At 63.2% G+C, this 57268-nt stretch carries 53 protein-coding genes (1 of these 53 cut by a window edge); 14 read left to right on the forward strand and 39 right to left on the reverse strand.

Annotated elements, in window-relative coordinates:
- Positions 1-68: 68 nt before the first annotated feature.
- From ACSQ22_RS05165 to surE, 23 genes are all read right to left on the reverse strand, one after another.
- Complete coding sequence (locus ACSQ22_RS05165) at positions 69-593, reverse strand: phosphoribosyltransferase (protein ID WP_121420591.1); 525 nt, start codon at positions 591-593, stop codon at positions 69-71.
- A 57-nt stretch (positions 594-650) separates the two neighbouring features.
- Complete coding sequence (locus tag ACSQ22_RS05170) at positions 651-2027, reverse strand: adenylosuccinate synthase (RefSeq protein ID WP_121420592.1); 1377 nt, start codon at positions 2025-2027, stop codon at positions 651-653.
- Positions 2028-2054: 27 nt separating this feature from the next.
- Positions 2055-3203 carry an ATP phosphoribosyltransferase regulatory subunit gene (locus tag ACSQ22_RS05175; protein ID WP_436129647.1) on the reverse strand — a complete coding sequence of 383 codons (1149 nt, stop codon included), beginning with the start codon at positions 3201-3203 and terminating at the stop codon, positions 2055-2057.
- Between the two features lie 90 nt (positions 3204-3293).
- Positions 3294-3476, reverse strand: coding sequence for a DUF2065 domain-containing protein (locus ACSQ22_RS05180; RefSeq protein ID WP_121420594.1), 183 nt, complete (start codon positions 3474-3476; stop codon positions 3294-3296).
- A 30-nt stretch (positions 3477-3506) separates the two neighbouring features.
- The gene (gene hflC, locus ACSQ22_RS05185; RefSeq protein ID WP_121420595.1) at positions 3507-4415 is read right to left on the reverse strand and encodes a protease modulator HflC; all 909 of its coding nucleotides are present in this window, start codon (positions 4413-4415) and stop codon (positions 3507-3509) included.
- A 9-nt stretch (positions 4416-4424) separates the two neighbouring features.
- Complete coding sequence (gene hflK, locus ACSQ22_RS05190) at positions 4425-5801, reverse strand: FtsH protease activity modulator HflK (RefSeq protein ID WP_436129648.1); 1377 nt, start codon at positions 5799-5801, stop codon at positions 4425-4427.
- 54 nt (positions 5802-5855) lie between these two features.
- Positions 5856-7022: a GTPase HflX gene (hflX, locus tag ACSQ22_RS05195; protein ID WP_436129649.1), complete on the reverse strand. Its 1167-nt coding sequence runs from the start codon at positions 7020-7022 to the stop codon at positions 5856-5858.
- Between the two features lie 69 nt (positions 7023-7091).
- Positions 7092-7346, reverse strand: coding sequence for an RNA chaperone Hfq (hfq, locus tag ACSQ22_RS05200; protein WP_010464175.1), 255 nt, complete (start codon positions 7344-7346; stop codon positions 7092-7094).
- Positions 7347-7452: 106 nt separating this feature from the next.
- Positions 7453-8796, reverse strand: coding sequence for a ribosome biogenesis GTPase Der (gene der / locus ACSQ22_RS05205; protein ID WP_228899703.1), 1344 nt, complete (start codon positions 8794-8796; stop codon positions 7453-7455).
- Positions 8797-8809: 13 nt separating this feature from the next.
- A complete protein-coding gene (bamB, locus tag ACSQ22_RS05210) occupies positions 8810-9940 on the reverse strand; it encodes an outer membrane protein assembly factor BamB (RefSeq protein ID WP_436129929.1) in 1131 nt (376 codons plus the stop codon).
- Positions 9941-9978: 38 nt separating this feature from the next.
- A complete protein-coding gene (locus ACSQ22_RS05215; protein WP_436129650.1) occupies positions 9979-10665 on the reverse strand; it encodes a YfgM family protein in 687 nt (228 codons plus the stop codon).
- Positions 10666-10679: 14 nt separating this feature from the next.
- Positions 10680-11945, reverse strand: a complete 1266-nt coding sequence (gene hisS, locus ACSQ22_RS05220; RefSeq protein WP_436129930.1) for a histidine--tRNA ligase — start codon at positions 11943-11945, stop codon at positions 10680-10682.
- Between the two features lie 155 nt (positions 11946-12100).
- The gene (ispG, locus tag ACSQ22_RS05225; protein ID WP_436129651.1) at positions 12101-13363 is read right to left on the reverse strand and encodes a flavodoxin-dependent (E)-4-hydroxy-3-methylbut-2-enyl-diphosphate synthase; all 1263 of its coding nucleotides are present in this window, start codon (positions 13361-13363) and stop codon (positions 12101-12103) included.
- A 20-nt stretch (positions 13364-13383) separates the two neighbouring features.
- Entirely contained in the window at positions 13384-14223 is an 840-nt protein-coding gene (locus tag ACSQ22_RS05230; protein ID WP_436129652.1) for a helix-turn-helix domain-containing protein, read from the reverse strand.
- A 64-nt stretch (positions 14224-14287) separates the two neighbouring features.
- On the reverse strand, positions 14288-15121 hold the full coding sequence (pilW, locus tag ACSQ22_RS05235) for a type IV pilus biogenesis/stability protein PilW (RefSeq protein WP_436129653.1): 834 nt from the start codon (positions 15119-15121) through the stop codon (positions 14288-14290).
- 36 nt (positions 15122-15157) lie between these two features.
- Positions 15158-16279, reverse strand: a complete 1122-nt coding sequence (gene rlmN, locus ACSQ22_RS05240) for a 23S rRNA (adenine(2503)-C(2))-methyltransferase RlmN (protein WP_121505919.1) — start codon at positions 16277-16279, stop codon at positions 15158-15160.
- A gap of 87 nt (positions 16280-16366) precedes the next feature.
- Positions 16367-16792: a nucleoside-diphosphate kinase gene (ndk, locus tag ACSQ22_RS05245; RefSeq protein WP_008905954.1), complete on the reverse strand. Its 426-nt coding sequence runs from the start codon at positions 16790-16792 to the stop codon at positions 16367-16369.
- Between the two features lie 90 nt (positions 16793-16882).
- A complete protein-coding gene (locus tag ACSQ22_RS05250) occupies positions 16883-18472 on the reverse strand; it encodes a pseudouridine synthase (protein ID WP_436129654.1) in 1590 nt (529 codons plus the stop codon).
- Complete coding sequence (gene scpB, locus ACSQ22_RS05255) at positions 18472-19227, reverse strand: SMC-Scp complex subunit ScpB (RefSeq protein ID WP_055398663.1); 756 nt, start codon at positions 19225-19227, stop codon at positions 18472-18474. Before scpB ends, ACSQ22_RS05250 begins: the two co-directional genes overlap by 1 nt.
- 146 nt (positions 19228-19373) lie before the next feature.
- Entirely contained in the window at positions 19374-20411 is a 1038-nt protein-coding gene (locus ACSQ22_RS05260) for an RluA family pseudouridine synthase (protein ID WP_436129655.1), read from the reverse strand.
- An 8-nt stretch (positions 20412-20419) separates the two neighbouring features.
- Positions 20420-21337, reverse strand: a complete 918-nt coding sequence (locus ACSQ22_RS05265) for a peptidoglycan DD-metalloendopeptidase family protein (RefSeq protein WP_121420604.1) — start codon at positions 21335-21337, stop codon at positions 20420-20422.
- Between the two features lie 12 nt (positions 21338-21349).
- Complete coding sequence (locus tag ACSQ22_RS05270) at positions 21350-22120, reverse strand: protein-L-isoaspartate(D-aspartate) O-methyltransferase (RefSeq protein ID WP_436129656.1); 771 nt, start codon at positions 22118-22120, stop codon at positions 21350-21352.
- Positions 22120-22908, reverse strand: a complete 789-nt coding sequence (gene surE / locus ACSQ22_RS05275) for a 5'/3'-nucleotidase SurE (RefSeq protein ID WP_436129657.1) — start codon at positions 22906-22908, stop codon at positions 22120-22122. The genes ACSQ22_RS05270 and surE overlap by 1 nt, the downstream gene beginning before the upstream one ends.
- A 139-nt stretch (positions 22909-23047) precedes the next feature.
- On the opposite strand from surE, the gene ACSQ22_RS05280 reads away from it, so the two are divergent.
- The 4 genes from ACSQ22_RS05280 to ACSQ22_RS05295 all read left to right on the forward strand — a co-directional run bounded on the left by ACSQ22_RS05280 (position 23048) and on the right by ACSQ22_RS05295 (position 29438).
- On the forward strand, positions 23048-24022 hold the full coding sequence (locus tag ACSQ22_RS05280) for an NADPH:quinone oxidoreductase family protein (protein ID WP_436129658.1): 975 nt from the start codon (positions 23048-23050) through the stop codon (positions 24020-24022).
- Between the two features lie 106 nt (positions 24023-24128).
- Positions 24129-25673, forward strand: a complete 1545-nt coding sequence (locus ACSQ22_RS05285) for a GGDEF domain-containing protein (protein ID WP_121420607.1) — start codon at positions 24129-24131, stop codon at positions 25671-25673.
- Between the two features lie 173 nt (positions 25674-25846).
- On the forward strand, positions 25847-27421 hold the full coding sequence (locus ACSQ22_RS05290; RefSeq protein WP_436129659.1) for an alkaline phosphatase D family protein: 1575 nt from the start codon (positions 25847-25849) through the stop codon (positions 27419-27421).
- A 181-nt stretch (positions 27422-27602) separates the two neighbouring features.
- Complete coding sequence (locus tag ACSQ22_RS05295; protein WP_436129660.1) at positions 27603-29438, forward strand: gamma-glutamyltransferase family protein; 1836 nt, start codon at positions 27603-27605, stop codon at positions 29436-29438.
- 131 nt (positions 29439-29569) lie between these two features.
- Here ACSQ22_RS05295 and ACSQ22_RS05300 read toward each other — a convergent pair whose 3' ends face one another.
- The 6 genes from ACSQ22_RS05300 to ACSQ22_RS05325 form a co-directional block, all read right to left on the reverse strand.
- Positions 29570-29884: a hypothetical protein gene (locus ACSQ22_RS05300; protein ID WP_431149723.1), complete on the reverse strand. Its 315-nt coding sequence runs from the start codon at positions 29882-29884 to the stop codon at positions 29570-29572.
- Positions 29885-30083: 199 nt separating this feature from the next.
- Positions 30084-30485 (reverse strand): GNAT family N-acetyltransferase, encoded by a 402-nt coding sequence (locus ACSQ22_RS05305; RefSeq protein WP_121505913.1) that lies wholly within the window; start codon positions 30483-30485, stop codon positions 30084-30086.
- Between the two features lie 45 nt (positions 30486-30530).
- Positions 30531-31034 (reverse strand): GNAT family N-acetyltransferase, encoded by a 504-nt coding sequence (locus ACSQ22_RS05310; protein ID WP_436129661.1) that lies wholly within the window; start codon positions 31032-31034, stop codon positions 30531-30533.
- A 225-nt stretch (positions 31035-31259) separates the two neighbouring features.
- Entirely contained in the window at positions 31260-32015 is a 756-nt protein-coding gene (locus ACSQ22_RS05315; protein ID WP_436129662.1) for a sulfite exporter TauE/SafE family protein, read from the reverse strand.
- A gap of 219 nt (positions 32016-32234) precedes the next feature.
- Positions 32235-32864, reverse strand: coding sequence for a pyridoxamine 5'-phosphate oxidase family protein (locus ACSQ22_RS05320; protein ID WP_436129663.1), 630 nt, complete (start codon positions 32862-32864; stop codon positions 32235-32237).
- Positions 32865-33101: 237 nt separating this feature from the next.
- The gene (locus ACSQ22_RS05325; RefSeq protein ID WP_436129664.1) at positions 33102-33668 is read right to left on the reverse strand and encodes a carboxymuconolactone decarboxylase family protein; all 567 of its coding nucleotides are present in this window, start codon (positions 33666-33668) and stop codon (positions 33102-33104) included.
- A 171-nt stretch (positions 33669-33839) separates the two neighbouring features.
- Between ACSQ22_RS05325 and ACSQ22_RS05330 the strand changes: the two genes are divergently transcribed.
- The 3 genes from ACSQ22_RS05330 to ACSQ22_RS05340 all read left to right on the forward strand — a co-directional run bounded on the left by ACSQ22_RS05330 (position 33840) and on the right by ACSQ22_RS05340 (position 35688).
- Complete coding sequence (locus ACSQ22_RS05330) at positions 33840-34739, forward strand: AraC family transcriptional regulator (RefSeq protein WP_436129665.1); 900 nt, start codon at positions 33840-33842, stop codon at positions 34737-34739.
- A gap of 191 nt (positions 34740-34930) precedes the next feature.
- Entirely contained in the window at positions 34931-35428 is a 498-nt protein-coding gene (locus tag ACSQ22_RS05335) for a hypothetical protein (protein ID WP_436129666.1), read from the forward strand.
- A complete protein-coding gene (locus ACSQ22_RS05340; protein ID WP_436129667.1) occupies positions 35425-35688 on the forward strand; it encodes a hypothetical protein in 264 nt (87 codons plus the stop codon). Before ACSQ22_RS05335 ends, ACSQ22_RS05340 begins: the two co-directional genes overlap by 4 nt.
- Before the next feature lie 9 nt (positions 35689-35697).
- Here the strand turns inward: ACSQ22_RS05340 and ACSQ22_RS05345 are convergent, their stop codons facing one another.
- The 3 genes from ACSQ22_RS05345 to ACSQ22_RS05355 are packed head-to-tail and all read right to left on the reverse strand — an operon-like array spanning position 35698 to position 40172.
- A complete protein-coding gene (locus tag ACSQ22_RS05345; RefSeq protein ID WP_436129668.1) occupies positions 35698-37344 on the reverse strand; it encodes an acyl-CoA synthetase in 1647 nt (548 codons plus the stop codon).
- Positions 37345-37394: 50 nt separating this feature from the next.
- A complete protein-coding gene (locus ACSQ22_RS05350; RefSeq protein WP_233573443.1) occupies positions 37395-39065 on the reverse strand; it encodes a diguanylate cyclase domain-containing protein in 1671 nt (556 codons plus the stop codon).
- 3 nt (positions 39066-39068) lie between these two features.
- A complete protein-coding gene (locus ACSQ22_RS05355; protein ID WP_436129669.1) occupies positions 39069-40172 on the reverse strand; it encodes an ABC transporter substrate-binding protein in 1104 nt (367 codons plus the stop codon).
- Between the two features lie 60 nt (positions 40173-40232).
- Here ACSQ22_RS05355 and dnaG point away from each other — a divergent pair, with 60 nt between their 5' ends.
- From dnaG to ACSQ22_RS05375, 4 genes are all read left to right on the forward strand, one after another.
- Positions 40233-42269 carry a DNA primase gene (gene dnaG, locus ACSQ22_RS05360; protein WP_436129670.1) on the forward strand — a complete coding sequence of 679 codons (2037 nt, stop codon included), beginning with the start codon at positions 40233-40235 and terminating at the stop codon, positions 42267-42269.
- A 257-nt stretch (positions 42270-42526) separates the two neighbouring features.
- On the forward strand, positions 42527-44896 hold the full coding sequence (gene rpoD / locus ACSQ22_RS05365) for an RNA polymerase sigma factor RpoD (protein WP_055398678.1): 2370 nt from the start codon (positions 42527-42529) through the stop codon (positions 44894-44896).
- A 312-nt stretch (positions 44897-45208) separates the two neighbouring features.
- Positions 45209-46228, forward strand: a complete 1020-nt coding sequence (locus ACSQ22_RS05370; protein WP_436129671.1) for a Bug family tripartite tricarboxylate transporter substrate binding protein — start codon at positions 45209-45211, stop codon at positions 46226-46228.
- A 115-nt stretch (positions 46229-46343) separates the two neighbouring features.
- Positions 46344-47957 (forward strand): methyl-accepting chemotaxis protein, encoded by a 1614-nt coding sequence (locus ACSQ22_RS05375; protein ID WP_436129672.1) that lies wholly within the window; start codon positions 46344-46346, stop codon positions 47955-47957.
- A gap of 172 nt (positions 47958-48129) precedes the next feature.
- On the opposite strand, the gene ACSQ22_RS05380 is transcribed toward ACSQ22_RS05375, so the two are convergent.
- The 3 genes from ACSQ22_RS05380 to ACSQ22_RS05390 form a co-directional block, all read right to left on the reverse strand.
- Positions 48130-49167: a tripartite tricarboxylate transporter substrate binding protein gene (locus ACSQ22_RS05380; RefSeq protein ID WP_436129673.1), complete on the reverse strand. Its 1038-nt coding sequence runs from the start codon at positions 49165-49167 to the stop codon at positions 48130-48132.
- Between the two features lie 81 nt (positions 49168-49248).
- Positions 49249-50463: a CaiB/BaiF CoA transferase family protein gene (locus ACSQ22_RS05385; RefSeq protein WP_436129674.1), complete on the reverse strand. Its 1215-nt coding sequence runs from the start codon at positions 50461-50463 to the stop codon at positions 49249-49251.
- 23 nt (positions 50464-50486) lie between these two features.
- Positions 50487-51455 (reverse strand): hydroxymethylglutaryl-CoA lyase, encoded by a 969-nt coding sequence (locus tag ACSQ22_RS05390; protein ID WP_436129675.1) that lies wholly within the window; start codon positions 51453-51455, stop codon positions 50487-50489.
- 122 nt (positions 51456-51577) lie between these two features.
- Here ACSQ22_RS05390 and ACSQ22_RS05395 point away from each other — a divergent pair, with 122 nt between their 5' ends.
- The 3 genes from ACSQ22_RS05395 (at position 51578) to ACSQ22_RS05405 (ending at position 53678) form a co-directional block, all read left to right on the forward strand.
- A complete protein-coding gene (locus tag ACSQ22_RS05395; RefSeq protein WP_055398682.1) occupies positions 51578-52483 on the forward strand; it encodes a LysR family transcriptional regulator in 906 nt (301 codons plus the stop codon).
- Positions 52484-52859: 376 nt separating this feature from the next.
- Entirely contained in the window at positions 52860-53168 is a 309-nt protein-coding gene (locus ACSQ22_RS05400; RefSeq protein WP_010464095.1) for a winged helix-turn-helix transcriptional regulator, read from the forward strand.
- A 150-nt stretch (positions 53169-53318) separates the two neighbouring features.
- Positions 53319-53678 carry an FKBP-type peptidyl-prolyl cis-trans isomerase gene (locus ACSQ22_RS05405; protein WP_055398683.1) on the forward strand — a complete coding sequence of 120 codons (360 nt, stop codon included), beginning with the start codon at positions 53319-53321 and terminating at the stop codon, positions 53676-53678.
- Between the two features lie 111 nt (positions 53679-53789).
- On the opposite strand, the gene ACSQ22_RS05410 is transcribed toward ACSQ22_RS05405, so the two are convergent.
- From ACSQ22_RS05410 to ppsA, 4 genes are all read right to left on the reverse strand, one after another.
- Positions 53790-54296, reverse strand: coding sequence for a hypothetical protein (locus ACSQ22_RS05410; RefSeq protein WP_228899626.1), 507 nt, complete (start codon positions 54294-54296; stop codon positions 53790-53792).
- Positions 54297-54462: 166 nt separating this feature from the next.
- Entirely contained in the window at positions 54463-56553 is a 2091-nt protein-coding gene (locus tag ACSQ22_RS05415; RefSeq protein WP_436129676.1) for a VC_2705 family sodium/solute symporter, read from the reverse strand.
- Between the two features lie 2 nt (positions 56554-56555).
- On the reverse strand, positions 56556-56900 hold the full coding sequence (locus ACSQ22_RS05420; protein WP_121422795.1) for a DUF4212 domain-containing protein: 345 nt from the start codon (positions 56898-56900) through the stop codon (positions 56556-56558).
- A gap of 67 nt (positions 56901-56967) precedes the next feature.
- On the reverse strand, positions 56968-57268 hold the 3' portion of the coding sequence (gene ppsA / locus ACSQ22_RS05425; protein ID WP_306555721.1) for a phosphoenolpyruvate synthase. The gene runs 2090 nt beyond the window's last position; only the last 301 of its 2391 coding nucleotides appear in the window; its start codon lies beyond the right edge, outside the window; it ends in the stop codon at positions 56968-56970.

The raw sequence follows: 57268 nt of genomic DNA on the forward strand, positions 1-57268 counted from the left end.
GTTTGGAGGGCAAGAAGAATTTTCGAGAGAAATTTTTATACCCCTCGAAAGACCGATACACCCGGCTTTCACACTCGCCATTTTTCCAACAACTTCTCAGGACTCAAGCTATCGTAACCCTCAAAAGGTTGATGGATCCAGGGGTTGGTCGGCAGGAATTCCACCGAATAGTCTGGCGTGAACGTCGACAAGCCCTTTGTCCAGATCACAGCGCTGCGCAGCTCGGTGATGGGTGCATAGTTGGTCTTCAACATGTTGATCACTGCATGCAAGGTGTGACCCGAGTCCGCAAGGTCATCCACCAGTAGCACCTTGCCTGCGATCTCACCCTTGGGCGTCGTGATGAACCGCGCGATATCCAGATGCCCCTGCACCGTTCCAGCCTCGGCACGGTAAGAACTTGTGGACATGATGGCCAGGGGCTTGTCAAAGATGCGGCTCAGAATATCGCCAGGACGCAACCCTCCCCGGGCAAGGCACAGGATCGTGTCGAACGCCCAGCCCGATTGGTGCACCTTGAGCGCCAGCTTCTCAATAAGACTGTGGTACTCGTCATAGCTGACGTAAAGGTGTTTGCCGTCTTCGGTCAACATGCGGTAGCTCCTGGATAGATAGCTGTGGGTGCGGAAGTCACTGGCAATTTCAAATCATCAACCAGCGACATAAGGGTGACGCATCATGATGGTGTGATCACGGTCGGGGCTCGTGGAGATCATATCGATAGGCACACCCGTAACCTGTTCAATACGCTCCAGATAACGGCGAGCGCTCTGTGGCAATTTGACGTAGTCCGTCACGCCAACGGTGGACTCACTCCAGCCTGGCAATGTCTCGTAGACAGGCTTGCAGCGTGCGATATCTTCCGCGCCCATGGGCAGAAGATCGATGTGCTCACCGTCGAGTTCATACCCGGTGCAGAGCAATAGTTCTTCCAGCCCGTCCAGAACATCCAGTTTGGTGATACACAAACCGGAGAGGCCATTAACCTGAGCGCTACGCTTGAGCAGCGCAGCATCGAACCAGCCGCATCGACGACTACGCCCCGTGGTCACACCCTTCTCAGCGCCCACCGTACTCATGTGATACCCAGGCGTACCAGGCACTTCCCAGTCCAGCTCCGTCGGGAAAGGGCCGCCGCCAACGCGGGTGCAATACGCTTTGGTAATACCGAGTATGTAATGCAACATGCCGGGGCCGACGCCCGAGCCGGCCGCCGCGTTCCCGGCTACACAATTGCTCGATGTGACATAGGGGTAGGTCCCATGATCCACATCGAGTAGCGTACCTTGTGCGCCCTCAAACAGAAGATTGGCACCATCTCGATGGGCGTCGTTGAGCTCGCGCGATACATCAGCCATCATGGGCTTGAGCAACTCTGCATGCCGCATCGCTTCTGCATACACCACATCGAACTGAACTTTGCCGTCCTCGATATAAGGCTTGAGTGCATCACCAAACGCAAAGGTGCCCGAGCGCAAATAGGTCGTAAGGATATGGTTATGCAGATCCAGCAATTCACGAAGCTTGGCAGCAAACCGCTCGGGGTACTTCAAGTCTTGCACCCGCAGGGCACGACGGGCAATCTTGTCTTCATACGCGGGACCAATACCGCGACCAGTAGTTCCGATTTTTTCCGTTCCACCCTGTTCACGTGCAGCTTCACGCGCCACATCAATGGCTGCATGGAACGGAAGAATCAGCGGGCAAGCTTCGCTGATTCGCAAGCGTGAACGCACTTCGACGCCCGCTTTTTCAAGGCCTTCGATTTCCTCAAACAGCTTGGCTGCCGACAAGACAACACCATTGCCGATGTAGCACTTGACGCCTGGGCGCATGATGCCACTAGGGATCAGGTGCAGCGCCGTCTTGACGCCATTGATGACCAGTGTGTGGCCCGCGTTGTGCCCACCTTGAAAACGGACGACACCTTGTGCACTTTCGGTCAGCCAATCAACCAGCTTGCCCTTGCCTTCGTCACCCCATTGGGTTCCGACCACCACTACGTTGCGACCTTTGGTTGCTTTCATCTCAAACCCAATTCAATTATCAATTGCTTAAACAGCCTGCACGACCCAACGGCCCGCAATCTGCACCAGTTCTCGATCACAGTGGAACTCGTCCACTTCGCTCTCATGCCCCGGCAAAACACAGACCACCGTCTCACCAGACGTGCGGAGTTCCGCGATGGCTGCATTCACTTCATCCGACTCTCCCCAGGGAGCACGGATAGCAGCTTTCAATGCCCGTGGAGAGACCACGCCCACTACCTGCTTGATATCCAGGCTAAATCCCGCTGCGGGACGATTGCGGCCGAACACAGCCCCCACCTCGTCATAACGGCCACCCCGAACGAGCGCATCGCTTGCGCCCGGGGCATAGATCGCAAAACGTGCACCGCTGTAGTAGGCATAGCCACGCAGATCGGCCAGATCAAAAGTGACAGCAGCCCCCTCAAGGCGGGATGCCAGCCAATTCAAATTTGATAGCACTTGAGATATGCCAGAAAAGCGCTGGAAGACTTTTTTAGCTTCAATCAACACACCCTGATCACCATAGAGCTGAAGCAACGCCAACAAACCCTCGCGCGACTCCACAGGGAAATCTCGGGTCAATGCCGCGAGTTCAGCGGCGTCCTTGGCTGCCAGTGCCGCATGGATACCGCTCAACACCTGGGCATTCACGGACACGCCCGCCAGAAGATTGCGCACGATGCGCACATCCGCCAGATCAATCGTGGTGCTGGGCACATTGGCAATGCGCAAGCATTCCCGGGCGAGCTGCAACGCCTCAAGATCAGCCTCCAGCCCAGCATGTCCGAAGATTTCTGCGCCGAACTGGAGCGGCTCGCGGGTGGCATGCGGACGATCAGGCCGGGTATGCAACACTGGCCCGCAATAGCAGAGGCGAGTCACGCCCTTGCGATTGAGCAAATGCGCGTCAATTCGAGCGACCTGGGGGGTAGTGTCCGCTCGAAGCCCCATGGATCGCCCTGAGAGCTGGTCCACGAGCTTGAAGGTCTGGAGATCGAGGGCCTCTCCCGTACCTGTCAGCAGGGATTCAAGATGCTCCAGCAACGGGGGCATGACCAGCTCATAGCCGTAGCAGCGGGCTGTATCAAGCAGCCCGCGACGCAATTCTTCGATGTGCCGTGCTTCGGACGGCAAGACATCGGCAATGTGATCCGGAAGGACCCAAGCAGACATGGAAAAAAGGGGAGGCTGTTAAAACCGTGATTCTACCGGGAGCGGCGAAGAGCCCAGAGAGACTCCACCCGCTACCGGCTCTGGCGCTGTTCAGAACCAGAGCATCAACACGCCAGCAACGATTGCCAGCAAACCGAAAAACCGAATCTGGCCATCCTGCATCAGCGCAATCTGAGCGACTGCACGTCGCCAACTCTGAGGCGAAAGAAATGGCAGCAGTCCCTCAATCACCAGCACCAAGGCGAGCGCTGCCCAGAGGCTTTCCGAATCCACAGCGGCAGGATGTCGAAAATCAGCAGGGGACTACTTCCGGGGTGCTGCAGGCATAGCCGCAGAGTTTCCACCTCGGAATGTCTTGAAAAACTCTGATGACGAGGGGTCCAGAACCATTACATCGCTCTTCTTGTTGAAGCTGGATTTGTAGGCTTCCAGGCTCCGGTAGAACTGCGCAAACTGCGGGTCCCGCCCAAACGCATCGGCATAAATGCGCGCGGCTTCGGCGTCACCTTCGCCTTTGATCTTCTGAGCATCCCTGTAGGCATTGGCAATAGTGATCTCACGCTGGCGGTCTGCATCAGCACGAATTTTTTCACCTTCCGCCGCACCCGTAGAACGGAGTTCATTGGCCACGCGTTTGCGCTCGGCCTCCATGCGCCGATACACCGATTCCGTAATCGCCTCTACGTAGTCGACGCGGGTAATGCGAACATCGACAACATCCACACCCCACGGTTTGGCGCCGCGAACGGTCTCCAGCACTTCACGCTTCACATCCGCCATCAGCGCTTCCCGCTTCAGGGAAAGAAGCTCCTTGACGGTGCGCTTGTTGATTTCCTCCTGGAACGCATTGCGCACCACGCGATTGAGTTGCATCGCTCCGGCACTCTCATCCAGTCCAACGTTGCGGATGTACTCCGTTGGCTCGGAGATACGCCACCGCACATACCAGTCGATGACCACCCGTTGCTTCTCCGCAGTCAACATGGGCTCCGTGTCACTGCTATCCAGTGTCAAAAGGCGTTTGTCGATGTACGACACGTTTTGAAAAGGCGGGGGCAGCTTGAAATTCAAGCCTGGCTCTGTGATCACTTCCTTGATCTGCCCCAACGCGTAAAGCACACCAAACTGGCGCTGGTCCACCACAAAAAGCATGGAGCTCATCAGGGCCAGCACCACCAAGAGGGTAGATGCAATAAATCCGACTCTGTTCACGAGTTGCTCCTAGCGAGATTCACGATCGCGTGTGCGACTGCTGTCACGCGCGCGGGGGTCATTCGAAAAAGTGGTCGAAGGGGCTGCAGGGACTGCAACGGGGGCCGTCGTATTTGCAGCGGGAGCATCCGATGCCCCCCCTCCGCTGGCGACACTTTGCATGATCTTGTCCAGTGGCAAATACAACAGGTTAGAACCCTGTCGTGATTCAACCAGCACCTTGGTTACGTTGCCATAAATCTGCTGCATCGCCTCCAGATACATGCGGTCGCGGGTCACCTGTGGAGCCTTCTGATACTCTGCCAGAATCGAAGAAAACCGCTGGGCATCACCTTGTGCCTGGGCAACAATCCGAGCTTTGTAAGCTGCAGCTTCTTCGTTCAAGCGCGATGCGGACCCCACTGCACGTGGAATCACATCGTTGGCATAGGCTTGGGCTTCATTCTTGGCCCGCTCACGCTCCTGCCCGGCTTTGAGGACATCGTCAAAGGAGGCCTGCACCTGCTCAGGTGGACGGACACCACCTTGCTGCAGATTGATACCCACCACCTCGACACCTACCTTGTAGCGATCCAAGATGGTTTGCATGAGTGTGCGGACACGGGGAGCGATCTGATCACGCTCTTCGGCCAATGCCGTATCCATGCGCATCTTCCCGACCACCTCCCGAACTGCCGTCTCCGCAGCTTGCACCACCGCATCCGAAGGGTTCTTGCTTTCAAACAGCCACGCGCGGGCGTCACTCAAGCGGTACTGGACCGCGAACTTGATCTCGACGATATTTTCATCTTCCGTGAGCATGGCCGACTCACGCAGACCGGTGCTCTTGATGATGCTGTCTCGCCCCACGTCGGCAGACCGAATCTGGGTGACAAAAACCAGTTCGTGGCGCTCGATGGGGTACGGCAAACGCCAGTTAAAACCTGCACCCACGGTGCTTTTGTACTTGCCGAACTGGGTAATGACCGCCTGCTGACCTTCCTGAACAATAAAAAATCCTGTTCCCATCCAGATCACAAAGACGATCCCAGCGATCAGCCCCACGCCCACACCAGCGCTCTTCATATCTGGCTGGAAGCCCCCCCCCGAACTACCACCGTTGCCCGGACCACGGCCACCGCCGTTCTTGGAGCCAAAAAAACCTCCGAGCTTCTTGTTGAGGTCGCGCCAAAGCTCATCAAGGTCGGGCGGCTGCCCGTTGCCAGGCCGCTGATCGCCGCCCCGATTGCCAGCAGGAGGAGGCGTAGCAGGACGCTCCTCCGGACGTGCACCGTCGTCTGCCTTGTTATCGTCGCCGCGCCCCCACCGAGGGTCATTCAGATTGAACATGCCCCGAATACGTTCTGGCAGCGAAGCCCAGCGTAGGGTGCGATTTTGAAAATTCATGCGCAAAGTCTCTGGTTCTCTGGATGGCATTGGTAATGCTGGCATTGTGCCCAATCAGGGCGCGGCCCCTGGCAATTCAATGGCGGCATCAGGGGTCATGCATTTTTGAGCGGCAAGTAACCTTAGCGAGAGCGTATGGCGCAGGGCATCCAACCCCTCACCAGAACGAGCACTCACGAACAAGCGCGGGAAGACATGCCCATCCACGTCGTACTGGTCTTCAAGAAGCGGGGGGCGCTGCTCAGCCTGTAGAGAATCCAACTTGTTGAACACAAGTATCTGGGGGATGTCAGCTGCACCAATCTCGTTCAAGACCTTTTGAACCTGAGCCATTTGTTCAGGAAAGCCCGGATTGGAGGCATCCACTACGTGGAGTAAAAGGTCCGCATCAATGGCCTCTTGCAACGTTGCCTGGAATGCATCCACCAAGCCATGAGGAAGGTCTCGAATGAACCCTACGGTATCCGAGAGGGATACCGATCGCCCAGCATCGCCCAAATAGAGTTGCCGTGTTGTGGTGTCCAGTGTTGCAAACAATAGGTCTGCAGCGTAGGCGCGAGCCTTCACCAGCGCATTAAAGAGCGTGGACTTACCAGCGTTGGTGTACCCCACCAATGAAATATTGAACGTATCGCGTCGCTCACGCTGCCTTCTCTGGGTGGTCCGCTGGCGCTTGACCTTCACGAGGCGCTCACGCGTGCGCTTGACAGCGTCGCCAATCATCCGACGATCCAGTTCAATCTGCTTTTCACCCGGGCCGCCGCGCGCACCAATGCCCCCTGTCTGGCGCTCGAGATGCGACCAGCGGCGCACAAGGCGGGTGCTGAGGTACTGCAATCTTGCCAACTCCACCTGGAGTTTGCCCTCGTGGCTGCGGGCACGTTGCGCGAAGATTTCCAAGATCAACAACGTTCGGTCATTGACTGGAAGCTCAAGGTGACGCTCCAAGTTTCGCTGCTGCGCCGGACTGAGAGACTGATCGAACAAGACTTCCGCCGCGCCATGCATTTGTGCCAACGTACGGATTTCATCCGCCTTGCCACTACCAATAAACAAGGCCGCATCCGGCGCCTTGCGTTTGCACGTCAAGCGGGCGACAGGCTTCATACCCGCTGTCTGCGCAAGCAATCCCAATTCTTCGAGATCGCCGTCGAAGTGAGGAAGACCAAAATCAACCCCAACCAGAAGCACCGGGGTGCCATCTCCCGACGAAGCGGTCATCGATTGCAAAGTGGATTGCCCCCTCGCCCGATCAGGGCAAGACGCGAAAACGGCAACACAAACAACAACTTAAGCGTTGTTGCTATCTGCATCAGAGGTGTCGGCAGTAGAGAAGTTGACCGCGCGGCCCGGCACGATGGTGGAAATGGCATGCTTGTAGACCATCTGGGTGACTGTATTGCGCAGCAACACCACGTACTGATCAAACGATTCGATCTGCCCCTGCAGTTTGATTCCGTTCACGAGATAGATGGAAACAGGAACATGCTCCCGACGCAAAGCGTTGAGGAAGGGGTCTTGCAAAAGCTGGCCTTTGTTGCTCACGATATTCTCCGTGTTCAAAAATGTTGTTGTAAACCAGCACCTTACCACAGCACGGAGCACAACCCCGCCTCAGGATGCATGGCCCTTTGGGAACCCAGCCTTTGACTTAGGCTTCCTCTTTATCAGCGAAAGGGTTGTGCGATGTCTTCATCTCTATCCGGAGCGGTGTACCCACCAAGTCGAATTCTTTGCGGAAGCGGCCCTCCAGAAAGCGCTTGTAGGCATCTGTGACGTGTTCCAACGAATTACCATGGATGATGATCACCGGGGGATTCATGCCCCCCTGATGGGCATATCGCATTTTTGGCCGGAACATGCCTGCGCGTTTCGGACTCTGAAATTGAACAGCTTCTAGCAACAGGCGCGTCAATACTGGCGTTGACATCTTGCAGGTTGCCGCCTTGTGGGCTTGGGCAATCGATGCCCACACCGGCCCCAAACCCTGCCGTTTTTTTGCAGAAATGAAATGCAAGGACGCAAATTTCAGAAATGCGAGCCGGGTCTCGATAGACCGCTCCAGCAACTGACGCTGGTAGTCATCAACGGCATCCCACTTGTTAACCGCAACAACCACGGCTCTCCCGCTCTCCAAGATGTACCCCGCAATGTGCGCATCCTGATCAGTGACACCCTGGGTAGCGTCGAGCAACAGCAGCACCACATTGGCCGATTCAATGGCTTGGAGCGTCTTGACGACCGAGAATTTCTCTATCGCCTCGAAAACTTTTCCCTTGCGGCGCAATCCCGCCGTATCCACCAATTCAAAGCGCTGCCCATTGCGTTCGAAGGGTACCGTGATCGCATCACGGGTCGTTCCCGGCATATCAAACGCAACCAGACGCTCTTCGCCGAGCCAGGTGTTGATCAGCGTCGATTTGCCAACATTCGGCCGACCTGCCACAGCAAGTTTGATGATGCCTTTGTCAGATTCAACATCAGAGTCGTCGGGGTCAGGAAGCTGAAGCGGCTCCAGCGCAATCTCCACCAGGCTTCGAATACCCTGCCCATGGGCAGCAGACACAGGGTAAACCTCGCCCAGACCCAGCTCATAGAACTCGGCGAGTTGCACGCCTTCCAGCATGCCTTCGGCTTTGTTGGCAACAAGTACACAAGGTTTACCAAGGCGGCGCAAATAATTGGCGATGTCATGGTCTTGCGCAGATACACCTGCGCGCGCATCCACCACAAAAATGACCACATCAGCTTCGGCAACGGCCTGCTGCGTCTGCTTGGCCATTTCCTTGTAAATTCCGCTCGATGCATCAGGCTCAAAACCGCCAGTATCGATAACGATGTACTCGTGCTTGCCCTGCTTGCCATTGCCGTAATGCCGGTCACGCGTAAGCCCTGCAAAGTCCGCAACAATGGCGTCGCGGGACTTGGTCAGGCGGTTGAAGAGCGTGGACTTGCCGACATTCGGACGCCCCACGAGGGCGATAACTGGCTTCATTAAATAAAATCCATCAATCTGGACGGAATCCGTAGACACCACCATTGCGAGTAACTACCACCAACGTATCTGCGGCCACAGCGGGTGCTGCGGCGATGCCAGATCCGTCCGTGGCGATGCGGTTGAGCGGAGAACCATCCGTGCGGGATAGCAGGTGAACGAGGCCTGTGTCGTCCCCGACTACGACGGAACGACCCAACAACAAGGGCGCCGTCAGTTTGCGGTGTTTGAGCCTGTCGGTGGCCCACAGACGCGAACCATCGCTGCGACGCCACGCCATGACCGTGCCATTGCCCTCGGCACCGAACAGGGCCTCCCCGTCTCCATGCACGCCATCGGCACCACTGGCGGGTTGCGTCCAAGTCACTGCGCCTCTGGCAGCATTGACACAACCCACAGCCGTCTGGAAGGCACGTGCACAGATGGAATCACCTACTCTGCTGGTACGCCCAACCAACTCCACCAGTCTCTCAACATCGTTGGTCCCCCGCGCACTCGCCAAAGGAGCCTCCCAACGAACGCTGCCATTGTCTGGATTCAGACCTACGACACGGCCGGAAAACCCCGCAACCAAGGTATCTCCAACAGCCAGCAAAACGCCCGCCTGGCGCAAAACCAGAGGCTCACCGGGGCGCTGCTGACTCCAGAGTTTGCGGCCCGACACCGCATCAAATGCCGCCAAAGAACGATCGGCCGAAAGCACAAATACGCGCCCACCCGCAACGAGCGGGGGGGTGAATACTTGCGCAGCCAATGATTGGCGCCACCGCTCGCGGCCAGCATCCAGAACGATCAAGGTGTTGCTGCGGGAAACAACCGCAGCCGATTTTCCGTCGCTACCTACCCCCGCAGACAAAGGCTCTGAAAGCGCTAAACGCCAAACGTCGCCACCGGTTCGGGCGTCGATGGCCGCCACAACCCCATCGGAGGAGGCAACAGTCACCACATTGCCTGCGGAATGGACATCAAGCGGCAATCCAGCAACGCTGCCAATGCGCGCAGTCCAAGCCTGCCGCACACCCAGCACCGCAACATTGGCCCCCAGATCTGCCGGCATCGGCTTGGAGCTCCCGCTGTTCCACAGCGAGCATCCAGCCAATGTGACAACCAGGACCGCCGAAGAAATGCACCGCAGACCGAACATTCTGCCCTTTGCGCCGTCTCCACAAATGAATGCCATGGCTATTTCACCCCATCAATGGATCCGGCGGCAGCTACTGCAACACCTTGTGGAGAAACACCCAGAGCACCGAGCTTTACCTCGACAAGACGACGGTACTCCACCCCCTCCTCGAAGGACTTATAGGCCTTGGCATACTCCGCAATAGCTTCCGCACGCTTATCCTGCAGCAGATAAATGTCTCCCTTGCGATCTGCAAAGACCGCTTCAAACTCCAAAGGAGCGCTTCCAGACAACTGCTTGAGTGCGTCGTCGTAGTTTTTTTGATCCATCAGCACGCTGGCCAAGCGAACCTTGGCCAATGCCTTGAGACCATCATCTCCCGACTGAGCAGCCACCCAGGCAAGCGCCTCCTTGGCGCCATCAGCATTGCCTGCCTCAACCATGGTCTTGGCCAATGCAAGCCCCGCCTGACTGGCCTGGGTAGTGCCCGCATACTTGGCCTTGAGGTCGGCAAACGCCTGAGCCATGCGCGCCTGGTCACCCGCTCGGGCAGCCACGTCTACAGCATCGTAGAGCGCTGCGGCCTGACTTGCCTGCCGGTTCTGCCAATATTGGTATCCGTTCCAGGCGACCAAGGAGCCTGCCACCAAAATCAGCATGGAGCTGATGAGGGTGCCCCAGGTGTTCCAGAAATGCTTGAGCTGATCAAGCTGCTCTTGTTCTTCGAGATCAAGGTGATTTGCCATGGAATGTGTTCTGTTTAGCGGTTGGATTGTAGGTTGGAGGCCCAATCGGCCAGGGAATCCAGCGGATGGTCAGCCTGTGCACCCACACCATCGCGCAATGACTTGACGACAACCATCCCCCGGGACAGCTCATCCTCCCCAAAGACCAGCGCGTGCTGCGCGCCACTCCCATCTGCCTTCTTGAATTGGGATTTCATGCTGCCCATACCCTCGCCCCCTGCAGGCGCGGCATGCATCTGCACACTGAGGCCCAACTGCCGCAGGCGCTCAATGGTGGTCACAGCCACGGGCAGCGCCGCCGCAGAGGGAATCACGGCATAGACATCTGGTACAAGAGCTGGGACCGTGCTGGCCTGCTCCTTGAGCAGTTCAAGCACACGCTCAACCCCCAGCGCCCAACCCACCGCCGGGGCCGCCTTGCCACCGATCTGCTCTATCAGGTAGTCGTAGCGACCACCGCCACAAATGGTGCCCTGCGACCCCAGCTGATCAGTGACAAACTCAAAGACCGTAAGGTTGTAGTAGTCCATGCCCCGAACCAGCCGGGGGTTCACTGTCCAGGCCACACCGTTGGCGCTCAGAATGGACTTCACAGCATCAAAGTGCGCGAGCGACTTTGGCCCCAGAAAATCAATCAATCGAGGCGCAGCCTCCACCACGGCCTGCATAGCGGGGTTCTTGGTATCCAGAATGCGCAACGGATTGCTATGCAAACGCCGACGCGCCTCCTCATCCAGCACCTCGACATGCTGTTCCAGGTACGAAATCAGCGCTGCTCGGTGCGCCTTGCGTTCATGCGGTTCACCCAGGCTGTTCAGTTCCAGGCGCACGTTCTGCAACCCCAGTTCGCGCCACAGCGAGTGGGCTAGAAGAATCAATTCCGCATCGACCTCCGCACCAGGAAAGCCGAGCGCTTCAGCGCCAATCTGGTGAAACTGGCGATACCGCCCGCGCTGCGGACGCTCATGGCGGAACATGGGCCCCATGTAGTAGAGGCGCTTGCCTCCGTCATACAGCATGGAATGTTCAGCGACTGCGCGAACCACCCCTGCAGTCGCTTCGGGACGCAAAGTGAGATGCTCGCCATTGAGACGATCCTCAAATGAGTACATCTCTTTTTCGACGATGTCCGTGACCTCACCGAGGCCACGAACAAACAGCGCCGTGGGCTCAACAATCGGCGTACGGATGTTGCGATAGGCATATCGAGCCATAAGGGTGCGGACCTTGGACTCCAGCCACTCCCATCGGGCGGATTCAGGAGGCAGGATATCGTTCATGCCTTTCACGGCCACCAGCTTTTCCGGCTTGGTCGACGAAGCGCTTTTTTCGTTACTCACAACTGTTCTTTTCTCTATCTGGCAACTATTCGAAGGACATCACCGACCATCTCAAGATAGCGGCTCAGTATCAATCAGGGTAAGGCGAGCAACGCTCAGGCCAAAGTCACAGCGGCGGCGCCAAAACGCTTTTCGATGTACTGCTCGACAATTTGGTGGAATTCATGGGCGATGTTGTCACCCCGCAGCGTCATCGCCTTCTCGCCATCAATGAACACAGGGGCTGCTGGCGCCTCCCCCGTACCAGGCAGGCTGATGCCGATGTCCGCGTGCTTGCTCTCACCAGGCCCATTGACAATGCATCCCATCACCGCAACACGCAAGTTTTCGACGCCAGGATAGCGAACGCGCCATACAGGCATCTGGGCACGCAGAAAATCATCAATCTGCTTGGCGAGGTCCTGGAACGTGGTGCTGGTAGTGCGACCACAGCCAGGACACGCCGTGACACTGGGAACAAATACACGCAACCCCAGAGCCTGCAGTATCTCGGAGGCCACCACGACCTCCTGTGTGCGCGCTTCACCGGGCTGGGGCGTCAGAGACACGCGAATGGTGTCACCAATACCCTCCTGCAGCAACACAGACAACGCAGCAGCCGACGCTACTGTGCCTTTGGTTCCCATGCCTGCTTCCGTGAGTCCCAGGTGCAAAGGGTAGTCGCAGCGGCGTGCCAGTTCACGGTACACAGAAATCAGGTCCTGCACACCGCTGACTTTGCAGGACAAGATGATTTGGTTGCCATCAAGGCCCATTTCTTCGGCCCGGCGCGCAGATTCAATGGCCGAGGTAATCAACGCCTCGTACATCACTTGGCGTGCTTCCCAAGGATTAGCACGGCGGCTGTTGGCATCCATCAAATCAACCAGCAAGTCCTGGTCAAGGCTGCCCCAATTCACACCAATACGCACGGCTTTGTTCCAGCGAATGGCTGCATCGATCATCTGGCCGAACTGCCGATCCCTCTTGTCGCCCTTGCCTACGTTGCCGGGATTGATGCGGTACTTGGAGAGCGCCTGTGCGCACTCAGGAAAATCCGTAAGAAGCCGGTGCCCGTTGTAGTGAAAGTCCCCCACCAAGGGGACGCTTTCTCCCATACGGTCCAATTGTTCACGAATGTATGGTACTGCCGCTGCGGCCTCAGGGGTGTTCACCGTAATACGGACGAACTCCGAGCCGGCCTGCGCCAGTTCCTTGACCTGAATGGCCGTGCCAATGGCATCCACGGTGTCTGTGTTGGTCATGGACTGCACTCGCACCGGAGCATCCCCGCCCACGGTCACCACGCGCGATCCCCACACAATCCTGGCTTGGCGGGACCGTCGTGGCAAGGGGGACGCCACGGCAATGGGCTCCATCTCACAAGGTAACCGTTCCATTATTTCACCTCGAAGCGAGCTACGTTCTCACGGGACACAGGCGCCAAGTCAAAAGGCTTTCCGCGCACGAATACCTCTGTCACGTCGGCACGACCAATCACCACGGCCAGCGGCATTTGGCCTGCGACAGACACCGACTCACCCGCCGCAAGATTCCTTTGCAACGCCACGGTGCCTGCGGAATCACGCACCTGCACCCAGGATTCGCTGCGCGCGCGCAGCACCAATGCCCCGGCCGGTGGCGTTGTAGCGCTTGCCGCCTCCACTGGGGCTGACGCAGCGTTGTTAGTAGCGGCAGCCGCAACGGCGGGAGCCGCGTCTGTGCGACCTGCCACTGACGGCAGAGAAACGTCGGGGATGCGCTGGGCAGCAGCGGGGATTGCATCCGACGCACCCGTGACAGCAGGGGCGGCCTGCTGCTCGACCACATTGGCTGGCGGTTGGATCAATGCGGGGGCAACAAGCGGGCTCGTTACACCGTCCTGCTGCCTGGGGAAAAAGACCAGAATCAGTGCCCCCACCAGCAGCGCCAAAACCACCACCGTTACGGACCGTGAGGTGGAGCCGGAGGAAAAGGAAGCCGATGAGGAAGACGATTTCCCGATACTGCCTTTCACCGGAGCGTTCAATCCCGCACTGTCTGTAGCCAAGCGAGGGCTTTTACTTTGTGGCAACAGCGACAGAATGGGGGCTGGGTCCAACTTGAGCGTTCTGCACATGCTGGAGGCAAGCGCACGCACAAACACTGTATCGGGCAAGGCCTCATAGTTATCCGCCTCCAGCGCCTCCAGCTTGCTGACTGGCACTTTCAGTGCCACAGCCAAGGCAGCGATGTGCATACCAGACGCTTGTCGCGCCTCCCTCAGCAAACTACCCGCTGTCACCCCACCACTTTCCAAAACCTCACTCATTGAAAGCCCCACGCTCGTATGCACCCAACTCCCGTGAGTCCGGGAAACGCTTGCGCAACTGGTCAGCCAGTTGCTTCATGGCCACGGAATCACCCAAAGCGCGCTCAACCTTGATCCCCAGCCACAACGACTCGGAATTGGCGTACTGGCTGTTGTTGAGCCGCCGGATATAGAACTGAGACCGGGTCAATTCATTGCGGCGCAACAAAAGTGCCGCGAGGTGATAACCGACCACAGGGTTTGCCGCATCCAGTTCATAAGCTTTCAGCAGCGACTGCTCGGCCTCCGCAAACTGGCCAGCGCCTGATTGGCACAGGCCTTGGGCCATCAAGGTCTTGCTGCGTGCTGTGTATGCAGGATTTGCGAGAGCCCGACCAAAGTGCTGATTCGCCTCGGCGTACTTTTGCTGCTGGCACAACAACCAACCGTAGTTGTGCAGCAGATTGGGATCCCCACCCCGCAGCGCCAATGCTCGGCGAAAACTGTCGTCCGCCTGGGCAAAATCGCTCAACCTCATGTAGATGAGGCCACGAAGATTGAAGGCATCGGCGTAGGTGGGATCAGCTGCAAGCGCCTGCTTGACTTCATCGAGAGCCACGGCCGTCTGACCATTCTCAAAATAGTTGGAAGCAAGCTCCAGACGGATACGGGCGCGGCGCCGCGTCTCTGGCTCATCAGACGGGGTGATCATTCCCGCGTTGGCGTCGGCGGTCGGCATGCCGCTATTGGCTGCACACCCTTGAAGCGCAGCCACGCAGGCCACCACGCCACATGCCGTGAGAGTCCAGCGGCCCCATTGCTGCCAGCGTCCAACCAATCTCACCATGTAGAGCCTCCTTGAAGTATGCCGATTGCTTGTTGATCAAGTCACCGGTTTGAGCACGATTGTCCGCTGCTTTGCCATGCGCTCGGCAGCCCTTGTGCGGTCCTTGACATCGCCTGCGAGCTGACCGCACGCAGCGTCGATATCATCTCCGCGGGTCTTGCGCACGGTCGTGACGATACCCGCTTCGCTCAAGACTTTGGCGAAAGCCAGCACCTGATTTTGTGGCGAACGCAACAGCCCTGACGCGGGAAACGGATTGAAAGGAATCAGGTTGAATTTGCAGCGCACACCCACACCACGGGCGGGCTTGACAAGTTCGATCAGCTGCCGTGCGTGCTCAACCTGGTCATTGACACCATCGAGCATGCAGTATTCAAACGTAATGAAGTCGCGCGGCGCATGCGCCAGATATCGATTGCAGGCAGCCAGCAATTCTTCAATGGGATATTTGCGGTTCAGCGGCACGAGGTTGTCGCGCAAGGGGTCATTCGGCGCATGCAGAGACACCGCGAGAGCCACAGGACAATCCACGGACAAGCGGTCCATCATCGGAACCACGCCCGACGTTGAAACGGTGACCCGCCTGCGTGACAAACCATACCCATGGTCGTCCAGCATGACGCGCAAGGCCGGAACGAGGGCCGAGTAGTTCTGCAGCGGCTCCCCCATCCCCATCATCACCACGTTCGAAATGACGCGGTCCTCAGATTGGAGGCGCTGGCGCAGGGAATGCTCAGCAAACCAAAGCTGTGCAACGATCTCCCCCGTGGTGAGATTTCTGCTGAAGCCCTGATGCCCCGTGGAACAGAAGCGGCAACCCACAGCGCAGCCAGCCTGTGAGGATATACACAGGGTTCCGCGATCATCTTCGGGAATAAAAACCGCCTCGACCGCATTGCCATCCCCCACGTCAAACAGCCACTTGACCGTGCCGTCTGAGGAGACATGTTCGGAGATGACGGGCAAGGCCTCGACGCGAGCACAGCCCTTGAGCTTGTCGCGCAAGGCCTTTGCCAGATCACTCATGGCGTCAAAGTCACTGGCGCCGCGCTGATGAATCCAGCGAAACAACTGCGTGGCGCGAAACCGCTTTTCACCCAACTGCTGGCAGAAAGCCGCCAGACCGTCGAGATCAAATTCCAAAAGATTGGTGGTCACTGCGCCCTCCCCGGGGTGGGCCGAACGCAGTCGTCCCCATGGCGCAGGTATCCCACGTGTGCGGGAACAGGCATGGGGACACCCATATCAGCGCGAGTAAATGTTCAGGCCAGGGAAGAAGAAAGCCACTTCTGCCTGGGCGGTTTCCGCAGCGTCGGAGCCATGCACTGCATTGGCATCGATGCTGTCAGCGAAGTCGGCGCGGATAGTGCCGGCTTCTGCCTTCTTGGGGTCCGTGGCGCCCATGAGTTCGCGGTTTTTCAGAATCGCGTTTTCACCTTCCAGGGCCTGGATCATCACAGGACCGGAGATCATGAAATCCACCAGATCCTTGAAGAAAGGACGCTCTTTGTGCACAGCGTAGAACTGCTCGGCCTCCAGGCGCGACAGGTGAGCCATACGTGCAGCCACGACCTTGAGACCAGCCGCTTCGAAGCGTGCATAGATCTGACCGATGACGTTCTTTGCCACTGCGTCGGGCTTGATGATGGAGAGAGTGCGTTCGATTGCCATATTGATTTCCTGAATTGATGTTGCTGTGATTCGTTTGTCCACCGGACAAAGCCCTCGATTCTAACCGGGGAGCCCGGGGCAGCACAGCGCCTAGCGCCCGCCCCCGCCCCGACGTGGACCTCCGCCACCAGGGCGGCGTTTGTCCTGGCGATGCCGCGAGAGACTGTCCATGCCGATATAGCCCACCGATGTTTTCATCGGATCGGGCTGCGCCGCGCCGCGCGGGCGGTCTCCACCACCTGCATTGTTGCCACGGTCGAACCCTTGCCCCCCATCACGGCGGGGTTTCTGCCCTCGGGGACCACCGGGCGCACCCTGCGACATGTCGCGACGCGGCCCGTCGCCCACGCGGGGACCATTGCGCCCCCGGTTGCGCTTGTTGCCACCCCGTCCGCCACCAGCGCCCGACCCGTCATCCGAACGAGCTTCCGCTGCTTCCGGACGCCCGGCGCCCGCCGCCTGCACCAGAGCCCGGATGTCGCCCTCATCCAGTTCCAGCCAGGCACCGCGCTTGAGACCCCGTGGCAGCACCATGGCACCGTAACGGATGCGGATCAACCGACTGACCGCATGACCCACAGATTCGAGCATGCGGCGCACCTCGCGATTGCGCCCTTCGGAAATGGTGACCCGGTACCAGCAATTGGAACCTTCGCCTCCACCATCTTCGATGGAACCAAACGACGCCATGCCATCGTCCAGGCGCACGCCATCGAGCAGCTTCTGCTTTTCCTCATTGCTGAGGGCGCCGAGCACACGCACAGCGTATTCACGCTCCAGCCCAAAACGAGGATGCATGAGCTTGTTGGCCAGCTCTCCCGAGCTGGTGAACAGCAGTAGGCCTTCGGTATTCAGATCCAGGCGCCCTACCGACTGCCACTTGCCCTGCATGAGCCGGGGCAGCTTGCGAAAGACGGTGGGCCGGTTCTGGGGATCGTCATGGGTCACCACCTCCCCCACAGGCTTGTGGTAAGCAATCACCCGCGCTGGCGGCGGGTCTATGCGGTAGCGGATGGGTTTGCCATTGACCTTGACCTGATCGCCGAACTGGATGCGCTGGCCGATGTGGGCTGGCTCGTTGTTGACGGAGATGCGCCCTTCCAGAATGAGTTGCTCCATCTCCAGGCGCGAGCCAAGTCCCGCCTGCGCCAGCACCTTGTGAAGCTTGGGGGTTTCCACCTGGGGCAGAAGCACCCGCTTAGCGGGAACCATCTCTGCGGAGGCATCATCCTCATCGAAGCGCCCCGACACCACATCTTCAAACTGGTATCCCTGAACCGCAGGAGCACCTGCCTTGCGCTTGTCGCGCCCTGCGCCGTCGAGGCGCGGCTGCCGAGCCCGCCCGTCCCCACGATTCTGGCGCTCGCCATGGCGAGGTTCGGGGGTGGCGTCAGACGCCCCCGCCTCTGCCTCGGGAATTGCAGGCTCATTCGCAACCACAGGAGCGACAGGTACAACCTGCTGGCTCAACCCATGCGGCAACTCCCCGGCCAGGGCAGGTGCCTCAGCAGCATCCAAAACGCGCACGTCCACAGCATCCTGCACTTCCACGGCTTGCGCTGGCTCGACTTTTTTCTTGCGCGGGGCACGTTTGACAGCGGCTTTTTTGGGCGCTGCGGCTGTCGCTGAAGGATCAGCATCCGGCAGATCGGCCGGGATTTCGGGGGTCGAATCGTTCATCAAGTATTTCCCTGGATACCACCCGGGGTATCGGCATCGTCATCACGGAGATCCGTCTCCGCACTCTGAAAAAAATCATCCACACGCAGCAACTGCCCACTGGCGGCAACAGCCTCCAAAGACTCTGATGGCTGACTATCCATCGCCACAGCCAGCAGTTCAGCCTCGGCCTCAGGCGTTGATTCCGGCTCTATCACTCCTTGCGCTGCAGCGGCCATTGCTTCCAGCACATTGGCATTGCCTGAGGGGTCGTCAAGCACCGGCAATTGGTCCAACGACTGCAAACCCATGTCATCCAAGAACTGCCGGGTGGTTGCAAACAGCGCGGGGCGCCCCACCGTTTCCCGGTGACCAATGACCTCGACCCAGCCCCGGTCTTCCAACTGCTTGACGATCAGGCTATTGACCGTTACCCCCCGGATGTCCTCGATGTCGCCGCGCGTAACCGGCTGGCGATACGCAATGATCGCAAGTGTCTCCATGGTGGCCCTCGAATAGCGCGGAGGCTTTTCGGGGTGCAACCTGTCGAGGTATTCACGCATTTCGGGACGGCTCTGAAAACGCCAGCCCGTGGCCACCTGCACCAGCTCTACACCCCGCTGCGTCCATTCAAGCTGCAACTCCTGCAACAGCAACTTGAGCGTGTCCGACCCCAGAGCATCATTGAAAAGTACCCGCAGCTCACGCAGGGGCACAGGCTGCTGCGCGCAGATCAGCGCAGTTTCGAGGACCCGTTTGGCATCCACCGTGTTCATGGTTCAGCGATTCCTGGAAAAGTGCCACGCGTTGCAACGGGTGGCACATCAACAGCAGGGGCAATCAATGGCGCGCTGTGCAAGGGCGCTGGCGCGACGCAGAAGCCCGGCGGGATTCCGTCTTCGGGCTGGGGCCAGTCTGGCCGTCAGGGCGCATTGTAGCCCAGCCCCCACAAGGAGAGGGCTTGGCGCATGTCTTCGGGCACAGGAGCATGGAATTCCAGCGCCTGGCCCGTGACGGGATGCACAAAGGCCAGGCGGTAGGCATGAAGGGCCTGCCGCTGCATCACCCCGAGCGGAGCTCCCCCATAGAGGCTGTCCCCCACCAGCGGGTGCTTCAGAGATGCCATGTGCACCCGGATCTGGTGGGTGCGCCCCGTGTGCAGGGTGCATTGCACCCAGCAACCGTCGTCCGTACCAGCCAGGCAGCGGATATCGGTCCGTGCCAACTTGCCAGCATGGAGTGCCAAGTCCACCACCGCCATGCGCAGGCGGTTGCGTGGATCTCGGCCGATGGGAGCATCCACCGTTCGTGACTTGGGTCCCGACCAGGCGCCGTGGGCCATGGCCAAATACTGGCGCTGTACCTTGCGCTCCGCAATCAGTGCCACCAACGCGTCCATGGTGGCACGATCACGAGCAACCACCATCAAGCCACTCGTATCCTTGTCGAGCCGGTGCACGATGCCAGCGCGTGGCACGGTCAATGCCTTGTCGTCGCGGGCGAGCAAGCCGTTGAGCAAGGTGCCACTCCAGTTCCCCGGCGCGGGGTGTACCACCAGACCAGCGGGCTTGTTCACCACCAGCAGATGCGCATCCTCATGGACGACCTCAATGTGCATGGGCTCGGGCCGAAACGCCTGGCTCTGCAGCGTGGGCCGCATTTCCAGCACCACCTGATCGCCCACCTTCACCCGGGTCGCCGACTTCGTGACCGGTTTGCCATTGAGGCTGACCAACCCCTGCACCAGCAATTGCTGCAGATAGCTGCGGGAGAACTCGGGCACCAGATCGGCCAGCGCCTTGTCCAGCCGGGCGGCGTGCTGCCCGGCACCGATCTGCGTGGAGCGAAGCTCGCTCCCGGATTCGTCCGCCAGTCCTTCAGACTCCTCGCTCAGCAAGTCATCTGCGGTTCCGGCCGGTTCATCCGCACTGCCAGTTGCGCCCAGAGGCGGTTGAGCCACAGCCGGGCTCAACGGGGAGGCAGGTAACGCGATGGATCCACCGGCTTGCCCTGGCGGCGTATTTCAAAGTGCAGCTTGACGCGATCGGCGTCGGTGCTGCCCATCTCGGCGATTTTTTGCCCCTTGCGCACGGCCTGATCTTCCTTGACGAGCAAGGTCTGGTTATGGGCATATGCCGTCAAAAACGTGTTGTTGTGCTTGAGGATGACAAGGTTGCCGTATCCGCGCAGCCCAGCGCCCGCATACACCACGCGGCCATCGGCGGCGGCCAGGACCGGGTCACCGGCCTTGCCAGCAATGTCGTAGCCCTTATTGCGTGCCTCGTCAAAACCGGCAATCAACGAGCCAGGCGCAGGCCAGATGAACGCCATGTCATCCTCGGCCGCTGCAGCGGGTGCGGCAGGCGTGGCGGGGGCAACGGCCACCACAGGGCCAGAAGCCGCCGATGTTGCAGGTTTCGCGGCACTGGCCGCAGGGGCTGGCGTGCTCGCAGGTGCTGCAGGCGTGATGGAGGAAGACGTGACAGGACGGGTGACCACGCCGCTGTCCGACGCGACCGCCTGCGAAGCAGCAACCGGTGGCGCTACGCGCAGAACCTGGCCCACTTCGATCAGATTTGCGTTGTCAAGGTTGTTCCAGCGCGCGATGTCTTTCCAGCTCTGGCCTGACTCCAGCCCGATTCGGATCAGCGTATCTCCAGGCTTGACTGTGTAATAGCCAGGCTTGCCCGCATTTTCGGCACCTGGCAGTGGCTTGATGGGGGTGCCAACCACCACACCTGGCTGTGCAGAGGATGAAGGAGCGGAGGAGGAGGATGTGCCTCGGTCTTCCACTGGAGCCTTGTTCAGCCGGGTGCCGCAGCCACTGAGCGCCAAACCCGCCAGTGCCACAGTAAACCCAACCACAAGACCACGCGATACGAACATAAGCAATTCCCTTCAGGCAATCCCCGATTTTAGAGGGACAAAATGCACAGGCTCCAGCACGCTTTGTTTCAATCCGTGTGGGGTTTTGTCGATCACAAGCAACATCTGCTGCCCCCCCGCAAGCGCCATGGGCGCAACCAGCCTGCCGCCCACGGCTAATTGGTCGCACCAGGCCTGGGGCACAGCGTCACCACCGGCTGCGGCAATGATGGCCGCGTAAGGCGCACCCTTGGCATAGCCCAGCATGCCGTCACCGAACAGCAGGTGCACGTTGGCCAGCCGAAATGGGCGCAGGTTGTTGCGCGCCTTGTCGTGCAGGCCACGCAGGCGCTCCAGGGTGTAGACCTCTCGCGCCAGGTGGCTCAGCACGGCGGCCTGGTAGCCGCAGCCCGTGCCGATTTCCAGCACACGCCCCAGCCCATCGGTGCGTGCGCCTTCGGCGCCCACGAGCAATTCGCACATGCGGGCGACGACATTGGGCTTTGAGATGGTCTGCCCCAGACCAATGGGCAGACTGGTGTCCTCATATGCCTGGTTGACCAGGGCGCTGTCCACAAAACGGTGGCGTTCCACGGTGCCCATGGCCTGCAGCACCGCAGCCGATGTGATGCCCCCTGCCGCCAGCTTTTGCACCATGCGCGCGCGCACCGCCGCAGAATCCAGCCCAACGCCCACAGGGGGTGCTGCCACTGGATTGCGCGCAGCGGGAGCCACCGGCGTGGCCCGGACTGCCGCAGGACCCGATCCGGGCAGCCGGGCCGGGAATCCAGGGCGGCGCTGCATCAGAGCTCCGGGGCGCCAGCCGCCCCTGCCGCAAGCCGGGACGCCGTTTGCGCCCAGTAGCCAAGGTTGTCATGGTCGGTCAGGTCCACCTTCAGTGGCGTGATGGACACATGGCCCTGCGCCGTGGCATGGAAATCCGTGCCCTCCGCATCGTCCTTGGCGGCTCCCGCGCCACCAATCCAATACATCGCCTCACCCCGGGGGCTTTCCTGCACGATCACGCGCTCGGCCGCGTGGCGGCGTCCCAGGCGGCACAGCTTGATGGGCTGCAGCGCCGCAAGCGGCATGTTGGGAATGTTCACATTCAGCAGCCAGGGTGTATCGGTCACCAGGGTCTGGGCGCGCATCTGCTCCACAATCTCCCGCGCCTTGGCCGCTGCAGCCTCGATCTCGCCCCAGCCCTTGTCCACCTGCGAGAAGGCAATGGCCGGAATGCCAAACAGATAACCCTCCATCGCGGCGCCCACGGTGCCTGAATAAATGGTGTCGTCGCCCATGTTGGCGCCATTGTTGATGCCCGACACCACCAGATCGGGCCGGTAGCCCAGCAGCCCCGTCAGGGCGATGTGCACACAGTCGGCCGGCGTTCCGTTCACATAACGGAAGCCGTTGTGGGCCTTGTGCACATACAGCGGCGAGTGCAGGGTCAGCGCATTGGACTTGGCACTGTTGTTGTGCTCGGGCGCGACGACTTCAACCTCCACCCCGTCGAGGGTTTTCAGGGCATCGTGCAGCGCCACGATGCCCGGAGCCTGGTAGCCGTCGTCGTTGGAGATCAGAATTTTCATGGGTTGCGGTAGAGCTTGCAACGGATTGTAGGTGGGGCACCCGCCCACACCCAACGGCCCGCCCTCCGTCGCTCGTGGGACATCGTGCGCCCGGGTGCCCCGCCTATCATGCAGACCACATTGACAGGAGACTTTTCCCATGCACGCTTGGCTTTGCACCAACCCCACCGGCGTTGACGCCCTGGCCTGGACCGAACTGCCCACGCCCACGCCCAAGGCGGGCGAGGTGCTGATCGAAATCAAGGCGGCCAGCCTGAACTTCCCCGATCTGCTGATCGTGCAGAACAAGTACCAGATGAAACCGCCCCTGCCTTTCGTCCCCGGCTCGGAGTACGCAGGCGTGGTGGCAGCCGTGGGCGAAGGCGTCACTCACCTCAAGGTTGGCCAAAACGTGGCCTGCCTGTCGGGCACCGGCGGTTTTGGCACCCACACCATCGCCCCGGCAGCCCTGTGCATGCCGCTGCCGGATGGCTTTTCGCATGTGGACGCTGCGGCGTTCATCATGATTTACGCCACCTCGCACCATGCCCTCGTAGACCGCGCACAGCTCAAGGCGGGCGAGACCGTGCTGGTGCTGGGCGCCGCCGGGGGCGTGGGCACGGCCGCCATCCAGATCGCCAAGGCCATGGGCGCGCGCGTGATCGCAGCAGCCTCCAGCGATGAAAAATGCGCGCTGTGCACTTCCATCGGGGCCGACGCCACCATCAACTACAGCAGGGACAACCTGCGCGACGCCATCAAGGCGCTGACCGACGGCAAGGGCCCCGACGTGATTTATGACCCTGTGGGTGGCGACTTTGCCGAGCCCGCGTTCCGCTCCATTGCCTGGCGCGGCCGCTACCTGGTGGTGGGTTTTGCCTCCGGCCCCATCCCGGCCCTGCCCTTCAACCTGGCGCTGCTCAAGGGCGCCTCCATCGTGGGCGTGTTCTGGGGCGACTTCGCCAAGCGCGAGCCCAAGGCCAACGCCGCCATGATGGGCGAGCTGGCACAGTGGTACGCCCAGGGCAAGATCAAGCCCGTGATCGACCGCACCATGCCCATGGCCGAGCTGCCCGCCGCCTACGCGCACATGGGTTCACGGGGGGTGATGGGCAAGCTCGTGATGGTGAACTGATGCCTGCGCCTGCCAGGCCACAAGGCTTGGCAGAGCCAGCCCCTCAGAAAGCGGCCGCTGTGTCACACTCGCACCTCCTGCTCTCCTCTGACACTGGTGTCCGCACATGGCCGACCGACCACCTTCCGAAATTGCGCGCGAGACGCTCAAGCAGCTAGCCACCCGCCGCCTGCCCCCAACGCCCGACAACTACCTGGCGCTGTACGACGAGATCGCAGGAACCCGTAGCCCCCAGCCGTTCCCGGACGGCCAACTGCACCACATCCTGCGGGTGTTGCCAGGGCAGACACCGGCCCAGAAGCGGCTCTTGGGGCAATTTGAGCGCGCCGTCAACAACAAAGACTGGACTTCGCTACAAAGTGTGCTGGTCGGTTACGCCAACCTGGGGCTGAGCCCGGCGGCGGCGGCGGCCCCGGTAGAGACGGCTGCAAGCACCACCGCCCCCGGCAACCCCGGCGTCCTGCCGGACGAGTTTGCGCAAATGCTCGCCCGCCTGATCGACAACACGCTGCCCGCGCTGGGCGAAGACGATGCCCGCGTGATCGAGATGGCGCAAAAGCTCATCGCCTTTCTGAAAGAGCCCGCACCGCCCATCTCCACCGTCCAGCTCATGCTGGGCAACTTCACCTACCGGCTGTCGTTTGCCACCGAAGACCAGGCCGCCATCCGCTCCAGCCTGCTGGAGCTGCTGCACATGGTGTTCGAGAACATCGCCGTGCTCAGCGTGGAAGACCGCTGGCTGCACGGCCAGGCCGAGGCGCTGATGGCAGCATCCACGCCGCCGCTCACTTTGCGCCGCCTGGACGATGTGCAGCGCCGGCTCAAGGACGTGATCTTCAAGCAGACCGAGGCCAAGGCGCGCACCGTGGAAGCGCAGGAGCAGATGAAGGACATGCTGGCCACCTTCATCGAACGGCTGGCCAAAATCACGGCGTCCAGCACCACCTACCAGGGCACCATGGCACGCTGCGCCGACCTGATCGGCAAGGCCAACACCCTTGAGGAAATCGCCCCCGTGCTGCAAGAGGTGATGACCGCCACCCGTTCGATGGCGCTGGACAGCCGCGTGGCCCACGACGAGCTTCACGACCTGCGCGAGCGCACCGAAGCCAAGCGCGCTGAAGTCGCCAAGCTGCAGGAAGAGCTGGACCGCGCCAGCGCCCAGGCCCGGCACGACCCGCTCACCGGCTCGCTCAACCGCAAGGGCCTGGACGAAGCCATGGAGCGCGAAATCGCCCGCGCGCGCCGCCTGGGCTCGCCGCTGTGCCTGGCGCTGCTGGACGTGGACAATTTCAAGACCATCAACGACCGCCTGGGCCACTCGGGCGGGGACGCGGCCCTGGTGCACCTGGCCCAAGTCACACGCGAAGTCATGCGGCCACAGGACCTGCTGGCGCGTTATGGCGGCGAAGAGTTCGTGCTGGTGCTGCCCGACACTTCGGTAGAAAGCGGCGTGGCCGCGATGACGCGGCTGCAGCGCGAGCTGACCACACGCTTCTTCCTGCAGGGCAGCGAGAAGGTGCTCATCACGTTCAGCGCTGGTGTGGCCCAGCTGCACGACAGCGAAGGCAGCCCCGACGCCATCCGCCGCGCCGACCAGGCGATGTACCTGGCCAAGCGATCGGGCAAGAACCGGGTCATGGCGGCATAGGGTGAAGCACCCCCTGAGTCGCCTTCGGCGCCTTCCCCCTCTCCTTCGGGAGGGGGACGCCACCAGCGCACGCAAGCGAAGCGCCGCATCCGCAGCTTGGCGGCCCTTGCGCGGTGGCCGCTGGCCTGGGCCGCGCCGGTTCTAAGCGCAGCGCACCTATCCAGCGCCCCGCAATGAATCCAGAGCAGAGACGCGCATTTTTGCGGAAGGCCATCCTGGCCGCCGCTGCCACCCAAATGCCCCGCTGGGCATGGAGCAACGCACCAGCACTACAGAGCAACCCCTTCGCGCTGGGCGTGGCCAGTGGAGACCCGGCGCCTGACGGCGTGGTGCTGTGGACACGGCTGGCGCTAGCAGACCCGGCGCTGATGCAAGCGGCCCACACCGTGCGGTGGGAGGTGGCGCACGATGTGCGTTTTGCACAGATCGTGCAAAAAGGCGAAGCCACCGCCCTGCCTGCGCTCGGCCACAGCGTGCATGTGGAGCTGCAGGGCTTGGCACCAGGCCGCTGGTACCACTACCGCTTCATGCTGGGCGATGCCATCAGCGCCACCGGCCGCACGCGCACGGCCCCGGCCCCCGGTGACCTGCCCGCCACGCTGCGCATCGGCTTTGCCTCCTGCCAGCGCTGGGAACACGGTCACTACGCCGCCTGGCACCATCTGGTGGCCGACCAGCCCGACCTGGTGCTGTTTCTGGGCGACTACATCTACGAATACGCGACGCCGAAAAACACCACCGACCTGACGCGCACCCACAACCTGCGCCACGCCACCACGCTGGCGGACTTTCGGGACCGCTACGCACTGCACAAAAGCGACCCCGCCCTGCAAGCCGCCCACGCTGCCTGCCCCTGGGCCGTGACCTGGGACGACCACGAGGTGCAGAACGACTACGCCAGTGGTACCGGTAAGGGCGACGATGGCAGCTTTCTGACGCTGCGAGGCGCCGCATGGCAAGCCTTCTACGAAAACATGCCGCTGCGCGCCGCCAGCCTGAACGGCCCCGCCTCCGGCACCCGCTGGGATGCCCTGCAGGTCTACCGCCGCCTTCGCTGGGGGCGCCTGGCCCACATCCACCTGCTGGACAGCCGCCAGTACCGCACTTGGCAGGCCTGCCGCACGCCCCAGTCCACCAGCGCGGGCGCTGTGCGCGCGGCAGACTGCGCCGACCTGGCCAGCCCCGCCCGCACGCTGCTGGGCGCAATGCAAGAGCAGTGGCTGGACACCGGCCTGGCCGCCGACGCACACACCGAAGACGCCACCCACTGGAGCGTGCTGGCACAGCAAACCCTGTTTTCGCCGCGCCACTACCCTTCGGGCGTAACGTCCGCCGACAGCTGGGACGGTTACCCCGCAGCCCGCGCGCGCCTGCTGCAGGCCGTGGCCCAGCACGCCCCGCGCAACACCGTGCTGCTGGGCGGCGACATCCACCAGAACTATGTGTGCCGGGTGCACGCCAATCCCGATCGCCCAGAGTCGCCCGTGGTGGCCAGCGAGTTCTGCGGCACGTCCATCAGCTCGCGCTCGGGCACCACACAAGACAAGGTGGACGCCATCGCCCGGCACAACCCGCATGTGCTGCTGGCCCGCTGCGACCAGCGCGGCTATGGGCTGGCAGACATCACCCCCACGCGCTGGACCACCACCCTGCGCGTGCTGGACGACCCGCTGCGCGCGGACAGTGCCGCCACCACGCTCGCCCGCTTTGTGGTGGAAGACGGGCGGCCCGGGCCCAAGCCAGCATGACGGCTGCTTGATTGCTATGCTATTCATAGCTATTAACGCTTGATGAATAAGCGCTAGAGGCTAAAAACACCAAAATTTTCGGAGCCTGTAGCGCGATGTAACGCCCCGGCGTCGCTCCGGCCGGTCCGCGTACCATGGCCACTTCTTCGCCCCTTCGCTTCTCGCCACCCAGGAGTTGTCCATGCCCAAAACCACCACGCACCCCCTGCCCTCCACTCGTGCCATCACCTTCAGCCTGAGCTTGCTGGCCTCGGCCGTGCTGCTGGCAGGCTGCGCCAGCGCCCCGTCACAGTTCGCGTACACCGTGCCCGCCCAGCCCGAAGGCTCGTCCGGCTACACCGAAAAGCCCGGCTGGGCCACCGAGAAATTTGCCGTGGCCGCCGCCAACCCGCTGGCCACGGATGCGGGCTACCAGATCCTCAAGGCCGGGGGTTCTGCCATCGACGCAGCCATTGCCGTGCAGATGGTGCTGACCCTGGTGGAGCCGCAATCGAGCGGCATCGGTGGCGGCGCCTTCCTGCTGCACAGCACCGGCAAAACCGTGGAGGCCTACGACGGCCGTGAGACCGCCCCGGCTGCAGCCGACGAAAAACTCTTTCTCGGCGCCGACGGCAAACCCGTGCAGTTCTACGATGGCGTGGTGGGCGGCCGCTCGGTCGGCGTGCCCGGCACCGTGCGCATGCTGGAGATGGCGCACAAGCAGCACGGCAAGCTGCCCTGGGCCACGCTGTTCCAACCCGCCATCACCCTGGCCGAAGGCGGCTTCAAAATCAGCGCACGGCTCAACACCCTGGTCAAGGCCGACCCGCACCTCAAGAAGGACCCGGTGGCTGCCGCCTATTTCTACAAGGCCGACGGCGACGCACGCGATGTGGGTGTGAACCTGCGCAACCCCGAGCTGGCCGCCGTGCTGCGCCGCATAGCCACCGAAGGTAGCAAGGCACTGCACGAAGGCGAAATCGCCCAGGCCATCGTGGACAAGGTGCAAAAACACCCCACCAACCCCGGCAAACTCAGCATGGCCGACCTGGCCGGCTACCAGCCCAAAAAGCGCGAAGCGCTGTGCCACGACTACCAGGTGCAGGCCAAAGACTTCCGCATCTGCGGCTTCCCGCCGCCCAGCTCGGGCGCCATTGCCATCGGGCAGATCCTGGGCATCCTGAAAAACACCGACGCTGCCGCCAAGCCCCTGCAAGACGGCATTCCATCCGCCGACTGGCTGCACCTGTACACCGAAGCCGCCCGCCTGGCCTTTGCCGACCGTGCCCTGTACGTGGCCGACCCTGACTTTGTGCAGCCCCCCGGCGGCAGCTGGACCAGCCTGATCGCCCCCGCCTACCTGGCCGAACGCGCCAAGCTCATCGGCACGCAAAGCATGAAGGTCGCCCAGCCCGGCAACCCGGCCGCCGTGAAGACAAGCTACGCCCCCATGCCCGACCAGCCCGAATACGGCACCAGCCACATCAGCATCGTCGATGCCTTTGGCAACGCCGTGGCCATGACCACCACCATCGAAGACCAATTCGGCGCGCGCCAGATGGTCAAAGGCTTCTTGCTGAACAACGAGCTGACCGACTTCAGCTTTGCCCCCACCGACGCCCAGGGCCAGCCCATTGCCAACCGCGTGCAGCCCGGCAAACGCCCCCGCTCGTCCATGGCACCCACCCTCGTGTTCGACAAGGCCACCGGCGAGCTGCTGATGAGCGGCGGCAGCCCCGGCGGCGCGGCCATCATCCACTACACCGCCAAGACGCTCTACGGCGTGCTCAACTGGGGCCTGATGCCCCAACAAGCCATCAACCTGCCCAACTTCGGCTCCATGAACGGACCGACGCTGCTGGAAGAAAGGCGCTTCCCCCCCGCCACGGTGGAAACCTTGCGCGCCCGCGGCGCCGAGGTGCGTGAGATGAATATGACGAGCGGGTTGCAGGCCATCACGCGCGGGCAGGCGCATGGGAAGAAGCTGTGGATGGGCGGGGCCGACCCACGGCGTGAAGGGGTAGTGATGGGGGATTGAGATGGAGGTGTTGATGCCTCGGCATCAACGCCTCCATCTGCAGCCGGACTTGAAACCCTTCACGCTGCGAGCCCCACAAGCTTGTCGAAGCGACGCGCAAGGCTTCGACAAGCTGTGCCGGAACAGGCCGTTCAGGACTGAAGGCCTGACTTGATCTTGCGAACCGCTGCAACGTCGCCAAGGAATACTTGCAGTGCATCCTTGTCTTCACGCGAAAGGTCCGCGCTGTCGAGAAGATGGAGTTGGTGGATCACAACTTCCAGTGCCTCTGCGAGCCTGCCGATTTGCTTGCCGTAACTGCCAACCTTCTCCAGCGCAGCTTGCTCTACCTTGGCGTTTGAAGTCGCTCCCAAGTTGACCTGAAAGAGATTGAACGACCAGTTGGGAAGGATGGGCTGGGAGAGCGCTGTAGGGGCCAGTTGAAGTGGCATGTAGAAGTGTTGCAATTTGCACTCCCAGTGAAGTTCGTGAGTTCGGACGGCAATGCCTGCGTTCCCCGGCGGTGGGCTTTGTGCAGCCAGACGTTCGAGCCAAGCGGAAGATGGTGGCATGACGACTGTCACACGAGGCCGATGATAGCCAGCACACCTAGCAGGACAGGCGGCGCGCCGTAGGGGCCCCCACTTAAAGGCTACCAACTCGGCGTCACCTCTTTCGCCGGATGACAAATGCGTTCTCAGCACGTTGAAAGCCGATTGCAGGGTAATAGGACATCGCATTCGGCGCTGACAGCAGTATGAGAGCGACCTCTTCGCCAATGACCGCCTGCGTCCGCCTGATCAGTTCCTTGCCCACGCCTCGACCCTGAAGAGCCTTGTCGACAGCAAGGTCAGAGAGGTAGCAGCAGTAGGCGTAGTCGGTGAGTGATCGACTCAGTCCCACCAGGCGTCCATCCTCCCAGGCCGAGATCACGAGGCTCGGCGCCGCGAACATGCGCGCGATTCGGGGAAGGTCAGAGGTTGGACGCGTGATCCCTGACGCGTCGAAGACCCGAACAACTTCGACTGGATCTAGCGGTACGTTGTGACGGTACTCGAGTTGAGGCATGGGATCACGAATGGGATGTGATGTTGAATCGTGTGACGCTTGACGTTAGCGCTCAGCGGACGGCGAAGCCGACTCTCGCAGCAGAGTGTTACCAGCATCTGCTGGAGACCGAAAACGATACACGGATGCGCCACGATCATGGGAAGGCGCAATGTGAGGACGAAACCCCGCAGTGGCGTTACGCCAAAACAACTCGGCTCCAACATTGCCAGGATAGCTTGCGACAGACCACTCGCCCGGATGCGCTTGGAAGAGCGCCAAGGCGGCCGCCCTCCCCGCGCCGCGGCGCCGATAGCGTGGCTCAACCCAGAACTCAGCTATCTCATGCAGCCCGCGCTCAATGTTTCGGACGAGAGCAAATCCCGCCACGTTGTCGCCCACTCGAAATAGGTACGGCGTTCGCCCCGCCTCCTGCCAGTACAGGTGCAAGTACGGGTAGTCCGTACTGGCGCCCAACTCCGACAAGTATCTGTAGAGCAGCGCTGCCACGAGATCAAGGTGCTCCCGAGCAACTCGCTCGACGATTAGGAGATGATCTGAAGTCATCATGGTGGATACAGGTTGTGCGGAGCGGCGCGCACCCCGGGGCTTGAACTTGGCACTTTATGCTTCACGCGTCCACTCCTGTGATGGCGTGGACTCATTGGTTGTTTGGGTGAAGGCGTGGTGATGAGACTGAGCTGAATCCGAGAAAAATTGCCGCCATCGTGCTTCGCACCGACAAGCTGAGCAAAAGGCGGCATGCTGGAACCTGCTTATTTAGATACCCGCTTGTCATAACCAACGCTCCAGCACCTTCGGCACCCCCGCCATCAACATCGCCACCCCCGACAGCGTCAGCATCCCCAACACAATCTGCCGAAACCTCGCCTCGCTGATGCCGTGGTACAGCTTGGCGCCCAGCAGAGTGGGCACCAGCATGGCAGGTATGACGATGGCCACCAGGGGCAGCGCTTCGCGGGTGACCAGGCCGGTGGCCAGGTAGGTGATGAAGGTCACCAGCAGCATGGCCAGGTTGAAGTTCTGGATGATGGCGCGCTGCACGTCCTTGTCCAGACCGCGCAAGGTGCACCACAGGGTGGGCAGCACGCCGGTGAAGCCGCCCAGGCCGCCCATCACGCCGCCCGCCATGCCCACCAGCGCGTCGGCCACGCGCCCGCCGCGCGTGATGCGGGGCAACTGCTTGGCCATCAGCATGGCCGGGCACCACAGCACCAGCAGCGTGCCCAGGATGACCTTGAACGCATCCATGTCCAGGCGGGGCAATACGGCCACGCCGATGGGGATGCCCGCCAGGCCGCCCAGCACAAAGGGCAGCAGGCGCGCCCGGTCAAAACCCCGGCGCACGGTGGCCGCTGCCACCAATTGGCCCGTGAGCGCGCCGCACACGGCCAGCACGGCGGCCAGGCGGGGTTCCAGTGTCCAGGCCCAGAACGACATGGCCACCATGCCAAAGCCGAAGCCCGACAGGCCCTGCACAAACCCGGCGGCCACGGCGCCCAGGGCTACGATCAACAGCACGGAATCCATTGCACCTCCACTGCTATCGGCTGCGTTCAACAATCCGCTCACGCTGAGCTTGTCGGAGCGCTGCACAAGGCTTCGACGAACTCCGCCTGAACGGCTTCGGTAGATCGCAGACACGCAATTCGTTTTAAGGGGCTGCCGAGCCAGCCGGGTCCATTGTGCAGGTTGGTTCGCAGGCGCACTCGGGCACAGGAGCACCTTGGCCCGCACACACCTTGTCCATCAATACAACGTGGCTTGCTGGCGCGCGGGCAGTTCGCGGTCGTAGGTGGCGCCGTCAAACCGGCCCTGCGTGATGGACGCGAGGATGGCGCCGGGGGTCGGCACCGTGCGCGGGGTGCCAGGCGGTACAGCGCTCCACAGGCGCGAGCGTTGGATGGCGCGGGCGCACTGGAAGTACACGGCTTGCACATCAACGACGATCACGCATTTGGGCGGCTGGCCGTTGACCGCAAACCGCTCCATCAGATCGGGCGCCACGCTGATGCGCGCGTGGCCGTTGACGCGCAGGGTTTCGCCCACGCCGGGGATGAGAAACAGCAGCGCCACGCGCGGGTCTGCCACGATGTTGCGCAGGCTGTCGGCGCGGTTGTTGCCACGGCGCTCGGGCAGGAGCAGGGTCTTATCGTCCTGCAGCTGCACAAAGCCTGCCGGGTCACCACGCGGCGAGGCGTCCAGCCCGCCAGGGCCGGTGGTGGCCAGCACGGCAAAGGGCGACGCCGCGATCATGGCGCGGTAGGCGGGGTGCACATACGGCAGCTCTTTGTGGACGGAGGCATCGCTGAGTGGGCCCAGCAAGGCCTCCAGGCGTGGCAGGGTGTCGATGGCGTGCTCGTCGCGGGCGGGGGTCATGGCGGTAGCTTCCTTGGGGTAGGGTGGCAACAGAACAGCCATGGTGCGGCAGGCCCGCCGCCCCGACAAACGACTTTGCGGCAGGTCACGCGTGCAAAAAGCGCACGTATGGAGTCCGGCACGTGGGAGTGCCGGCCCCACTGCCCTGCCCCCAGCGCATGGCACTGGCACGGCACATGCCGCGCCAGGGGCGGTGCGCAATCCGGCCCGTAGGCAAGACACGCGCCACTCCTTTGTTCAGCGTGCGGGACGCAGCTTGACGCCGGGGAAATCCACCGGCACCGCGAGCGCCACGTTCACGTAGTTGGTGAACAGGTTGAGCGCCACATGGCCCACGATCTCGACGATGTGCTCGTCGCTCCAGCCTTGGTCGCGCAGCGCCTGCACATCGGTGGCATCCACCTGGCCACGTTCATTGACCAGCTTCAGCGCAAAGCGCAGCACGGCGGCGGTGCGCGGGTCGGCGGATTCTCCCGACTGCGCGGCGGCCAAATCGTCGCCGCTCACGCCTGCCTTGCGGCCCAGCGCAGTGTGGGCGGCCAGGCAGTAGTCGCAGGCATTGCGGTTGGCCACGGCCACGGCAATCTGCTCGCCCAGTGCGACACCGATCACGCCGCCACCCAGCGCACCAAAGGCGGCCCACATGCTTTGCAGCGCGGCAGGCGAGTTGGCCACCGCGCGGAACATGTTGGGGGTGGCACCGAAAGCGCCGTGGATCTGGTCGAGCACGGTGCGCACGGAGCCGGTGGCGGCGGTGCGGTCAACGAGGGGGACGCGGGCAACGGAGGAGGAGCTAGCGGACATGGTGTGGATTTCCTTGAAGGTCATGAAAGACGGTTTGGTTTAAAGGGCCGGTGCTTGGTTAAGGGGTTAAGCACCGGGTGCCTGTTCTCAGCACCCTTGCAGTGTCCAGCGTCAGCTCGTACCATTGGACACATAAAATCCATTATTCATACCAAATCATCCAGAATCACCATGAATGCCCGCGACACCTGCACCACGCCTCTGCCAACGCAGGCACCCGCTCCGTTTGACCGGCTGTCGTCGCTGCTGGAGCGCTTTCGGGTGCGCGCCCACCTGTTCCACAGCGGCCCGCTGTGCGGCGTGACCCACTTTGCGGCGGCGCCCGGGCGCGGGTTTCTGCATGTGCTGCGCCGTGGCGAGATGGTGGTGACGCACCAGCCCCAGGCGGGGCCACCGGAGCGGCTGGAGGTAGCCGAGCCCAGCCTGCTCTTCTACGCCCGACCGCTGGAGCATTTTTTTCACAATGCACCCACGGAGGGCTCGGACTTCACCTGCGCGGCGCTGGACTTTGACGGTGGTGCCAGTCACCCGCTGGCCCGCGCCCTGCCCCCGCTGGTGCTGCTGCCCCTGGGCAAGGTGGACGGGCTGCAGCAGTCCCTTGACCTGCTGTTTGCCGAAACCGACCGCCTGCGCTGCGGCCACCGCGTGCTGGCCGACCGGCTGTTTGAAGTGGTGCTGCTGCAACTGCTGCGCTGGCTGCTGGACCACCCCGAGCAGGCGCGCATGCCGCCCGGCCTGCTCACGGGTCTCGCCGACCCTGCCCTGGCCCGCGCCCTCACCGCCTTGCACGATGCGCCGGGCCAGCCATGGAGCCTGGCGCAGATGGCGCAGCAGGCAGGCATGTCGCGCAGTGCGTTTGCGGCCCGCTTCAAGGCGGTGGTGGGCGACACCCCCGCCGACTACCTGGCGCACTGGCGGCTGACGCTGGCACAGGCCCATCTGCGCGGCGGACGGTCGTTGAAGTCGATTGCCAACGAGCTGGGTTACGCCAACCCCTCGGCGCTGTCGCGCGTGTTTGCGCAGAAGGTGGGCATGTCGCCACGGGTCTGGCTGGAGGGCCTTGCAGCATAGCGGGCTAAGCCGCCACCTCCTCTGCCCGGCTGGACGCGCGGCCCACGGGCCGCCACAATTTCCTGCGCCGGCTGCGCAGCGCCAGGATTTTGATAAAAACAGGCCCTGGCGCTTATCCTGATTGCGCAAACAGCTATTTAATTGATAGCAAAGCTCTGCAAATTAATCAGCCGCTGGAAAGGACTCACACCATGAACGCCGCTCTCACCCAACTGGCAACCGACTGCGGGCTGGCCAGCGACGCCCACACCCCGCTGCGCCTGGCCTTTGGCCTGGCCTGTGTGCAGCGCGTGCGCCATCTGCTGGAAGATCCGGAGGCCATCGAGGGCCTCGACGTGCTGGCCGCGTTCACGGCGGGCACGGTGGATGCGGCCACTTTGGCCAACGCAGCAGAGCGGCTGAAAGCGGTGGCCTCGCACCACCGGGGCTCGCAGTCGCTGGACGGGTCGGCCCATGCCGCAGTGTCGGCCACCTACGCCGTGGCCAACGCGCTGGCGGGCCGGGCGCTGGAGGCCGCCAGCTACGCGGCCTATGCCACGGTGTATGCCTATGGCGGGTATGCGGTGCAAGACCTCGCGGCGTTTGAGCCGGAGCACCAGTGGCAGGTGCAGGCGCTGCAGCGGCTGCTGGACGATGCGGCGACCCAGCGGTCGGCGAGGCCCCTTGCCGCCAGCCAGCCCTGCGCATGAGCCGCCAGCAGGTTCTCGCCGCGCTGGCCGCCCCGCTGCGCGTGATCCTGGAGGCCGAACTGGCGCAGGGCAACGTCATCGACGAGGTGGCGGACTGGCCGCCCCGGTGCGAGTTGCTCGTGATCCTGCGCCGCCCTTTCGCGACGGCCTACCCGACCGGGCCTGGCGTGGAGTTCACCGCCATCGAAAACCGGCACTACTGGAAGTCCGAATACAACCTCGATGGCGGCCGGCAGACGCTGGCGTGCGGTTTTGGCTGAGCCGGGTGATCAGACGTTGATGGCGGCCGCCGACCCGGCCTGCTTGCGCAGCTCGAACTTCTGGATCTTGCCGGTGCTGGTCTTGGGCAGCTCGCCAAACACCACGGCACGCGGCACCTTGAAGCCCGCCAGGTGCTTCTTGCAGTGCGCCATGATGTCCTCGGGCGTGGTCTGCGCACCGGCCTTCAGCTCCACAAACGCACAGGGCGTCTCGCCCCACTTGGGGTCGGGCTTGGCCACCACGGCGGCGGCCAGCACGTCGGGGTGGCGGTAGAGCACGTCTTCGACCTCGATGGACGAGATGTTCTCGCCGCCCGAGATGATGATGTCCTTGCTGCGGTCCTTGATCTTGATGTAGCCGTCGGGGTACTGCACGGCCAGGTCGCCGCTGTGGAACCAGCCGCCTGCAAACGCTTCTTCCGTCGCCTTGGGGTTCTTGAGGTAGCCCTTCATGGCGATGTTGCCCTTGAACATGATCTCGCCCATGGTTTCGCCGTCCTGTGGCACGGGCAGCATGGTCTCGGGGTCGAGCACGCGCACATCGCGCTCCAGGTGGTAGCGCACGCCCTGGCGGGCGTTGAGGCGGGCGCGCTCGCCAATGTCCAGGGCATCCCAGGCTTCGTGTTTGGCACACACGGTGGCGGGGCCATACACCTCGGTCAGGCCGTACACATGGGTCAGGTCGAACCCCATTTTTTCCATGCCCTCGATCATCGAGGCCGGTGGCGCGGCGCCCGCCACCATGGCCTTGACGCCTGCGGGGATGCCCACCTTCATCGCATCGGGCGCGTTGACCAGCAGGCCGTGCACGATGGGCGCGCCGCAGTAGTGCGTGACACCGTGGTTGCGGATGGCGTCGAAGATGGCCTGCGCGTCCACCCGGCGCAGGCAAACGTTGACGCCAGCACGCGCCGCAATGGTCCAGGGAAAGCACCAGCCGTTGCAGTGGAACATGGGCAGCGTCCACAGGTACACCGCATGTTTGGGCATGTCCCACTCCAGCACGTTGCTGATGGCATTGCTGGCGGCACCCCGGTGGTGGTAGACCACGCCCTTGGGGTTGCCCGTGGTGCCGCTGGTGTAGTTCAGCGCAATCGCATCCCACTCGTCGGCGGGCAGGCTCCAGGCAAAGGCCGCATCGCCGCTGGCCACAAAGGCTTCGTAGTCGGTGCCGCCCAGGCTTTGCACGGCGGGGCCATAAAGCGCGTCCTGCACCTCGATCACGCGGATGGGCGTGGTGCCCGTGCGCAGGGCCAGTGCCTTGGCCATGGTGCCGGTGAACTCCGGGTCCACGATGACGGCCTTGGCCTCGCCGTGGTCGAGCATGAAGGCGATGGCCTCCGGGTCGAGCCGGGTGTTGAGGGTGTTGAGCACCGCGCCGGCCATGGGCACGCCAAAGTGCGCCTCCACCATGGGTGGGGTGTTGGGCAGCATCACGGCCACGGTGTCGTTCTTGCCAATGCCGGCCTTGGTCAGCGCGCTGGCCAGCTGGCGGCAGCGCGCGTAGGTCTGTGCCCAGGTCTGGCGCAGCGTGCCGTGCGCGATGGCCAGACGGTCGGGGTAGACCTCGGCCGTGCGTTCGATGAACGACAGGGGGGACAGGGCAGCGAAGTTGGCTTCGGTGCGGGGCAGGTGCTGGTCAAAGATGGAGGTCATGGGTCGGTGCTGAGAGGTAAACAGAACGCAGCCTACCGCCCCAGGCTGACTCAAACCCTTCGGCGGCGACTCTGCTTGATACGGTACATCGCCGCGTCGGCGCTGGCCAGCAGCGTGTGCGCGTCCTGCGCGTCGCGCGGGAACAGACTCACGCCGATGCTGGCTCGCACCGGGAAGGGCTGGCCTTCGATGTCGAGCGGAGACTCGAAGGCCTGCTCCAGCTTGGCAGCGATCTGCAGGGCCGCATCTTCGGAATCCACGTTCTCGCACAACACGGTGAATTCGTCGCCCGCAAGCCGGGCCACGGTGTCGGCCTGGCGCACGGCGCCTACGATGGTGCGGGCCACGGCCTGCAGCACCAGGTCGCCCACGGCGTGCCCCCGCCCGTCATTGATGGCCTTGAAGTCATCCAGGTCCACAAACAGCAGCGCGCAGTCACGCCCGCTGCGGCGCGACAGCTCCAGCGCCTGCGCCAGGCGCTGCTCGAACATGCGGCGGTTGGGCAGGCCGGTGAGTGCGTCGTGGTGTGCCAGGTGGGCCATGGCATCGCGGCTGGCGTTGAGTTCGTTCATCTGGCGCAGGATCTGCTGCTCCATGTCTTGAAAGCTGCGCGCCAGCTCACCCACCTCGTCCTCGCGATCCACCGGCAGCACGCCGTGGGGACGGCCCTGCGGCAGTGCCTGCGTGGCGCGCACCATGGCTTTGAGGGGCTGGGTGACCACGCGTGAAACCAGCGCCGCCAGCACTACCCCCACGGCACTCAGCACCAGCAGGATCTTGAGGATGCTGTTGCCCAGGTTCACCACCTCGCCCTGGACCGCCGCCAGTGGTTGCGAGAGCCCCACCACCATGAACCGCTTTTCCTCCTCGCGCCCGAAGGGCATGCGCACGAACGAGAAGACGCGAGCCTCTTCGTCGTCAGTGCCCGGCAGGCTGAGCACCACCTCTTCCTGGTGGCCCCCGACCAGTGCGGCCACGGGCGCAAAGCTGTCCTGGATCAGGATGCGCTGGCCCCGGTCGAACCCGAAGGTCTGGCTGGCGTCCGGGTGCACCAGAAAATCGCCCCAGCGGTTGCTGAGGAAGAAACCATAAGGAGCGGGCAGCGCTGTGTTGAAGCTACGCAGGAAATGCTGCGCCGCCACACGCACCACCACCACGCCACGCACCTGCCCCCCCCGCACCACGGGCGAAGCCATGCTGAACACGGGCAGCGGCTCGGCATCGGCTGCGCCTTCGTGGTTGATGCCGAACTCCGACACATAGACCTCGCCCGGCGCCAACGCCAGGGTTTCGAACACAAAGGGGAAGTGGGCCTTCTCCTGCAGTTCGTCCTCGCTGGCGCGGACCCACGCGTCGCCAGTCCGGTCGATGCGTACCAGCTCCAGGCCAAAGTCCTGCACGCCAATGAAGCGGATCTGCAGGTAGCTCGGGTGTGTGATCAAGCTGGCACGAAACACATCAGCCAGCACGTTCTTGTCCTGCTCTATGGCCGCCACACTGGCCAGAAAAGCAGTGTCGCGCGCCACGGTGCCAAAGCCGGCTTGCATGTGGCGCGCCAGCACCTGCGTGGTGGCCAGCAACGCCTGTTCGGCCCGCCCCTGCAGGCGCGCGCGGCTGGAATCAAAGGTGTAGTAACCCGCAAGAATGGCCGCAAACACACTGAAGGACGCGAGCAGCATCCCCAGCCGCAGCGCAATGCCCCATTTCATGCGGGTTTTCATGGCTCAGAACCGGTTCGGTCGGTCGCCCGACAGGATGCGCTGCCACAGCTGCGCGCGGCGGGCCTCGTCCTCCACGGGCTCCAGCCACACAATGGCGCCTGCGGGGGCATCGCCCGACAGCGCGGGCGGCTCTTCGAGCGTGTTGGCCAGGCCCTGGCGCCGGGTCAGTTCGCGGCTGACGGAGGGGTCGAGCATGTAGTTGATCCACTCGGTGGCCAGCGCCACCTGGGTGGACCGGCGGGTGATGGCCCAGCAGTCCAGCCAGGCCAACGCCCCTTCGCGCGGTACCACGTAGCCCACGTCCAGCCCCGCATCCCGCAACTGCTTGAGCTGCTGCTGGCCATAGTTGGCATGCATGACCGCAATGCGGTGTTTGCGAAACAGCTCCAGCGACTCTTCGGGAAGGCTGTAAAACGAGCGCACGTTGCGGCGCAGGGCCACCAGATCCCGCGCCAGCGGGCCAAACTGCGCGGCGGGGATATGGAACGGCGCCATCCCCCGGTACATCGCAGCCAGCGAAAAACCGTGGCTGCTGCCGTCAAATGCCAGCACGCGCCCGCGCCAGCGGGGGTCCCACAGCACGGCAATGGAGGCAGGCGGGGTAGTGATCTGCTGGCGGTCGTAGATCAGCCCCATCTCTGAATAGGTGTAGGGCATTGCATACACATCCGAACCCTGCGCAATGCCAGCGATGGCATGCAGTTGCCGAAAGCGCGGCAGTTGCCGCTCGGTGTTGGGGATGTTGTGCACGGGCAACGGTGCGAGCAGCCGGCGGGCCACCAGCCGCGCAATTTCGGCCGTATTGGCGGCCACCAGATCAAAACCGGCTCCCTGGGGGTTGGCCAGCTTGGCACGCAGCACATCGTCAGAGGCGACGGTGGTGATCTCCACCTTGGCGCCATGGCGCTTCTCGAAAACCGCCACGATATCGGGATCGGCATACCCGGGCCAGGACAGCACACGCAGCACCGGCGCCGCATGCGCTGCCGTGGGCCACAGGCCTGTTGCCACCAGCGGCAGCAGCACAGCCACATCCCGGCGCCGCAGCATGTGCTGCGCCGAGGTGCCTGCCCCACCCACCGCCTGGTGCCGCAACGTGACTGCCATGCCGAAAGCCCCGCTTCTGCAATATCTGGTAACAAATAGTTTACGCGGACAATACGGGGTGTGACGATCCCACAGTCTTTCATTCAGGAGTTGCTTGCCCGCGTCGATGTGGTCGACATCGTGGGCCGCTACGTGCCATTGAAGAAAGGTGGCGCCAATTTCATGGGGCTGTGCCCCTTCCACGGCGAAAAATCCCCCTCGTTCAGCGTCAGCCCCGCCAAGCAGTTCTACCACTGCTTTGGGTGTGGAAAGAACGGCAATGCCATCAGTTTCCTCATGGAACACGCGGGTATGGGGTTTGTCGAGGCGGTACAGGATCTGGCCCAGCAGGTGGGCCTGCAGGTACCGGACGACGACATCTCCCCACAGGAAAAAGAGCGCGCCGCCGCCGCCCGCCAAAAGCAGGCCACGCTGACCGATGTGCTCGAAAAAGCCGCCGACGCCTACCGCCGCCACCTGCGCGAGTCACAACGCGCTATCGGCTACTTCAAAGGCCGTGGCGTCTCGGGCACCGTGGCCAAGCGCTATGGCCTGGGCTACGCACCGGAGGGTTGGCGCAGCCTGGCCAGCGTGTTCCCGCAATACGACGACCCGCTGCTGGAAGAGAGCGGGTTGGTCATAGTCAACGACGAAGATGGCGGCAAGCGCTATGACCGGTTTCGCGACCGGGTGATGTTCCCCATCCGCAACGTCAAGGGCGAATGCATCGGCTTTGGCGGGCGGGTGTTGGGCGATGACAAGCCCAAGTACCTCAACTCACCCGAAACCCCGGTGTTTCACAAGGGGCGCGAACTGTATGGCCTTTTCGAGGCGCGCACCGCCATCCGCGAGCACGGCTACGCGCTGGTAACCGAAGGCTACATGGACGTGGTGGCGCTGGCGCAGCTGGGCTTTCCGAATGCGGTGGCCACGCTGGGCACGGCCTGCACACCTGAACATGTGCAAAAGCTTCTGCGCTTTACGGAATCGGTGGTGTTCAGCTTCGATGGCGACGCGGCAGGTCGGCGCGCTGCGCGCAAGGCACTCGACGGCGCCCTGCCCCACGCCACGGACACACGCAGCATCAAATTCCTCTTCTTGCCTGCAGAGCATGACCCCGACAGCTTCATCCGCGCCAACGGCACGGACGCTTTTGCCCGGCACGTGAGCGAAGCCGTGCCGCTCAGCCGCTTCCTGGTTGAATCAGCAAGTGATGGCTGCGATCTGGCCACCGCCGAGGGCCGCGCCCACATGGCCAGCAACGCCCGCCCGCTGTGGACGGCACTGCCCGATGGCGTGCTCAAGCGCCAGGTGCTCAGCGATCTGGCGGACCTGACCCAGCTCAAGGCCCAGGACCTGGCCGACCTGTGGGGCCAGGCCACGTCGCGCGAGGCACCCCGGTCCTCTCACTCTGGCCACCCTGGCGCAGGCAGTGCGCCAGCCCGGCAGGCCCCGGCGGCCTACGATCACGAACCGCCGTCCTGGGACGCCCCGCCCGATGCCGGAGCGTGGCCGCCCCAAGGGGAACCGGCCGGAGGATATCCAGGCAGCTATGGCAATGGCAGCGGCTACGGCAACAACAGGCCCGCATTCCGCAAGGGTGGCGACTGGAAGAGCAACTGGAAGAAAAAGGACAAGGACTCCCCCTGGCCACCCCAGCCCCGCCTGCCACACACCCCCACGGCCAGCCGAGCGGACCATGCTGCGCGCCTGCTGCTGTCGCACATGGCGTTTCTGGAGGAGCTGACCCACGACGACCACACCACCCTGTGCGCGCAGCCCGCCCCCCACGGCCCGCTGTTCAGCTGGCTGGAAGCGCAGTTTCATGAACATGGCCCCTTGGCCTGGGCTGTGCTGCGCGAAAGCCTGCGCGAGCACGAATGCGAAGCGCTGGCCGTCAAGGTGATGACGGGCTCGCACGCCCAGACCGAAGGCGCAATGCAGGAGCTGCGACTGGAACTGCGCGACCTGCTCAACCGCATGCAGATTGAGGACATCGAGGCACAGCAAAAGCTATTGATGCTCCAAGCGGCTGATGACCCGACGGCCCTGGAGCGTTACCGCGCTTTGGAACAAAAGCGCAGGGTTTTACTCGGCGTGGCTGCAAAGGCGGCTTGAAATCAGCGCCAAAGGTATAATGTAGGGTTAGTTATTGGCAAGAGCGACAGCAGCACCTCCGAGCCGGACCACCGTGACAAACGCGCACAACCGTCCAACCATCGCAAGGACTGCACACCAAATGATCGCCCAGACATCTTGCCCCTGAGGGCCTCCCCTCAAAGCGCAAAGCCCTCGTAGCTTTGCGTTGCCACCCGCGCCGGGACCTGAGGCGCTTGCGTTTTCTTTGTGTCCGTTTTTGATCCTGAGGTTGTTCCATGCCCGCTCAAAAGTCCGCGAAGCCACTCAAGTCTGCTCCAGGTACCGCCGCAAAGGCTGCCACCAAAACCGCTGCCAAAGCCCCGGCCAAGGCTGCTTCTCAAAAAGCTGCCGCCGCGCCCGCCCCGGTTGCCAAGAAAGTGAAAACTGTGCCTGTGAAAAGTTCTGCCGAGCTGACCAAAGCTGCCGATGAATTGCTGAAGAAAAAGCCTGCCCGCGCCAAGGCTGCAGCATCCGACGACGAAGAAACCCCGAAGAAGCGCCCAGGCCGCCCTGCCAAGGCCGCTGGTGCCGCCGAAGCCAAAGCCCCCGCCAAGCGCGGACGCAAGCCCAAGGCTGCGGCCGCTGGCGACGAAGGCGGTGACGACACCGACCTGTCCGACATCGAGGCCGACCTGGAAGGTGAAGTCGAAGAAACCACCGAAACCGCAGCCACGGTTGAGAAGGTCAAGCCGCTGCGCATGAAGATCAGCAAGGCGAAGGAACGCGCCTTGATGAAGGAATTCGGCCTGGACGAAACCGTCCTGTCCGAAGAGGACATGGCCAAGCGCCGTGCGCGCCTGAAGGCCCTGATCAAGCTGGGCAAGACGCGCGGCTACCTCACCCACGTTGAAATCAACGACCACTTGCCCGACAAGCTGGTCGATGCCGAAACCCTCGAAGCCGTCATCACCACGCTGAACGACCTGGGTGTGGCGGTGTACGAGCAGACGCCCGACGCTGAGGCGCTGATCATCACGGACAACGCCCCCGCAGGCGCTACCGAAGAAGAGGCGGAAGAAGCCGCTGAAGCCGCGCTGTCCACGGTGGACTCGGAGTTCGGCCGCACCACAGACCCGGTTCGCATGTACATGCGCGAAATGGGCACCGTGGAGCTGCTGACCCGCGAAGGCGAAATCGAAATCGCCAAGCGCATCGAAGGCGGCTTGATGGCCATGATGGAGGCGATCAGCGCATCGCCCGCCACCATCGCCGAGATCCTGAATATGGGCGAAGACATCCGCGAAGGCAAGGTCGTGATCTCGACCATCGTGGACGGCTTCTCCAACCCCAACGAGGCCGACGACTATGTGGCCGAAGAAGACTTCGACGAATTCGACGAAGCCGATGACGACGACGGCAAGGGCGGCTCCAAGGCGCTGACCAAGAAGCTCGAAGAACTCAAGAAGCAGGCGCTGGAGCGCTTTGACAAGCTGCGCGAGCTGTTCGAGAAGGTCCACAAGGTGTACGACAAGGAAGGCTACGGCACCCCTGCGTACGTGAAGGCGCAGCAGGCCCTGTCGGCCGAGCTGATGACCATCCGCTTCACTGCCAAGACCATCGAGAAGCTGTGCGACATGGTGCGTGGCCAGGTGGACGATGTGCGCAAGAAGGAACGCGAGCTGCGCCGCATCATCGTGGACAAGTGCGGCATGCCCCAAGAGACGTTCATCAAGGACTTCCCGCCCAACCTGCTGAACCTGCAGTGGGTCGAAAAGCAGGCCACTGCTGGCAAGCCCTGGTCGGCCGTGATTGCGCGCAACATCCCGCCCATCCAGGACCTGCAGCAAAAGCTGATGGACCTGCAGTCGCGCGTGGTCGTGCCACTGGCAGAGCTGAAAGGCATCAACAAGCGCATGAACGAAGGTGAAGCCACCTCGCGCGATGCCAAGAAGGAAATGATCGAGGCCAACCTGCGCCTCGTGATCTCGATTGCCAAGAAGTACACGAACCGCGGCCTGCAGTTCCTCGATCTGATCCAGGAAGGCAACATCGGCCTGATGAAGGCGGTGGACAAGTTCGAATACCGCCGTGGCTACAAGTTCTCGACGTACGCCACGTGGTGGATCCGCCAGGCCATCACCCGCTCGATTGCCGATCAGGCGCGCACCATCCGCATCCCGGTGCACATGATCGAGACGATCAACAAGATGAACCGCATCAGCCGCCAGCACTTGCAGGAGTTTGGTTTTGAGCCCGATGCATCCATCCTGGCCGCCAAGATGGAGATCCCGGAGGACAAGATCCGCAAGATCATGAAGATCGCCAAAGAGCCGATCTCCATGGAAACGCCGATCGGGGACGACGACGACAGCCACCTGGGCGACTTCATCGAAGACGGCGCCAACACCGCGCCCATCGAAGCCGCCATGCAGGCCGGCCTGCGCGACGTGGTCAAGGACATCCTGGACGGCCTGACCCCGCGCGAAGCCAAGGTGCTGCGCATGCGCTTTGGTATCGAGATGACCAGCGACCACACGCTGGAAGAAGTGGGCAAGCAGTTTGACGTGACGCGCGAACGCATCCGCCAGATAGAAGCCAAGGCGCTGCGCAAGCTCAAGCACCCTAGCCGCTCGGACAAGCTGCGCAGCTTCATCGACTCGCTGTAATCCCTGCCCAGCCAGCGGCACACTGAACCCCAGCATTCGTTCAGCACAACGCCCTGCCCCGCAATTGCGGCGCAGGGCGTTTTTCATGGCCAATCCGTTGCGCAAGGCCCAGCGCGTTTACCCTGATACTCCCGACAGCAGACTGACAGCTTGGATGGTGACCATTGCCACCACGTCCAATCAAAAATTGGGAGACTTCCCTGCAGCGTTGCAAGCCGCCCTCTTGCGGTGAGGCTGCGCAGAGAAGCCGACCCTGCTGTCCGGTTGCGTGAAGGACATGCTTTTCACCCCCGCGTTTTCACGAGGTACCCCATGACCCCCCTCAGCCGCCGCAAGGCACTCGCACATGCTGCACTCGCCGCTACGGCGTGGACCGCTTTGACCCCGGCCGCATGGGCGCAAGCCAGCGCCACGGCAGCCCGCCCCACCGCCCCCAAGGCCCCCAAACTGGCGGGCACACTGCGCATCGTGATCCCGGCCAACCCCGGGGGCGGCTGGGACCAGACGGGCCGCGCGCTGGGAGCGGCCCTGGCTGCGGTGGGCGCGGCGGACCAGATCGAGTACGAGAACATTGGCGGCAAGGGCGGCACCATCGGCCTGGCCAAATACGCCGAAAAATACGGCAACGACCCCAACACCCTGCTGATGGGCGGCATGGTGATGGTGGGTGCCGTGGCGCTGCAAAAGCCCGCCGTGGACATGAGCCACATCCAGCCCATTGCCCGGCTCACCAGCGATTACCTGGTGGCAGCGGTAGCCGCCAAATCCCCCATCAAGAACACCAAGGACCTGGCCGATGCCATGCGCGCCGACCTGCGCGCCCTGCCGGTGGCGGGGGGCTCGGCCGGTGGGGTGGACCACATCTTCGCCGGGGTGCTGGCCCGTGCCTCCAAGGCCAAGCCGGAAGACCTGGTCTACAAACCCTTCCCCGGTGGCTCTGAGGTGGTGGACGCCCTGGTGTCGGGCAACGCGGCGGTGGGGCTGTCGGGCTACAGCGAATTCAGTGATGCGATAGCCGCAGGCAAACTGCGCGCCATCGGCGTGTCGTCCCGCCGCAGCGCCTTCGGCCTGCCCGCCTTCCGCGAGCAGGGGCTGGATGCCACCATGGCCAACTGGAGGGGCGTGTTCACCGGCAAAGGGGTGCCCAGCGCCCGCATGGCCGAGATGCTGGCCGCCGTGGAGGCCGCCACCGCCCATGAATCCTGGCTGCGCACGCTCAAAAGCAATCGCTGGGAACCCTCTTGGCTGACAGGCAAGGATTTGGCAGAGTTCATGGAACTGGACCTCACCACGGCACGGGTGATGGTGTACCTGCTCAAGCTGAAGGCATGAAGTGCAACAAGGCCTCTGTGCGGCTGCGGGGCGCCACCCTCGGGCCATACCGGTTTCAGGTTGCAGGCGACGTGCAGCAAGATGGAAAACCGAGATCAACCTTGGGAGCTGACCGATGAAAATGTCCAACCACTCCATCGGCGCACGCATGGCCACCGCACTGGGCCTGGTGCTCGCGCTCCTGCTGGGCGCTGCCCTGTTCGGCATTGCGGCCCTGTACAGCAGCCTGGGCACCTACGAGACCACGGTGCAGGAACGCGTGGCCCAGGAACGTGCGGTGAGCCGCATGGAAAACGAGTTCAAGACCCAGGTGCAGGAGTGGAAGAACACCCTGCTGCGGGGTGAGGATTCGCGCAAGCGCGAACTGCACTGGGCAGCGTTCCAGGCCAGTGAAAAGCGGGTGGCCGACGCCGCCAAGGCGCTGGAGCCGCAACTGACCGATGCGCAGGAAAAGGCAGCGCTGCAGAAATTCACCCAAGCCCACGCGCAGATGGCACAGGGCTACCGCAAGGGTTTTGAGGTGTTCCAGTCGCTCGGTTTTGTGCCCTCTGCGGGTGACGCGGACGTGGCCGACATCGACCAGGGCCCGGCCAAGCTGCTCACCGCACTGAGCGAGCAGGTGGCCGCCAGCAGCGCGACCATTGCAGAGCAGGCGGCCCTGAGCGCGCGGCGTGCGCTCATCAGCAGCCTGGTAGCGCTGGCACTGGTCACGGCCCTGGGCGGCTGTGCGGGCTGGCTGCTCACACGCTCGGTAGTGCGCCCGCTGCGGGTGGCGGTCTCGGTGGCCAACAAGGTGGCGGCCGGCGATCTGACCACCACCATCGAGGTCGATGGCAAGGACGAACCCGCGCGGCTGCTGGAAGCCCTGCGCACCATGCAGGAGAACCTGGAAAACGTGGTGTCGGGCGTGCGCAGCAACGCCGAGGGCGTGGCCAGTGCCAGCGCCGAGATTGCCCAAGGCAATGTGGACCTGAGCATGCGTACCGAAGAGCAGGCCTCGTCGCTGGACGAAACCACCTCTTCGATGCAGCAGCTGCAGGCCACCGTGCAGCAAAACGCCTCCAACGCCCAACGTGCCAGCGAGCTGGCCAAGAGCGGCGCATCGGTGGCCCAGCGCGGTGGCGACGTGGTAACGCAGATGGTGACGGTGGTTCAGGGCATTCAAGACAGCTCACGCCGCATTTCCGACATCATCGGCGTCATCGACAGCATCGCGTTTCAGACCAACATCCTGGCGCTCAATGCTGCCGTGGAAGCAGCCCGCGCCGGCGAGCAAGGGCGCGGCTTTGCCGTGGTGGCCAGCGAGGTGCGCAACCTGGCCACCCGCAGTGCCAGCGCCGCGCGCGAGATCAAGGCGCTGATCCAGACCAGCGTGGAGCGCGTGCAGGCCGGCTCTGACCTAGCCCGCAACGCGGGCAGCACCATGGGCGAAGTCGTCTCGTCCATCCAGGGCGTGAGCGCGCTCATGGACGAAATCAGCCAGGCGAGCGCGGCCCAGACCTCCGACATGCTGCGCGTCACCCAGGCCATCGTGCGCATGGATGAAACCACCCAGCAAAACGCTGCCCTGGTGGAAGAAAGCGCCGCCGCCGCCGGCAGCCTGAGCGGCCAGGCCCGCCAGCTGGTGGAGGCCGTGGAGGTGTTCCGCCTGCGCCACCAGCAGCCGCAGCTTCAGAACCTTCACCACAACCCGGCGGGGCAGCGCGCCCTGACGGCACCGCAGGGTTGATGAATAGCTATAAAAAACATAGCTACCAGCGCTTATCACATAAGCGCTAACGCCCAAAAATCTTCAAATTTCGGCTCGACCGAACGCAGCCTGACCCGGCAGACGACTTCGTGCGGGCGACGCAGGATTACGCCCTTCGGGCAACCCACGCGCCGCGCATCGCAGCCCCGCGTCAATCCATCGTCACGTGGGCGTTTTTCACGACCTGCGCCATGCGCGCCACCTCGGATCGAAAGAACGCGGCTGCTGGCTCCGGAGGGGTAAGCTTGATTTCGTAGCCCTGGGCGATGAGCGCATCGCGCGCCTCGGGCATTTCCATCGCGGCCTTGAAGGCGGCGTACAGGCGTTGCAGCTCGGCCTTGGGCAGGCCGGCAGGCCCCACCGGGGCGATCCAGCCGTCAAGCTCGTAGCCCGGCAAGCCCTGCTCCGCAATGGTGGGCACACCGGGCAACGACGGCACGCGGCTGGCCGTGGTCAAGCCCAGGGCGCGCAGCGCTCCCGACTTGATGTGCGCTGCCGCAGGCGCTACCGCCACCACGGCCAACTGCACCTGGCCGCCCAGCACATCGTTCATGAGCGGGCCCATGCCCTTGTAGGGAATGTGCTGGATCGACACCTTGGCCTGGTCCACGAACATGGCTGCGGCCAGGTGCAGGATGGTGCCGTTGCCCGACGAGCCGTAGTTGAGGACGCCGGGCTTGGCCCTGGCCAGCGCGATCAGCTCCTGCACGGTCTTGACGGGCACCGAGGGGTGGGCCACCAGCACAAAGGGCGTGGCGCCAAGGATGGTGATGGGCGTGATGTCGGCGAGCGAGTCGAACGGAATGTTCTTGTACACGCTGGGGTTGACCACGTGGTTGTTGGACACCACGCCAATCACAGAGCCGTCCTTGGGCGCCCGCACGATCTGCGTGGTGCCGGTGATGCCGCCCGCGCCCGGCAGGTTCTCGATGACCACGGGCTGGCCCAGCGCCTTGGCCAGGCTGGTGCTGATGGCACGGATGGCGCCGTCGGCCCCCGAGCCCGCCGACAGCGGCAGGATCACGCGCAGCGGCTTGCCATCGCCCTGGGCACGCGCCAGGCGGGGCAGGCCCCAGGCGGCGGCGCCCAGCGCGGCCGCGCCGGTGGCGAGGGCCTGGCGGCGCGTGAGCACGCTGCGAGCGGCAGGCGTGTCGTGGGGTGAAGCGGGGGCAGTGGTGGTGCGTGGCATGGGTTTGTCTCCGGTCGTGGTCAGGGAACCCTGGGCGGTGGTCTGCGCCACATTGCTATGCCCGGGGATGGTTTCAAAAAATCAGGCGATGGCCCCGGCGGCGTGCAACGCCGCCACCTCATCGGCCGTGTAGCCCAGGCCCTGCAGCAGCTCGGCCGTGTGCTGGCCCAGGCGGGGCGGGTCGCAGCGCACATCGAGCCGCTGGCCGTCCATACGCAGCGGCATCAGCGTGATCTGCGCGGTCTGCCCGGCACGTTCGCCATCGGGCAGCGTGATGTCGGCCAGTCCGCCCGTGGCTTGCAGGTGCGGGTCGTCAAACAGTTCTTCGGGCCGGCGGATGGGTGCAAACGGCAGGCCGTGGCGTTCGAAGATCGCGGCCAGTTCGTCGGCCGTGTGCTGCGCCAGCCGCTCGCGCAGCACGGGCATCAGCGTGGGGCGGGCGCGCACGCGGTCGTTGTTGGTGGCCAGGCCGGTGTCGGCCTTCAGGTCGGCATAGCCCATGGCGTCGCAGAAGGTCTGCCACTGCGCATCGCTCACGGCGGCCAAAAAGATCTGCCCGCCATCCTTCACGCTGAACACGTCGTACACGGCCCAGGACGAAATGCGGTCGGGCATGGGGGCCGCCGGTTTGCCGGTGACGGCGTACTGCATCATGTGCTGGCCGACCAGGAACACGTTGTTCTCGAACAGGGCCGAGTCCACCTCCTGCCCGCGCCCGGTGATGCCGCGCTGCATCAGCGCGGCCATCGCGCCAATCGCGCCGAACATGCCGCCCATGATGTCGTTCACGCTGCTGCCCGCGCGCAGCGGGTCGCCAGGGCGGCCGGTCATGTAGGCCAGGCCGCCCATCATCTGCACCACCTCATCGAGCGCCGTGCGGTGCTCGTACGGGCCGGGCAAAAAGCCGGTGTGGTTGACGTAGATGAGGCGCGGGTTGAGCTGGCTCAGCGCGGCGTAGTCCAGGCCGTATTTGGTCATCACGCCCGGTTTGAAGTTCTGCGCCACCACATCGGCCGACGCGGCCAGCTTGCGCGCTGCCGCCAGGCCCTCGGGGCTGCGCAGGTCGAGCGCGATGCTCTTCTTGTTGCGGTTGAACATGGGGAAAAAGCCCGCGCCCGCACCCAGCAGGTGGCGCGTGCGGTCGCCGTCCACCGGCTCGACCTTGATGACCTCGGCACCCAAGTCGGCCAGCACCATGCCGCAGGTGGGGCCCATGACCATGTGGGTGAACTCCACCACGCGCAGGCCTTCGAGCGGCAGGCGGGGGGACGAGAGAGGGGGGGATGTGTCGTGCATGTTCAGAGCGTTCAGAAAGGGGTTCAGGCCGTTGCTGCTTCGCGCAGCACTGCAGGTGCGGCATTCTGCGGCAGCCCGGCCTGCCATAGGGTGCCATGCAGGGTCTCGCCCGCCAGCCATCCGGCCACGCGCTGGCGCAGCGCGAGCAGCGCAGTCACATCGATGCCGGTGGCAACGCCCATGCGCTCCAGCATGAACACCAGGTCTTCGGTGGTGACATTGCCGCTGGCGCCCGGCGCGTGCGGGCAGCCGCCAATGCCGGCCAGGCAGGCGTCAAAGCGCGTGATGCCTGCCTGCCAGGCGGCAACCACATTGGCCAGGCCCATGCCGCGCGTGTCGTGGAAGTGCGCGCAGGCCAGGCGGTCGCCCACCAGCGCACGCGCTTTGCCAAACAGGCGGGCGACCGAGGCCGGGTCGGCATAGCCCACGGTGTCGGCCAGGCTCACGCGGTCGGCGCCCGCATCCAGCAGCGCTTGCATCAGGCGCAGCACCTCGCTCTCGGCCACCTCGCCCTGCAAGGTGCAACCAAAGGCCGTTCCCACGCCACCTTCGATCAATGTGCGGCTGCCGCTGGCATCGCGCAGCGCGCGGATGTGGGCCACCTCGGCCACCACCTCGTCGGGCGTCTTGCGCAGGTTGGCCAGGCTGTGGGCGTGGCTGGCAGACAAGGGCACCACCATCAAGTCAGCGCCCTGCTCCAGCGCGCGTTCGGCGCCTTTGTAGTTGGGCACGAGCACCGAGGCCACCAGGCCCGGCAGGGTTTTGGCGTGGGCCAGCACCTCGGCCGTATCGGCCAGCTGGGGCAGCAGCCGGGCGGGCACGAAGGAGCCCACCTCGATCTCGCGCTGGCCAGCGGCGTAGGCGGCGTTGATCCATTCGATCTTGTGCGCGGTGGAGACCACGGTGGCAATGCTTTGCAGGCCGTCGCGCAGACCCACTTCGCGGACGGTGGCACGCGCCGGGGTGGTGGAAGCGGTAGAGGGGGTAAGCACTGCGTTGTCTCCGGCGGGTGGTGTTCTGCCGTCGATTCTAGAAATTCCCAACAGAATCAAAAAATACATTTTGGAAGCCATATGATTCCAAACAGGAATATCAAACACCTGGAGACAAGCCCATGCGCGATCTGGACCTGCAGACCCTGCGCCTCTTTGCCGCCGTGTGCGAGCAGCGCAGCATCGCGCGCGTGGCCGAGCAGGAGTCCATCGTGGGCTCGGCCATCAGCAAGCGGCTGGCGCAGCTGGAAGACACCGTGGGCACGCCCCTGCTACTGCGCAAACGCCGTGGCGTGGTGCCCACCCCGGCGGGCGAAACCCTGCTGGAGCACGCGCGCACCATGCTGGCCAGCGTGGGCCAGATTGAACGCGACATGGCGGCCTATGCCACCGGCACGCGGGGCCATGTGCGCATGCTGGTCACGGCCTCGGTGATGGCCGAATCACTGGCAGACGACGTGGCCGCTTTTCTGCAAGATCCGGCGCACCGCGACATCCAGGTAAGCCTGGAGGAGCGCGTGAGCCCGGACGTCGTACAGGGCATCCGTGACGGCAGTGCCTCCATCGGCATCTGCTGGGACGCGGCCGACCTGACAGGCCTGGAAACCTGCGGCTACCGTACCGACCACCTGGCCGTGGTGGCACATGCGCTGCACCCGGTGGCCCAGCACCAGAGCGTGCGTTTTGCCGACGTGCTGGACCATGAATTCGTCAGCATGCCCGCACTGAGCGCCGTGCAGGTGTTGCTGGCGCGCGCTGCGGCCGTGGAGGGAAAGATGCTGGCGCACCGGGTGCTGGTGTCCAACTTCGATGCGGCACTTCGGGTGGTGCGGGCCAACCTGGCCATCAGTGTCGTGCCGCGCGAAGTGGCCCTGCCTTTTGCCCAGACTGCGCCCATCCGGGTGGTTCCACTGAGCGACCCTTGGGCCCGACGGCGCTTCGCCATCTGTTACCGCAGCGCCCAGATGCTGGCCCCGGCCGCACAGTTGCTGGTCAGCCACCTGGCAGGGCTGGGCCGTCAGGAATGACCGTCTAGGAGCCTGTCAGGCATGGCGAATGGACCGCAGCGGTCCATTTTTGGCTTCGCCGCTCTTCGAGAACACCGCCTTTTTTGCCCCATAGCCGGGCTATGGGGCTGCAAATCCGGCAAAAACTGTCCTCGCTGGGGCCAGTTTTCGCTTTCGACGCTCCAAGTCCTAGAGGCTCCTAGAACCGTGGCCCTACCGCAACAGTTTGACTTGTAACACAGGTTTTTCGGGGTGTAGCGCATGTGTGGTGTGCGTTCTGAGCTACCAAACTTGTAGCAAAATGGGTTCCGCGCTATAGTCTCAGCGCATCACCGGGCCCGGCATTCGCCCACCCGAATGAATATTTGATCCAACACTTGCGCGAGGAGAAGCGTCCATGAGCTCCAAAGAAAATGCCGCCATCAACCAGTTGTTCGAGCGGCTCGAATGCCGTTACGCACTGCGCGTGCTGTGGGCCCTGAAGGACGGTCACCCCCAGACCTTCCGCCTGCTGCAGGACAGCGTGGGGGGCATCACCCCCAACACGCTCAACACCCGCATCAAGGAACTGCGCGAAGCCGGTTTTGTAGACCACGGCAGCGACGGCTACACCGTCACCCCCTCGGGCGCCGACCTGCTCAAGCGCCTGTCGGACGTGCAGGCCTTCGCCACCCGCTGGGTCGCTGGCCGCGCCAAAAAAGCCTGACGCCAAACCGCCCCCCCGCCCCACTCAGGGAAAAGCCCCGCCGGACCTCCGCGCGGGGCTTTCGTTAAAATAGGGGTCAAAAATGCTGCTAGCGCTTAACTATCAAGCGCCAATAGCTCTTTTTTTAATAGCAAACAAGGAATTTCACCCATGGCACTGACCACCACCGCATCCGGCCTGCAATACGAAGACACCACCGTGGGCGAAGGCGCCGAAGCCACCAAGGGCCAGAACGTGTCGGTGCACTACACCGGCTGGCTCTACAACAACGGCGAGCAAGGTGCCAAGTTCGACTCCAGCCGCGACCGCAACGACCCCTTCGAGTTCTCGCTGGGCGCGGGCATGGTCATCAAGGGCTGGGACGAAGGCGTGCAAGGCATGAAGATCGGTGGCCAGCGCACCTTGATCATTCCTGCCGCCCTCGGCTACGGCGCACGCGGCGCGGGCGGCGTGATTCCACCGAACGCCACGCTCAAGTTCGATGTGGAACTGCTCAAGGTCGGCCGCTGAGCACTGCGCCCTGTGACGCACCAAACACAAAGCGGCCTGGGGCCGCTTTTTTTGTGCCCGCACTTCACGCGTGAAACTGGTGCGCCTCTCGGGGGAGAGGATCCGGGGGCCTCAATCAAAAAGCGCTTCGTCCAGCCGCTTGAATTTGGCGTCACCCACCGCCTCGCGGATCTTGGGTGCCAGCGCCGCCAGATCCTCAAAGCTGCCCGCCCCTTCCACCGCCAGATTCAACCGGAACCCACGCAGCCCCAGCCCCGCTGTCAGTTCGGTGGCGATCGGGTAGGCCGCCTGGTAACGCTCCTTGGGTGAGCGCCCGGAGCCCTCCAGCGGCGACGCCACCGTCCCCAGATCGGTGGCAGGTGCAGGCTCTGCCGTCGCATCAGGCGGGGTGGCAAAAGCTGCAGGCAGAGACTGCCCCGGCAGCGGAGCCAGCAGTCCCTGCGCAATCATGGCCTGGACATCCTCCTGCGTGATCCCCATGGCTGCCGTGGCCGCCAGTATTTCGCCCGTAGAGCGCTTTCCGTCAAAAAGAATAAAAGCCGAGCGCTGGCGTGAGCTGAGGCTACCGCGCCGATCCTTGAGCGCTTCCTGCCCTGCCTGCGTTTTGACGAGAACCATGAATCTCCTTGAGCTGAACCATTGTGGTGTGACCGAAGCTCACCCCGACAGGTAAGCTTTTACGTCCCAGATTCTCACGTTTGCGCAGGCTTGGTAATCGGGGTTTACGCATAACCCATTAGCAGGCGCACGGGCAGGGCACTCCAGCCTGCCAACCCAAGTCCCCCTACATCTCGGACCGGATGCGCGGCAGCGCCGGGGCAGGCCGGGTCAGCCAGCTCACCACCACCGTCACCGCCAAGCCGGTGGGCACGCCAAACACCCCGGCCGAGACGGGCTGAATACCAAACCACAGCCCGTCTGCCAGCATCCAGCTGGGCAGCGCGCGCATGGCGGGCACATGCGACAGCAGGTAGTACACCGCCACGCCAAGCCCTGCCAGCATGCCCGCCACCGCCCCCTGCCGCGTGGTGCCGCGCCAGAAGATGCCCAGCACCATCACCGGCACAAAGGCCGAAGCCGCCAACGAGAACGACGCCGACACCATCGGCAGAATCTCAGAGGGTTTGAGCGCCGCTACAAATGCCGCCGACAGGGCCACGGACAGCAAGGCAAACTTGCTCAGAATCACACGCTGCTCCGGCGACGCCTGGCGCTTTGCGTCCTGAAAATACAGGTCGCGCACCAGGGCGTTGCTGATGGTGAGCAACAGCCCATCAGCGGTAGACAGCGCTGCCGCCAGCCCGCCAGCCGCCACCAGGCCCGAGACCACATAGGGCAAGCCCCCCAGCTCCGGCGTGGCCAACATGATGAGGTCGGCCCCCAGCCGGATCTCTCCAAACTGCACGATGCCGTCAGCGTTCACGTCTTCCACCGACAACAGCGAGCTGTCCACCCGCGCCCATTGGGCCATCCAGGTGGGCAAAGCCTCGAAACTGCTGCCCACCAGGTTTTGCATGACCTCGAATTTCACCAGCACCGCCAACGCGGGCGCACTCAGGTACAGCAAGGCGATGAAAAACAGCGACCACGCCACCGATGCCCGCGCCGCCGACACCGTGGGCGAGGTGTAGTAGCGCGTGAGCAGGTGCGGCAAGCCTGCCGTGCCCACCATCAGGCAGAACATGAGCGCCAGGAAGTTGCGGCGCGTCAGCTCGTAGTCGCGTTGCTCATCGGGCGTGCCCTGCGGGTCACCCACATACGCCTGGCTGTGCAGGGGCAAGCCGCCCAGGGGACGCGCACGCTCGTAGTTCTCGCGCATTTCGCGGGTCCAGCGTTCGCGCGCCGCTGCGGCATCGCGCGGCAGGGCCGCCAGCTCGCGGCTGGCCGTGACGATCAAACCTACATCGGCGTTCTGGGTGCGCAGCGCGCGAATGCGTTCCCGCCCTTTCTCGCGCTCACGCTCCAGGGCGCCTTCCACATCACGCAGCCGCGCCTCAAAATCCTGGGCGCGCCGCAGGTAGGTCTGCACCACCTGATGCTCTGCGGGGGAATCGAGCAGCTGCGCTTCCAGGTCGGCGATCTTGCTGATCTGCGCGCCATAGACTGCGGGCGCCAACGGGTTGCCCAATTGTTTGTACGCCAGCCAGGACACCGGGATCAGGAACGCCAGCAGCACCACCACATACTGCGCCACCTGCGTCCAGGTGATGGCGCGCATGCCACCGAGGAAGGAGCACAGCAGCACCCCGCCCAGGCCCAGCATGATGCCGATCTCGAACTGCACACCGGTCAGGCGCGAAGCGATCAGCCCCACGCCGTAAATCTGCGCCACCACATACGTGAACGAACAGAGCACCGCCGCCAGCGCCGCAATCACACGCGGCCACCGGCCGCCAAAACGCACATGGAAAAAATCGGGCACGGTGTACAGGCCCATGGCGCGCAGGTGCGGTGCGATCAGCATCGCCACCAGGCAAAAGCCTCCCGTCCACCCCAGCAGATAGGCCAGCCCCCCGGCCTGCCCCGGTGTGCCGGAAAAACCCTGCAGGTAAAGCGCCCCCGACAGACTGATGAACGATGCGGCACTCATCCAGTCTGCCGCTGCCGCCATGCCGTTGTACATGGGCGGAATGCGCCGACCCGCCACGTAGTATTCCTCGGGGTCGGTGGTACGGCCATAGACACCGATGCCCGCGTAGACCATCACCGTGAGGAACAGAAAAATGGGCCCGATCCAGTGCCGCGAAAGCCCCTGGTGCTCTGCCCAGGTCATCAGCGCCAGAAAGGCTAGCACACCGGTCACATACAGCGCCAGGATGCGGTGCAACCGCCACAGATAGGCCCGGTCGGTGTCGGAAGAATTGTTTTCAGCCATGGTCAGCCGTGGGGGCGGTCCGCGTCGTCCGAAAGGGCGACGGCATCCGCTGCGAGGCGCTCCGCATCCTGCCGTTCGAAGCGGTTCATGGCCCAGCCATAGACCACCACAATGCCAATGAACACCAGCACGGCCCCCTGCGCCGCAATCCAGTAACCCAGGGGCCAACCGCCAAAGACCAGCACTTGCAGGTCCCGGGCGAAGTAGGTGGCACCGAACGACACCAGCGCCCACAGCAGCAGCAAGCCGGCCTTGAGCTTGAGGTGCCGCACATCGTGCAGATCGGGCGGGAACGGACCCGCCATTTCGGCATCTGCAGAACGCCGGTGCTGCTGCGGGGGCTGCATCACAGGCACAGCATCAGGGACGCAGTGGCGGGTGGTGCAGTCGGCACATGGCAGCCCGGTCGGAGCGTCAGCCTGCCAGTTGCTGCCAGGTGGCGATCACGCTGTCGGGGTTGAGCGAGATCGACGAGATGCCTTCCTTGGCCAGCCACTGCGCAAAGTCAGGGTGGTCGCTGGGGCCCTGGCCGCAGATGCCGATGTACTTGCCCTGGGCCAGGCAGGCCTTGATGGCCTGATGAATCAGTGCTTCGACAGCGGGGTCGCGCTCATCAAAGTCCTGCGCCAGCAGCTCCAGGCCCGAATCACGGTCCAGGCCCAGCGTGAGCTGGGTCAGGTCGTTGGAGCCGATGGAGAAGCCGTCGAAGAACTCC

The organism is Acidovorax sp. LjRoot38, from assembly GCF_964252975.1.
Lineage (GTDB): Bacteria > Pseudomonadota > Gammaproteobacteria > Burkholderiales > Burkholderiaceae_C > Acidovorax > Acidovorax facilis.

Excerpts from the sequence above, each read along its gene's own strand:
- ACSQ22_RS05165 (WP_121420591.1), bottom strand. The coding sequence starts at position 593 with ATGTTGACCGAAGACGGCAAACACCTTTACGTCAGCTATGACGAGTAC.
- ACSQ22_RS05170 (WP_121420592.1), bottom strand. The coding sequence starts at position 2,027 with ATGAAAGCAACCAAAGGTCGCAACGTAGTGGTGGTCGGAACCCAATGG.
- ACSQ22_RS05175 (WP_436129647.1), bottom strand. The coding sequence starts at position 3,203 with ATGTCTGCTTGGGTCCTTCCGGATCACATTGCCGATGTCTTGCCGTCC.
- hflK (WP_436129648.1), bottom strand. The coding sequence starts at position 5,801 with ATGAATTTTCAAAATCGCACCCTACGCTGGGCTTCGCTGCCAGAACGT.
- hflX (WP_436129649.1), bottom strand. The coding sequence starts at position 7,022 with ATGACCGCTTCGTCGGGAGATGGCACCCCGGTGCTTCTGGTTGGGGTT.
- der (WP_228899703.1), bottom strand. The coding sequence starts at position 8,796 with ATGAAGCCAGTTATCGCCCTCGTGGGGCGTCCGAATGTCGGCAAGTCC.
- bamB (WP_436129929.1), bottom strand. The coding sequence starts at position 9,940 with ATGTTCGGTCTGCGGTGCATTTCTTCGGCGGTCCTGGTTGTCACATTG.
- ACSQ22_RS05215 (WP_436129650.1), bottom strand. The coding sequence starts at position 10,665 with ATGGCAAATCACCTTGATCTCGAAGAACAAGAGCAGCTTGATCAGCTC.
- hisS (WP_436129930.1), bottom strand. The coding sequence starts at position 11,945 with ATGAACGATATCCTGCCTCCTGAATCCGCCCGATGGGAGTGGCTGGAG.
- ispG (WP_436129651.1), bottom strand. The coding sequence starts at position 13,363 with ATGGAGCCCATTGCCGTGGCGTCCCCCTTGCCACGACGGTCCCGCCAA.
- ACSQ22_RS05230 (WP_436129652.1), bottom strand. The coding sequence starts at position 14,223 with ATGCACATCGCTGCCTTGGCTGTGGCACTGAAAGTGCCAGTCAGCAAG.
- pilW (WP_436129653.1), bottom strand. The coding sequence starts at position 15,121 with ATGGTGAGATTGGTTGGACGCTGGCAGCAATGGGGCCGCTGGACTCTC.
- ndk (WP_008905954.1), bottom strand. The coding sequence starts at position 16,792 with ATGGCAATCGAACGCACTCTCTCCATCATCAAGCCCGACGCAGTGGCA.
- ACSQ22_RS05250 (WP_436129654.1), bottom strand. The coding sequence starts at position 18,472 with ATGAACGATTCGACCCCCGAAATCCCGGCCGATCTGCCGGATGCTGAT.
- scpB (WP_055398663.1), bottom strand. The coding sequence starts at position 19,227 with ATGAACACGGTGGATGCCAAACGGGTCCTCGAAACTGCGCTGATCTGC.
- ACSQ22_RS05265 (WP_121420604.1), bottom strand. The coding sequence starts at position 21,337 with ATGTTCGTATCGCGTGGTCTTGTGGTTGGGTTTACTGTGGCACTGGCG.
- ACSQ22_RS05270 (WP_436129656.1), bottom strand. The coding sequence starts at position 22,120 with ATGCAGCGCCGCCCTGGATTCCCGGCCCGGCTGCCCGGATCGGGTCCT.
- surE (WP_436129657.1), bottom strand. The coding sequence starts at position 22,908 with ATGAAAATTCTGATCTCCAACGACGACGGCTACCAGGCTCCGGGCATC.
- ACSQ22_RS05280 (WP_436129658.1), top strand. The coding sequence starts at position 23,048 with ATGCACGCTTGGCTTTGCACCAACCCCACCGGCGTTGACGCCCTGGCC.
- ACSQ22_RS05285 (WP_121420607.1), top strand. The coding sequence starts at position 24,129 with ATGGCCGACCGACCACCTTCCGAAATTGCGCGCGAGACGCTCAAGCAG.
- ACSQ22_RS05290 (WP_436129659.1), top strand. The coding sequence starts at position 25,847 with ATGAATCCAGAGCAGAGACGCGCATTTTTGCGGAAGGCCATCCTGGCC.
- ACSQ22_RS05295 (WP_436129660.1), top strand. The coding sequence starts at position 27,603 with ATGCCCAAAACCACCACGCACCCCCTGCCCTCCACTCGTGCCATCACC.
- ACSQ22_RS05305 (WP_121505913.1), bottom strand. The coding sequence starts at position 30,485 with ATGCCTCAACTCGAGTACCGTCACAACGTACCGCTAGATCCAGTCGAA.
- ACSQ22_RS05310 (WP_436129661.1), bottom strand. The coding sequence starts at position 31,034 with ATGATGACTTCAGATCATCTCCTAATCGTCGAGCGAGTTGCTCGGGAG.
- ACSQ22_RS05315 (WP_436129662.1), bottom strand. The coding sequence starts at position 32,015 with ATGGATTCCGTGCTGTTGATCGTAGCCCTGGGCGCCGTGGCCGCCGGG.
- ACSQ22_RS05320 (WP_436129663.1), bottom strand. The coding sequence starts at position 32,864 with ATGACCCCCGCCCGCGACGAGCACGCCATCGACACCCTGCCACGCCTG.
- ACSQ22_RS05325 (WP_436129664.1), bottom strand. The coding sequence starts at position 33,668 with ATGTCCGCTAGCTCCTCCTCCGTTGCCCGCGTCCCCCTCGTTGACCGC.
- ACSQ22_RS05330 (WP_436129665.1), top strand. The coding sequence starts at position 33,840 with ATGAATGCCCGCGACACCTGCACCACGCCTCTGCCAACGCAGGCACCC.
- ACSQ22_RS05335 (WP_436129666.1), top strand. The coding sequence starts at position 34,931 with ATGAACGCCGCTCTCACCCAACTGGCAACCGACTGCGGGCTGGCCAGC.
- ACSQ22_RS05340 (WP_436129667.1), top strand. The coding sequence starts at position 35,425 with ATGAGCCGCCAGCAGGTTCTCGCCGCGCTGGCCGCCCCGCTGCGCGTG.
- ACSQ22_RS05345 (WP_436129668.1), bottom strand. The coding sequence starts at position 37,344 with ATGACCTCCATCTTTGACCAGCACCTGCCCCGCACCGAAGCCAACTTC.
- ACSQ22_RS05350 (WP_233573443.1), bottom strand. The coding sequence starts at position 39,065 with ATGAAAACCCGCATGAAATGGGGCATTGCGCTGCGGCTGGGGATGCTG.
- ACSQ22_RS05355 (WP_436129669.1), bottom strand. The coding sequence starts at position 40,172 with ATGGCAGTCACGTTGCGGCACCAGGCGGTGGGTGGGGCAGGCACCTCG.
- rpoD (WP_055398678.1), top strand. The coding sequence starts at position 42,527 with ATGCCCGCTCAAAAGTCCGCGAAGCCACTCAAGTCTGCTCCAGGTACC.
- ACSQ22_RS05370 (WP_436129671.1), top strand. The coding sequence starts at position 45,209 with ATGACCCCCCTCAGCCGCCGCAAGGCACTCGCACATGCTGCACTCGCC.
- ACSQ22_RS05375 (WP_436129672.1), top strand. The coding sequence starts at position 46,344 with ATGAAAATGTCCAACCACTCCATCGGCGCACGCATGGCCACCGCACTG.
- ACSQ22_RS05380 (WP_436129673.1), bottom strand. The coding sequence starts at position 49,167 with ATGCCACGCACCACCACTGCCCCCGCTTCACCCCACGACACGCCTGCC.
- ACSQ22_RS05385 (WP_436129674.1), bottom strand. The coding sequence starts at position 50,463 with ATGCACGACACATCCCCCCCTCTCTCGTCCCCCCGCCTGCCGCTCGAA.
- ACSQ22_RS05395 (WP_055398682.1), top strand. The coding sequence starts at position 51,578 with ATGCGCGATCTGGACCTGCAGACCCTGCGCCTCTTTGCCGCCGTGTGC.
- ACSQ22_RS05400 (WP_010464095.1), top strand. The coding sequence starts at position 52,860 with ATGAGCTCCAAAGAAAATGCCGCCATCAACCAGTTGTTCGAGCGGCTC.
- ACSQ22_RS05405 (WP_055398683.1), top strand. The coding sequence starts at position 53,319 with ATGGCACTGACCACCACCGCATCCGGCCTGCAATACGAAGACACCACC.
- ACSQ22_RS05410 (WP_228899626.1), bottom strand. The coding sequence starts at position 54,296 with ATGGTTCTCGTCAAAACGCAGGCAGGGCAGGAAGCGCTCAAGGATCGG.
- ACSQ22_RS05415 (WP_436129676.1), bottom strand. The coding sequence starts at position 56,553 with ATGGCTGAAAACAATTCTTCCGACACCGACCGGGCCTATCTGTGGCGG.
- ACSQ22_RS05420 (WP_121422795.1), bottom strand. The coding sequence starts at position 56,900 with ATGCAGCCCCCGCAGCAGCACCGGCGTTCTGCAGATGCCGAAATGGCG.